The sequence below is a fragment of the Rhizobium redzepovicii genome (assembly GCF_019793435.1).
GTDB classification, from domain to species: domain Bacteria; phylum Pseudomonadota; class Alphaproteobacteria; order Rhizobiales; family Rhizobiaceae; genus Rhizobium; species Rhizobium redzepovicii.
On record NZ_JAILYH010000019.1, the window covers coordinates 1 to 57,671 of the forward strand.

At 59.2% G+C, this 57,671-nt stretch carries 48 protein-coding genes, 1 tRNA gene and 3 pseudogenes; 25 read left to right on the forward strand and 27 right to left on the reverse strand.

Translation table 11 applies throughout. The features are described from left to right. A pseudogene (locus K6N12_RS34295) lies at nucleotides 1–203 on the reverse strand (DUF6030 family protein); the annotation flags it as partial. Nucleotides 204–675: 472 nt separating this feature from the next. Here K6N12_RS34295 and K6N12_RS26400 point away from each other — a divergent pair. The 5 genes and pseudogenes from K6N12_RS26400 (at nucleotide 676) to K6N12_RS26420 (ending at nucleotide 4,312) form a co-directional block, all read left to right on the forward strand. Beyond that, nucleotides 676–1,307: pseudogene (locus K6N12_RS26400) on the forward strand (class I SAM-dependent methyltransferase). 170 nt (nucleotides 1,308–1,477) lie between these two features. Continuing rightward, nucleotides 1,478–1,903 carry a helix-turn-helix domain-containing protein gene (locus tag K6N12_RS26405; RefSeq protein WP_003590742.1) on the forward strand — a complete coding sequence of 142 codons (426 nt, stop codon included), beginning with the start codon at nucleotides 1,478–1,480 and terminating at the stop codon, nucleotides 1,901–1,903. 163 nt (nucleotides 1,904–2,066) lie between these two features. Then, nucleotides 2,067–3,257 carry a YcaO-like family protein gene (locus tag K6N12_RS26410; RefSeq protein ID WP_179867134.1) on the forward strand — a complete coding sequence of 397 codons (1,191 nt, stop codon included), beginning with the start codon at nucleotides 2,067–2,069 and terminating at the stop codon, nucleotides 3,255–3,257. After that, entirely contained in the window at nucleotides 3,254–3,961 is a 708-nt protein-coding gene (locus tag K6N12_RS26415) for a TfuA-like protein (protein WP_222149015.1), read from the forward strand. The genes K6N12_RS26410 and K6N12_RS26415 overlap by 4 nt, the downstream gene beginning before the upstream one ends. Nucleotides 3,962–4,063: 102 nt before the next feature. After that, a complete protein-coding gene (locus K6N12_RS26420; protein ID WP_003590747.1) occupies nucleotides 4,064–4,312 on the forward strand; it encodes a hypothetical protein in 249 nt (82 codons plus the stop codon). Nucleotides 4,313–4,793: 481 nt separating this feature from the next. On the opposite strand, the gene K6N12_RS26425 is transcribed toward K6N12_RS26420, so the two are convergent. Next, nucleotides 4,794–5,000 carry a hypothetical protein gene (locus tag K6N12_RS26425; RefSeq protein WP_012558648.1) on the reverse strand — a complete coding sequence of 69 codons (207 nt, stop codon included), beginning with the start codon at nucleotides 4,998–5,000 and terminating at the stop codon, nucleotides 4,794–4,796. A 1,650-nt stretch (nucleotides 5,001–6,650) separates the two neighbouring features. Here K6N12_RS26425 and K6N12_RS26430 point away from each other — a divergent pair. After that, nucleotides 6,651–7,700 carry a glycosyltransferase family 2 protein gene (locus K6N12_RS26430; protein WP_097626805.1) on the forward strand — a complete coding sequence of 350 codons (1,050 nt, stop codon included), beginning with the start codon at nucleotides 6,651–6,653 and terminating at the stop codon, nucleotides 7,698–7,700. Here K6N12_RS26430 and K6N12_RS26435 read toward each other — a convergent pair. After that, nucleotides 7,689–10,727 (reverse strand): trifunctional glycosyltransferase/class I SAM-dependent methyltransferase/polysaccharide deacetylase, encoded by a 3,039-nt coding sequence (locus K6N12_RS26435; protein ID WP_097626424.1) that lies wholly within the window; start codon nucleotides 10,725–10,727, stop codon nucleotides 7,689–7,691. The genes K6N12_RS26430 and K6N12_RS26435 overlap by 12 nt on opposite strands. A gap of 115 nt (nucleotides 10,728–10,842) precedes the next feature. Between K6N12_RS26435 and K6N12_RS26440 the strand changes: the two genes are divergently transcribed. Genes K6N12_RS26440 through K6N12_RS26455 form a run of 4 tightly spaced genes read left to right on the forward strand, consistent with a single transcriptional unit; the run spans nucleotide 10,843 to nucleotide 15,539 of the window. After that, nucleotides 10,843–11,691: an ABC transporter permease gene (locus tag K6N12_RS26440; RefSeq protein WP_097626426.1), complete on the forward strand. Its 849-nt coding sequence runs from the start codon at nucleotides 10,843–10,845 to the stop codon at nucleotides 11,689–11,691. Further along, nucleotides 11,688–12,989 carry an ABC transporter ATP-binding protein gene (locus K6N12_RS26445; RefSeq protein ID WP_097626428.1) on the forward strand — a complete coding sequence of 434 codons (1,302 nt, stop codon included), beginning with the start codon at nucleotides 11,688–11,690 and terminating at the stop codon, nucleotides 12,987–12,989. The genes K6N12_RS26440 and K6N12_RS26445 overlap by 4 nt, the downstream gene beginning before the upstream one ends. Beyond that, the gene (locus K6N12_RS26450; RefSeq protein WP_097626430.1) at nucleotides 12,989–14,179 is read left to right on the forward strand and encodes a glycosyltransferase family 2 protein; all 1,191 of its coding nucleotides are present in this window, start codon (nucleotides 12,989–12,991) and stop codon (nucleotides 14,177–14,179) included. Before K6N12_RS26445 ends, K6N12_RS26450 begins: the two co-directional genes overlap by 1 nt. Further along, the gene (locus K6N12_RS26455) at nucleotides 14,172–15,539 is read left to right on the forward strand and encodes a glycosyltransferase family 2 protein (RefSeq protein ID WP_097626432.1); all 1,368 of its coding nucleotides are present in this window, start codon (nucleotides 14,172–14,174) and stop codon (nucleotides 15,537–15,539) included. Before K6N12_RS26450 ends, K6N12_RS26455 begins: the two co-directional genes overlap by 8 nt. A 381-nt stretch (nucleotides 15,540–15,920) precedes the next feature. Here the strand turns inward: K6N12_RS26455 and K6N12_RS26460 are convergent, their stop codons facing one another. Both K6N12_RS26460 and ampC read right to left on the reverse strand, forming a co-directional pair. Then, nucleotides 15,921–16,877, reverse strand: coding sequence for an NAD-dependent epimerase/dehydratase family protein (locus K6N12_RS26460; RefSeq protein WP_097626434.1), 957 nt, complete (start codon nucleotides 16,875–16,877; stop codon nucleotides 15,921–15,923). 316 nt (nucleotides 16,878–17,193) lie between these two features. Continuing rightward, a complete protein-coding gene (gene ampC, locus K6N12_RS26465) occupies nucleotides 17,194–18,348 on the reverse strand; it encodes a class C beta-lactamase (RefSeq protein WP_097626437.1) in 1,155 nt (384 codons plus the stop codon). Between the two features lie 131 nt (nucleotides 18,349–18,479). On the opposite strand from ampC, the gene K6N12_RS26470 reads away from it, so the two are divergent. Continuing rightward, a complete protein-coding gene (locus tag K6N12_RS26470; RefSeq protein WP_097626439.1) occupies nucleotides 18,480–19,358 on the forward strand; it encodes a LysR family transcriptional regulator in 879 nt (292 codons plus the stop codon). Between the two features lie 59 nt (nucleotides 19,359–19,417). Here the strand turns inward: K6N12_RS26470 and K6N12_RS26475 are convergent, their stop codons facing one another. Together K6N12_RS26475 and K6N12_RS26480 are read right to left on the reverse strand one after the other, a co-directional pair. Beyond that, nucleotides 19,418–20,407 carry a substrate-binding domain-containing protein gene (locus tag K6N12_RS26475; protein ID WP_097626441.1) on the reverse strand — a complete coding sequence of 330 codons (990 nt, stop codon included), beginning with the start codon at nucleotides 20,405–20,407 and terminating at the stop codon, nucleotides 19,418–19,420. 48 nt (nucleotides 20,408–20,455) lie between these two features. Continuing rightward, the gene (locus tag K6N12_RS26480) at nucleotides 20,456–21,436 is read right to left on the reverse strand and encodes an NAD-dependent epimerase/dehydratase family protein (RefSeq protein ID WP_222149016.1); all 981 of its coding nucleotides are present in this window, start codon (nucleotides 21,434–21,436) and stop codon (nucleotides 20,456–20,458) included. Between the two features lie 103 nt (nucleotides 21,437–21,539). Between K6N12_RS26480 and K6N12_RS26485 the strand changes: the two genes are divergently transcribed. Next, the gene (locus tag K6N12_RS26485; RefSeq protein ID WP_097626445.1) at nucleotides 21,540–22,430 is read left to right on the forward strand and encodes an ATP-binding cassette domain-containing protein; all 891 of its coding nucleotides are present in this window, start codon (nucleotides 21,540–21,542) and stop codon (nucleotides 22,428–22,430) included. Between the two features lie 69 nt (nucleotides 22,431–22,499). After that, the gene (locus K6N12_RS26490) at nucleotides 22,500–23,498 is read left to right on the forward strand and encodes an ABC transporter permease (RefSeq protein WP_097626447.1); all 999 of its coding nucleotides are present in this window, start codon (nucleotides 22,500–22,502) and stop codon (nucleotides 23,496–23,498) included. A 66-nt stretch (nucleotides 23,499–23,564) separates the two neighbouring features. On the opposite strand, the gene K6N12_RS26495 is transcribed toward K6N12_RS26490, so the two are convergent. Continuing rightward, nucleotides 23,565–23,888 (reverse strand): hypothetical protein, encoded by a 324-nt coding sequence (locus K6N12_RS26495; RefSeq protein ID WP_097626449.1) that lies wholly within the window; start codon nucleotides 23,886–23,888, stop codon nucleotides 23,565–23,567. Between the two features lie 229 nt (nucleotides 23,889–24,117). On the opposite strand from K6N12_RS26495, the gene K6N12_RS26500 reads away from it, so the two are divergent. After that, entirely contained in the window at nucleotides 24,118–24,642 is a 525-nt protein-coding gene (locus K6N12_RS26500; protein ID WP_239620131.1) for a YegJ family protein, read from the forward strand. Nucleotides 24,643–24,680: 38 nt separating this feature from the next. Here the strand turns inward: K6N12_RS26500 and K6N12_RS26505 are convergent, their stop codons facing one another. From K6N12_RS26505 to xylF, 11 genes are all read right to left on the reverse strand, one after another. Continuing rightward, nucleotides 24,681–26,060 (reverse strand): peptidoglycan L,D-endopeptidase MepK, encoded by a 1,380-nt coding sequence (locus K6N12_RS26505; RefSeq protein ID WP_097626453.1) that lies wholly within the window; start codon nucleotides 26,058–26,060, stop codon nucleotides 24,681–24,683. Nucleotides 26,061–26,341: 281 nt separating this feature from the next. Further along, nucleotides 26,342–27,013, reverse strand: coding sequence for a hypothetical protein (locus K6N12_RS26510; RefSeq protein WP_222149017.1), 672 nt, complete (start codon nucleotides 27,011–27,013; stop codon nucleotides 26,342–26,344). Between the two features lie 127 nt (nucleotides 27,014–27,140). Then, nucleotides 27,141–27,560, reverse strand: coding sequence for a PIN-like domain-containing protein (locus tag K6N12_RS26515; RefSeq protein WP_097626457.1), 420 nt, complete (start codon nucleotides 27,558–27,560; stop codon nucleotides 27,141–27,143). Continuing rightward, nucleotides 27,557–28,273 (reverse strand): hypothetical protein, encoded by a 717-nt coding sequence (locus K6N12_RS26520; RefSeq protein WP_239620134.1) that lies wholly within the window; start codon nucleotides 28,271–28,273, stop codon nucleotides 27,557–27,559. Before K6N12_RS26520 ends, K6N12_RS26515 begins: the two co-directional genes overlap by 4 nt. A gap of 179 nt (nucleotides 28,274–28,452) precedes the next feature. Beyond that, complete coding sequence (locus tag K6N12_RS26525; protein ID WP_131711393.1) at nucleotides 28,453–30,654, reverse strand: KAP family P-loop NTPase fold protein; 2,202 nt, start codon at nucleotides 30,652–30,654, stop codon at nucleotides 28,453–28,455. Between the two features lie 232 nt (nucleotides 30,655–30,886). Further along, nucleotides 30,887–32,572 (reverse strand): CHAT domain-containing protein, encoded by a 1,686-nt coding sequence (locus tag K6N12_RS34840; RefSeq protein WP_131711392.1) that lies wholly within the window; start codon nucleotides 32,570–32,572, stop codon nucleotides 30,887–30,889. After that, nucleotides 32,572–33,492 (reverse strand): winged helix-turn-helix domain-containing protein, encoded by a 921-nt coding sequence (locus tag K6N12_RS26535; protein ID WP_097626463.1) that lies wholly within the window; start codon nucleotides 33,490–33,492, stop codon nucleotides 32,572–32,574. The genes K6N12_RS34840 and K6N12_RS26535 overlap by 1 nt, the downstream gene beginning before the upstream one ends. Nucleotides 33,493–33,721: 229 nt before the next feature. Then, a tRNA-Arg gene (locus K6N12_RS26540) sits at nucleotides 33,722–33,795 on the reverse strand. Between the two features lie 204 nt (nucleotides 33,796–33,999). Next, nucleotides 34,000–34,782, reverse strand: a complete 783-nt coding sequence (locus tag K6N12_RS26545; protein WP_007630865.1) for an ATP-binding cassette domain-containing protein — start codon at nucleotides 34,780–34,782, stop codon at nucleotides 34,000–34,002. Nucleotides 34,783–34,796: 14 nt separating this feature from the next. Continuing rightward, nucleotides 34,797–36,110 carry a sugar ABC transporter permease gene (locus tag K6N12_RS26550; protein ID WP_097626466.1) on the reverse strand — a complete coding sequence of 438 codons (1,314 nt, stop codon included), beginning with the start codon at nucleotides 36,108–36,110 and terminating at the stop codon, nucleotides 34,797–34,799. A 260-nt stretch (nucleotides 36,111–36,370) separates the two neighbouring features. Beyond that, the gene (gene xylF, locus K6N12_RS26555) at nucleotides 36,371–37,411 is read right to left on the reverse strand and encodes a D-xylose ABC transporter substrate-binding protein (protein WP_097626468.1); all 1,041 of its coding nucleotides are present in this window, start codon (nucleotides 37,409–37,411) and stop codon (nucleotides 36,371–36,373) included. A gap of 291 nt (nucleotides 37,412–37,702) precedes the next feature. On the opposite strand from xylF, the gene K6N12_RS26560 reads away from it, so the two are divergent. Beyond that, nucleotides 37,703–38,926: an ROK family transcriptional regulator gene (locus K6N12_RS26560; RefSeq protein ID WP_097626470.1), complete on the forward strand. Its 1,224-nt coding sequence runs from the start codon at nucleotides 37,703–37,705 to the stop codon at nucleotides 38,924–38,926. A gap of 16 nt (nucleotides 38,927–38,942) precedes the next feature. Here the strand turns inward: K6N12_RS26560 and aac(6') are convergent, their stop codons facing one another. Continuing rightward, a complete protein-coding gene (gene aac(6') / locus K6N12_RS26565) occupies nucleotides 38,943–39,395 on the reverse strand; it encodes an aminoglycoside 6'-N-acetyltransferase (RefSeq protein ID WP_097626473.1) in 453 nt (150 codons plus the stop codon). A 900-nt stretch (nucleotides 39,396–40,295) separates the two neighbouring features. Then, complete coding sequence (gene iolG, locus K6N12_RS26570; protein WP_097626475.1) at nucleotides 40,296–41,288, reverse strand: inositol 2-dehydrogenase; 993 nt, start codon at nucleotides 41,286–41,288, stop codon at nucleotides 40,296–40,298. 141 nt (nucleotides 41,289–41,429) lie between these two features. On the opposite strand from iolG, the gene K6N12_RS35035 reads away from it, so the two are divergent. Then, nucleotides 41,430–41,495 (forward strand): hypothetical protein, encoded by a 66-nt coding sequence (locus K6N12_RS35035; RefSeq protein ID WP_375166088.1) that lies wholly within the window; start codon nucleotides 41,430–41,432, stop codon nucleotides 41,493–41,495. After that, nucleotides 41,486–41,776 (forward strand): hypothetical protein, encoded by a 291-nt coding sequence (locus K6N12_RS26580; RefSeq protein WP_097626477.1) that lies wholly within the window; start codon nucleotides 41,486–41,488, stop codon nucleotides 41,774–41,776. The genes K6N12_RS35035 and K6N12_RS26580 overlap by 10 nt, the downstream gene beginning before the upstream one ends. Before the next feature lie 6 nt (nucleotides 41,777–41,782). Here K6N12_RS26580 and K6N12_RS26585 read toward each other — a convergent pair whose 3' ends face one another. Both K6N12_RS26585 and K6N12_RS26590 read right to left on the reverse strand, forming a co-directional pair. Beyond that, a complete protein-coding gene (locus tag K6N12_RS26585; protein WP_097626479.1) occupies nucleotides 41,783–42,253 on the reverse strand; it encodes a hypothetical protein in 471 nt (156 codons plus the stop codon). Between the two features lie 155 nt (nucleotides 42,254–42,408). After that, on the reverse strand, nucleotides 42,409–43,416 hold the full coding sequence (locus K6N12_RS26590) for a LysR family transcriptional regulator (RefSeq protein ID WP_131711390.1): 1,008 nt from the start codon (nucleotides 43,414–43,416) through the stop codon (nucleotides 42,409–42,411). Nucleotides 43,417–43,687: 271 nt separating this feature from the next. Between K6N12_RS26590 and chvE the strand changes: the two genes are divergently transcribed. The 6 genes from chvE to araD all read left to right on the forward strand — a co-directional run bounded on the left by chvE (nucleotide 43,688) and on the right by araD (nucleotide 51,980). Beyond that, nucleotides 43,688–44,752, forward strand: a complete 1,065-nt coding sequence (chvE, locus tag K6N12_RS26595) for a multiple monosaccharide ABC transporter substrate-binding protein (protein WP_003565744.1) — start codon at nucleotides 43,688–43,690, stop codon at nucleotides 44,750–44,752. 99 nt (nucleotides 44,753–44,851) lie between these two features. Then, entirely contained in the window at nucleotides 44,852–46,390 is a 1,539-nt protein-coding gene (gene mmsA / locus K6N12_RS26600) for a multiple monosaccharide ABC transporter ATP-binding protein (protein WP_064840274.1), read from the forward strand. Then, nucleotides 46,387–47,598 carry a multiple monosaccharide ABC transporter permease gene (gene mmsB / locus K6N12_RS26605; protein ID WP_097626481.1) on the forward strand — a complete coding sequence of 404 codons (1,212 nt, stop codon included), beginning with the start codon at nucleotides 46,387–46,389 and terminating at the stop codon, nucleotides 47,596–47,598. The genes mmsA and mmsB overlap by 4 nt, the downstream gene beginning before the upstream one ends. 115 nt (nucleotides 47,599–47,713) lie before the next feature. Beyond that, the gene (gene araD1 / locus K6N12_RS26610) at nucleotides 47,714–48,709 is read left to right on the forward strand and encodes an AraD1 family protein (RefSeq protein WP_097626482.1); all 996 of its coding nucleotides are present in this window, start codon (nucleotides 47,714–47,716) and stop codon (nucleotides 48,707–48,709) included. Nucleotides 48,710–48,744: 35 nt separating this feature from the next. Then, entirely contained in the window at nucleotides 48,745–50,178 is a 1,434-nt protein-coding gene (locus K6N12_RS26615; RefSeq protein WP_097626484.1) for an aldehyde dehydrogenase family protein, read from the forward strand. 62 nt (nucleotides 50,179–50,240) lie between these two features. After that, nucleotides 50,241–51,980, forward strand: a complete 1,740-nt coding sequence (araD, locus tag K6N12_RS26620) for an L-arabinonate dehydratase (protein ID WP_097626486.1) — start codon at nucleotides 50,241–50,243, stop codon at nucleotides 51,978–51,980. Between the two features lie 82 nt (nucleotides 51,981–52,062). Here the strand turns inward: araD and K6N12_RS34305 are convergent. Together K6N12_RS34305 and K6N12_RS26625 are read right to left on the reverse strand one after the other, a co-directional pair. Then, nucleotides 52,063–52,287, reverse strand: a pseudogene (locus K6N12_RS34305) (HD-GYP domain-containing protein); the annotation flags it as partial. 155 nt (nucleotides 52,288–52,442) lie between these two features. Beyond that, the gene (locus tag K6N12_RS26625) at nucleotides 52,443–53,345 is read right to left on the reverse strand and encodes a DMT family transporter (protein WP_097626488.1); all 903 of its coding nucleotides are present in this window, start codon (nucleotides 53,343–53,345) and stop codon (nucleotides 52,443–52,445) included. A 167-nt stretch (nucleotides 53,346–53,512) separates the two neighbouring features. Between K6N12_RS26625 and K6N12_RS26630 the strand changes: the two genes are divergently transcribed. After that, nucleotides 53,513–54,382: a helix-turn-helix domain-containing protein gene (locus K6N12_RS26630; protein WP_097626490.1), complete on the forward strand. Its 870-nt coding sequence runs from the start codon at nucleotides 53,513–53,515 to the stop codon at nucleotides 54,380–54,382. Between the two features lie 19 nt (nucleotides 54,383–54,401). Here the strand turns inward: K6N12_RS26630 and K6N12_RS26635 are convergent, their stop codons facing one another. Then, complete coding sequence (locus K6N12_RS26635; RefSeq protein WP_097626492.1) at nucleotides 54,402–55,019, reverse strand: TetR/AcrR family transcriptional regulator; 618 nt, start codon at nucleotides 55,017–55,019, stop codon at nucleotides 54,402–54,404. Between the two features lie 96 nt (nucleotides 55,020–55,115). On the opposite strand from K6N12_RS26635, the gene K6N12_RS26640 reads away from it, so the two are divergent. Next, nucleotides 55,116–55,865, forward strand: coding sequence for an SDR family NAD(P)-dependent oxidoreductase (locus tag K6N12_RS26640; RefSeq protein ID WP_097626494.1), 750 nt, complete (start codon nucleotides 55,116–55,118; stop codon nucleotides 55,863–55,865). A 124-nt stretch (nucleotides 55,866–55,989) separates the two neighbouring features. On the opposite strand, the gene K6N12_RS26645 is transcribed toward K6N12_RS26640, so the two are convergent. After that, on the reverse strand, nucleotides 55,990–57,252 hold the full coding sequence (locus K6N12_RS26645) for an MgtC/SapB family protein (protein ID WP_097626496.1): 1,263 nt from the start codon (nucleotides 57,250–57,252) through the stop codon (nucleotides 55,990–55,992). Nucleotides 57,253–57,671: the final 419 nt, after the last annotated feature.

The following is a 57,671-nucleotide window of genomic DNA, read 5'->3' on the forward strand; positions in this document are numbered from 1 at the left end:
GGGGAGGGCGGCCTAATGACAGGGGGAAAGAGATCGAAGCCAAAATAATGGCCCACCGTCTTCAAGTGTTTCATGTCGTTGGAAAGAAGCACCGTTCCCATGACCAGCGACAGGGAGATCGTCAGCAGCAACCAGAAGACCACGGGAATCGTCGGTTTTCCCAATGGCTGTTTCGCATTTGCGGACGACGAATTATCGGGCAAGCTTGTCTTCTCCGGTCCGAGAAGGATTTCGATCGGGCTGTCTAAATCCAGCAGTATACATTTATCCGTTAAATATCTTTGGCTTCGTGTCGGCAATTGGGCGCCTTTATGCCCTCGCCATCAGGATGGGCGCGGCAAATTCGGTGAAGACGCAGCACCATCCAATCGGGAACAGCTCGTGCGGCTCTATGAAAGCAGTCGCCGCTGGTCTGGTGCTTTCGTAACTTCGAGATATTGCTTTTGATCGTTGTCTTGAATTCAATGAATCCATTGAATTATTTAAAGTATTTTCCGAGATTCTGTATTCTCTTGTGTATTTTGTTCGTCGAATTTTTAATATTTCGCGCATAGATTTTGTTTTTAATTATAAAACTCCGGATTATATCTTTTTATATCCTTGCTGTTTGGTGGATCTCATCAAATTTTGGACGTATTCTTCGATAGTGTCTGCCGCGCAATTGCGGAGGGGGACATGTCCGTCGAATTAGACGCAACTACCTATGTTCATGCCAAGCCGACAACCGCGCATTCCTACATCTTGCCCGCCGTGCTTGACGCGCTGGAGAGCCATTTCGACGGTTCTGCGAAAAACGACGTCTTTGATTTGGGATGTGGTACGGGCGGCGCGGCCGCTGCTCTTGCGGAGAGGGGTTATTATGTCGTTGGCGTTGATCCTTCCAGCGATGGTATTGCCAAGGCCAATATCAACTACCCGAACTGCCGCTGAATGTCGGCTCGGCCTATGACGATCTTTCCCGGGAGTACGGCACGTTCAACGCCGTCATCAGCCTGGAGGTTGTCGAGCATGTCTACGATCCGAGGGCATTCGCCTCGACGGTGTACGATCTTGTCAAGCCGGGCGGCGTCGCCGTGATGTCGACGCCCTATCACGGTTATCTGAAGAACCTTGCACTCGCCACGATGGGGAAAATGGATGATCACTTCATGCCGCTGAAGGATCATGGGCATATCAAGTTCTGGTCGAAAGACACCTTGAGCATGCTGCTGCTGGATGCCGGCTTCGATAACGTCCGTTTTCGTTATGTCGGAAGAATTCCCGTCTTGGCTAAGTCGATGATCGCCGTGGCTCAAAAGCCTCTTTAGGGGCGGTTTCTAAGCGGCCGTCATTTCGAACAGCAGTGCGCGAGCGCAGGTTGTTTATACTGTGAGCAGCGCTGAAAAAAATCGTTACGAAATATTTACTTTTAGTTGCATTTTTGCTTAAACTCTCCATTATACGGCTGGCATGCTGATAAAGTGGGAGACTTATTCACATGAAGGCTAAATCCCCGAATTCGATCGACGTCTATGTTGGCAACCGCGTCAGGGTGCGGCGAAAGACGCTCGGGATGACCCAGCATGGTCTGGCCGAACTTCTGGGCATTACCTTCCAGCAGATCCAGAAATACGAAAAAGGAACGAACCGGATAGGCGCCAGCCGCCTTCAGCGCATATCCGAGATTCTTCGCGTGCCTATCGGCTTTTTCTTCGAGAACGGTGGCTCCGGACCGATCGAAGGCGAGACGAGCGAATTGAACAAGTTTTTGTCCTCGAAGGAGGGGCTGGCGCTCAACAAGGCGTTCATCGCTATCGAGGATCCGAATATCAGGCAAAAACTGGTGGCATTGGCCAAAAGTCTGGCCGTCGCCGGCTTGTCGGAGATCGACGGTGATTTGCAGGATCCGGTTGTAAACGGCTGAGGACGGATGGTGCATCGCCTGCAAACATTCGGCGATCTGCGGTTGATCGAGACGAATGGTGACTGCTCAGCCGTCCGGTCATGGGGCTGTTGATGACGGCCCATATCTATGCCGGGGCGCTATGAATTCAGCCCTACATCCGGCCCACTATTCCGACAGGATCATATCGCCGGGAGAGACTCTTTCCCGCGTCGAACCCTTTTTGGCTAGGTTCGGCATTACCAGGGTTGCGCGACATACCGGCTTGGATGACATCGGAATTCCCGTCTGGTGCGCCTATGCCCCGAATTCGCGGTCGATCGTGATTGCTCAAGGAAAGGGCCTGACCGATCTGGACGCCAAGGTATCCACTGTCATGGAGGCCCTCGAACGGGCTGTTGCCGGCGAACCCTTCGTCAAGCGCGTCCACGGTTCCTGTTCCCGCCTGCAGGCGATGGGCTACCAAGTCGACAGGTTGAGCTGCCTGACCGCCGTCCATAAACCCGATCTCGGGCCGGATGACGAAACCGAATGGGTTGCTGGTATCAATATCCTCAGCGGCGACGAAATCCACATTCCCTTCGAAGCGGTGTTGCTCGACCGGACGCGGGACGCGCGATACTGGATGTCGTCGGATGGCCTGGCTTCGGGAAACAGTGTCGAGGAGGCAATTTTTCATGGCGTCCTGGAGCGCATCGAGCGTGACGCTCAGGTGCTGTGGCAGGTGGGTGGGGAAGCCAATCTCTATGCCGGCTGCGTCGATCCCCGCGGCTTTGAGGATGGTGCCCTTAACGGGCTGGTCGACAAGATCGAAGCATCGGGATTGGCGCTCCGGCTGTTCGATATCACCAGCGACATCGCGATCCCCTGTTTCACCGCGATGCTCGGTCCTAGGGAGCTAATTCCAGGCTCCAGGCATGGTCACGCTGACAGGGACATTCGGCTCGTCGAGGTGACCGGCGGCACCGGGGCGCACCCGTCTCCCGTGCGGGCGGCCATTCGGGCGGTGACGGAAGCCGTGCAATCCCGGCTGACCTATATCAGCGGCGCCAGGGACGATATTTCTCCTGCCACTTTCTTAAGATCCCTTCCGTCGCTGATGCGACGGGCCTTCGATGCGGTTGCCGCACCGCCTGCCGGCCTCCGCCATGACGGCGCGGCAGGCTATCGGGCACGGAATCTGCCGGAGCTGCTGCAACAAGTGCTTGACGCTCTGCGCAACCGAGGGATCGCTTCGGTCATCCTAGTCCGCCTCAGCGACGACACGCTTCCCTTCAGCGTCGTCAAGATTGTTATCCCCGAGCTCGAAAATCCGGAGGGGGAGCGCGCCCGGCGATTTGGAACAAGGGCTCTGGCCAAGGCGATCGGGTTTTGAAGATCATTTTCGCAGGTCCCAGTCTTCACGATGCGGCATCGCTCGCCGGCGAGGCGGTCCGCGTCCTGCCGCCCGCCATGCAAGGCGATGTCCTGGCTCAGGTGGAACAGGGCGCCAACGTCATCGGCCTGATCGACGGCGGCTTCGAATATGCCGCACCGGTCTGGCACAAGGAAATTCTCCATGCTCTCTCGCTTGGCGTGGCCGTTCTCGGGGCAGCAAGCATGGGCGCCTTGCGGGCTGCGGAATGTCATCCGTTCGGGATGATTGGGATCGGCCGCATTTTCGAAGACTATCGCACCGGTCGGCTGCTGGACGATGCCGCCGTCGCACTCATGCACGCGCCGAGCGCGCTCGGCAGCAAGCCGCTGACTATACCGCTCGTCAATGTCACCGCCACGCTCGATGCGATGGCAGATAGCGGACTGCTCGCAGCTGGCCTGCGCGAGTGGCTCGAAGATGCGGCAAACGCGATCTTTTTCAAGAAGAGGACGTGGCGGGCGATCGTCGAGCAATGCGCCGGTATAGCCGAGCCGGACCGTCCGCAGCTGCTGGCGACGCTTCTTTCGAATTCTGTCGATCAAAAACGCATCGATGCCCTGGAATTGCTGAAAGCCGTGCAGGACGCTCGTGACATCCGCTCGAACGCCGATCTGCCCTGGAAGCTGCATGCAACCGCGTTCAGTACGCGTTGTGCATTGTAAATCGAAAGCAGCAATTCTCACCAATGGTTGTGTCACGCTTTTTTCACGGGCTCAATCACCTCTGCGCGCGTATCATTACTTCAATTCGTTGGAGAAATGCTCATGGGCGTGACATCAATTGCCAAGGCAAATGCAGACCAAGGGGCGGAAGATGGTCTGAACGAACTCATCGCGCTGGCACGGATGATAGCCTACGCGCGACAGGTCGCTGACGATGTCAAGCTGCAATTCGCGACGAATTGCCTCGATCTGGCGCTCGAGGCGGTGAAGCAGGAGGTGGGGGAAGGCTTCACCAGGGAACTGGCCGAATTGAGCTCGCCGGTTCCGCAAGTGAGTGTGAGCTGTCACTAGCCAAACGACTGGAGCGGTTCTGCGCTTCCATAACAGTTGAACCGCTCTAATGCCTGTCGCCCGGAAGTGTCCAGCGTTCCGGGTGATATGCATTAGACAAAGGACATATCGCGCGTCGCTCGGCGCGATGCGTCACGCCTTCAAACTTGCGCATAACCGCGAAAATCAACATCGATTTTCGCGGTTATGTTTGTACGATTATGGAGGCGGCGCGCGGGGAACCATTCGATCCCTTCGCGGGAGATAAAGAGCTCAAGCTCACGCCTGGGCAAATCCATCTCAACTGCTGTTTGGAGAGGTTCGGGTTGTTGGGGCTACGGATGGTCGAAGCGTTGCTCAGGATCTGTCTGAAACGATCCGCTGTTCGGCTACAAGCGAAGAGTTACGGTATCCTCGACGTTGCTTCCGGGAAGGGAAGCGGCGCGACTTCGCGTTCACATGGCTTCTGCGCGATCGGCCGATCGACGGCCGATCCCTGATCTCAGTGGGTCAAATTGCGCTTCTGGGCCAGGAGTAAAATGTAATCGTCGGCAATGTCTGCGATGGCCATTGCGACTTCCGCCGGATCGCACCCTTCGACCTTCGTATTTGCAATGAACTGATAAACCGCCTTCTCGATCTGCTTCCGGCAAATCATCACGCGTTCATCGTAACCAAATTCCGGAATATGCGATGCTATATCACTCATCAGGTCGGCTCCCTCACTACTTACAGTGACCATGACACAAATTATAAGTTGAGCAAGCAAATGCTTTATGAAGGGTTAATTCCCTGTCGAGGTGCGACCATTTCGACACAGGTGTGGCGCACCATAAGACGCCTTCGGCGTGTTCAACGGGACGGGCTCGAAGAAGGCCGGTCGCTTCGTGTCGGAAGATCGCGAACGAGGCTGACGCCGCGGCTTGGCGTCGGTATCTCGGCCGGACATGCCGGAACCTATGCGCTGCGGTTGAGACGGACAGACCCACTGCTGCCGGCGGAATTGCGCTGTGTTTGCGGTCTAACCATCTGATCTGGCGACATGTTGCGCCATCATATATCTCCACTGCCGTCACGGGACCGTCATTGGTGGCACCGGCAACGCTCCGGCGTGCGGTCATCTCCGTGACTGCCGAGCCATCAAGTATGATCCTCATCCGGTGTAGCCGCGAAGTTTGCGGGGCGGCTGAAACCCGAGGTGGGAAGCGGCTTCAGCTGACTTTTTGCCCCCTGATAAACACTGGAACCCGAGGACGGCAGTAATTAGAGACAGAATAACCTGCGGCCGCTAATCGGAGTGATCAAGAAAATTTTTATCAAAAGGTTAAATAATAAGTTTCAGATGGAGGTTGTATTTAAATATCAATTAAAAGATGGCTTAAATTTTATGCGTATATAATCGCGCTATGTATTGTACTGCGGTTCTTGCGGTTTATTAGTGGCTAACATGTGTCGATATCGACTGTGTGACATCGGTTGTTGGTAAAATTACATCGATGCATAGGTAGGCGTCGGGATCGCCTTTGAAATATAGCTGCCGATATCGCCCGCGCTGGCGGCGGGCCTCCAGTCTACAGTTAGAAGAATGTGAGTTTATCTCATCAGGCAGATCTCTGCCGGGCGATACCATTATTCAAAGCAATATTTTCTATGCCGATACAAAGGCAACAGCAATCGCATTTGCGGCAAGCGTCCGGGAAGCAAAGCAGAGAACCCGCCGGGGTGGGTGGCGGGTCCTCCGGTAGAAATGCTTGCACAGTGCGTAGGTATGATTGCAGCTAAATTCGATCTTGTCTAAGATTTTTATTGGGGTAATTATACAATTACTTTAATTGTGTTCTCCGAGCATAGTATCCTTCAAGGGTCGCCAAATGGAAAGCTCACCCCGACGAGCATTCTCAACCATCCATCATTTCTAAGAGCAGCCGGCGACTTTGCCTTTGTGCACGCGGTAAGCCAGCAGCACCGGATCCGCAACCGACCTCCTGTATCAACTTGATGATGTCGAGAGGTCTGTGGATCGCATTTCGGGCGGCCTCAGCCGGCGAGAACGCCGATCGCGCGACTGAGTATACCGTTTGATCCACCGCAGATGCGAGGCCTGAGCGATGCGGAACGGAGTACCGTTGCCCCGGCCGGCGTCTCGGCGAGGCGGGATGGATACAGATCAGCTTCCTCACAGGTAGATGGTAACCGTCTTTTTGGCGGCCGCGTCGCTTTTGTAGCGGCAATCTATCGACTACCAACAGGTGCTGGCTAGAAATATCGTTGTCGTATAACCATTAGTCCATTTATGGAAACTCAAACGTCCATCCTGGTGTAACCTCTTTGCGATCGCGTGGACTTCGGAGTTGAGAGCTTGAAGAAATCGGCAGGAAGTGAAGTAACTGTTGCTGTTGTAATCCCGGCCTACAACGCGGAAGGAACTCTGGCTGAAACAATCAGCAGCGTTCGCAATCAAACGCATCGCGCGCTCGATATCGTCGTGGTGGACGACGGTTCGAAGGACGATACCCTGGCTATTGCGCATGAAATCGCTAAAATCGATCCGCGCGTGCGAGTATTGAAGCAAAGAAATTCAGGGGTCGCTGCTGCTAGAAATGCGGGTTGGCGCTCTACCTCCGCCGACCTGGTGGCATTCCTAGATGCTGATGACCTCTGGTCACCCGATAAAATTGAGCGACAGTTGGCGGCATTGGAGTCAGGAGGCCCACAAGTCGGACTGGTCTACACTTGGTACGCTATGATAGATCACAACAATTACGTTATTTACCGGAGCAATGAAGTTTCCGTCGAGGGAGATGCGCTCGACGGCGTACTTGCTCAAAACTTCATTGGAAATGGAAGCTCGCCACTCGTACGGCGGACTGTCCTCGACGCGACAGGAGGATTTGACTCCTCGCTCCAACAGCGCAAGGCGCAGGGATGTGAAGATTATCTCTTCTACTGCCTGGCCGCTGAACTCTCGCATTTTGCAGTGGTTCCAGATTATCTTGTCGGTTATCGCCAAACCCCCGACAACATGTCAGCAAATTTGACGCGAATGCTTCGGTCCTGGATTTTGGTCGCGGATGAAATGCTAAAGAGGCACCCGGAAAAGGTTCTTGCGATCCGGGCAGGCTTAAGCCGCTGTGGCCGGTGGCTCGCCCAGAGGGCGGTTGAACAAGGCCAATACCGCGCGCTCATCGGACTTGTGGCTACCATGTCGCGATATGACAAGCCCATTGCTGCCGAGATGCTTGTGGTCGACGCGAGAGCAAAGGCAATGGCGAACCTCAAAAAAAAGGCTCGATCATGGCTGAAGCAGGAACCTAATTTCTCTCCAAATCCCAATCATCGCTTTGCTCTGGGAACAAAGTACGATGCGGGTTGGACGGTGGACTACCCCATTCTTGTCTCAGCCAACTAACAGATTTGCGAACTCTGACTGGGTGATCCCGCGAAAAACCTCCTGTCTTTTCAATGCGAGTTTATCGGCATCCGCCCGCACCGTGCCACCGACGCAGCTTAACCCAATCCGGTAACCGCATTGTTCGGCTATGTCCCGGATAGCGGGGTCGAAGTCGCCGTACGGATATGCGACCGCCAGCACTTCTCGACCCAGGCGTTTTTCAAGCATAGCTTTGGAGCCAGCAAGCTCTCGCAACAGGCTCTCCGGTGCCAGGGCAGAGAGGCGCACGTGCCGGACACCGTGGGCACCCAGCGTCACGTCGCTGTTTGCGACTGCCGCAAGTTCCTCCCACGTTAGCAGTGGAGCCGGCGATCCATAGGCCGAATCCCATATTGCAGAGCCGCCGACCCTCCCGGTTGGGACAAAGAGTGAGGATGGGAAGCCGTATCGATGTAGCAGTGGGAGGGCATGCGTCATGAAATCGCGCGTAGCGTCGTCGAAGGTCAGGACTAATGTCTTTTCTGGCGGTTTGGCACCTTCGTCGAAACAAGCAAGCAGCCGGTCCAAAGTCATCCCGCGCCATCCGGCATCGCGCAGGAATGCCAGTTGAGTTTCGAAAGCCTCCGGAGACTGGCGGTATCGTGCCAGCTGTTCAGCACCGTCGTCCGAAACCTGATGATACATCAGGATCGGGACATCGTTCCAGTCGGCGGCGGCTTCCACAACTTGTCCCGCTCTCCAGCGTACCTGGCTGGCGACCTGAAGAGGCAAAGGCTGCGCTGTGTTTACTTCCACGCGTGTCGGCTCAAGGAAACCCCCGTGTTCCACCTTCTCGAACCTTTGGATTCTATAGAGCGGACTTTTGGCTTCGACCGAGAGAGTTAAATCCGGATGCTGGTCAAACATCTCGCCTATGCCGACCGCACCGAATTCATGCGGCCACCCGAATCCTGTCTCATGCGGCATATCAATCAGAAGGTTGGCGTGGGCAGTAACGAACCAACCACCGGTGCGAAGACTGCCCGCAATCTTATCGACTATCTGCCGGAGTTTTTCTCTGTTCTCGAAATAGTACAGAACTTCACTGCAGACGATGAGATCGTAAGGCCCTTCCAGCTCGTCATTCAAAAGATCCAACTGCCGATAGGCTACCGCGGAATCATGGTCCTGAAGCGAGGCCGCTCGAGCGACTGCCGACGCCGAAATGTCGGTCGCCAGCAGGTTGTCGACGCGGGAGGCCAACATCCGTGTAAAGGTTCCTTCCGCGCAGGCCAGCTCGAGGCCGTTTGAAAAGCGTCGATCGTCCAACACCGAGAGTGTTTGAAGATATTTCACAGTCTCATAGTTGTTTTGGTAATCCCAAGGGTCGACCTGGGAAAACAGCTCCTCCCAGTACGCCTCCGTATCGTATCTCGGCACCTCATCGCCGACTGGGCCGGTTTTTTTCGACGGCGTCTCCCTGGAGATCTGCGTTGAGGCTGCAACCGCCCGCTGGATTTCCTCTTCAACGATTCGATCGAATTCGGCGCGCCCGGCATGCGCCATGCCTGATATCGCGTCGACAGGTGTTGGCGTCGGCTCCTTCCTGTTCCACCAACCCGTTACGGCCTTAGCTCCGGTCCAATATGATATTTTCGCCATGAGCTTCAGCGTCTTTTGAGCTGCTCCGCTGTTGCTTCGCGCTGCCATGCTGGCGGAGGGGGCGCGCCGGTCCTCCTCATCAGCAAGATTGACGAAGCCATCTTCTGACAACGGGTGCGTCAGATCGTCGACCTCCGGGCCGAACACCGTCCGAAGTCGGCTTCGTATAGCATCCGCTTCGATTGCTCCGAAGACAACAAACTCCAGTTGCCCGAGCAGCGTCGAACCTCGCCAGATGCAACAGCGCAACCGCTCAATGCCGGGCAAGATAAGGTCGACGATAGGTCGATCCAAATCAATTGGCTGTATTCTTGTTGTTCCGATCGTGGCGGGCAGGTTGGCTGGCAGCTGGTCAGCGATCTTTCGCTCCAGTGCACGGATTAACAGGGAGCCAAAAGCTTCTTGGGGAGCATGCCGATTGAGCCAAGCCTCTAGGTCCGGAAGCTTGCCCTGGATCTTCGACCAAAGTCCGGGCCAAATCGGCTCGTCGGGGAAGGCGCCGACCACAATCCCGTCTATCATTATTGCGCAGAGCGTGTAAACGTCGGCGTCAGGCGGGATAGGCTCTGCCACCCGCTCAAGCAGTTCGCCAGGATTGTCGCCCTGACCTATTGAGGCGCCGACAAGCCAGATCGCAAGATACCAGCACGCCATTCCCAGCCCAGCTTTTGTGATTCCCTGGGCGAGCGCCGGCACCGGATAGGCTATGCGCGGATCGGAATGGTGGCCGCGCCGGATCACTTTAAGACCAAAATCGAGATGCTTAAGCCTGTTTGACGACAGCGAACCGGCCTCTACGCCAACGTCAGCCATCAGGCCTTCGACCGGCGCAAATTCGGCGCCAGCTCGAGCGAGGCGCTGCCACAGGTCCCAGTCCTCGCACATCGTCATCTCTGGATCGAAGCCGCCGATTTCTGCAAGCCGGGACCGGCGAAGCAAGGCGGCGTGGATCGCGAAAGGGCAATAGCGCGCTGCTTCGGCAAACGGATTGTCCATTTTTACTGCGGGGTGAGACTGCCACCAGGGAGCGCCATTTTTCAGACGGCGCCAACCGCAATGCAGAATGTCGGCCTGCGGCAAAGTTCGTGTGTGGTTCAGCATGGTTTCGAGATGGAAGGGTGCCAGCGCGTCGTCGGAGTCGAGAAAGACGACCCAGTCGCCTTTCGCTTGTGCCAGTCCCGCATTGCGAGCAGCTGAAACGCCGCTCTGCTCCTGCCGCAGCACATGGAAGCGCGTATCCCCAGCCGCGAAACGGTCCGCGATCTCAGCGGTCTGATCGGTTGAGCCATCGTCAATGATGAAGCATTCCCAGTTGGCATGACTTTGCGCTATCAGGCTTTCCAAAGTCGAAGAAATCGTTGTTTCCGCTTCATGCGCCGGTGTAATGATGGAAACCATCGGCATAATTGTTGCTTCCTACGATAACGATCACGCTAGTGTACCCTGTCAGTTCGCGAGTATGATGATCTTTACTACTTTGAGGCAAGGTGTATTTAACCGGTGGCAAGAGTGAGCCTAAATGCCTGAACATCTCAAGGATGATGCGCTTGATCGCGCGAAGCGACGGGACCAATACTGGCGTCGTGATCAGTGGAAGCCCTTGATCCACATCTGTCTGCAATGGAACGATTTGCTGTTGGAACTTCTGACACGCGATCTGAAGATGAGATATCAACGGTCCGCAATTGGCCTCGGCTGGTCCTTGATGCGGCCATTGAGCCAGTTGCTGGTTTTTTCGCTGCTCTTTCGCAAGGTCCTGCCGCTAGATATTCCCCATTACACCACTTTCGTCTTTTCCGGCGTGTTGGCCTGGGGTTGGCTCAGCACTGCGGTGCCCGCAGCGACGACCTCCATAACCGGCAGCAGCGAACTGGTGCGCCGGCCGGGCTTTCCGATCGGGATACTTCCTGTTGTCGCAGTCATCACACAGGCAGTGCACCTTCTACTCGCTCTGCCACTCCTCTTCATCATCTCGTTTATGGAGACCGGGGCCCCGACTTTGAGCGTCGTCGCACTTCCACTCGTCTTCCTTGCGCAAGCGCTGTTTATGATGGGCCTGTCCTATCTTGTTGCGGTTGCGCATGTCCACTTCCGGGATACTCAACATTTGGTAGGCGTAATTTTGATGCTGGGTTTTTACCTGACACCCGTGTTCTACAGCCCACTTAAGGCCAGTGAACCGATGGCGTTAATTCACACCTGGAACCCGATGGCCTGGATTCTCGAGGGTTACCGCGCCATTTTCGTCGAACACGCTTGGCCTCCCGTTGATATCTATTGGAAGACTGCGCTGGTTTCTTTGCCGATGCTCATTGCCGGCATTTGTCTGGTCGAGCGTGGCAGCGCACGCCTTGTGGATGAACTATGAGACAAGGCGCCATCACCGTCCACGACGTCGGCAAGCGCTACCGTCCGCAAGGGGGTGCACGTTCCACCACCTTGAAGGGTTACCTTTTGTCCGGACGGTCCGTGGTACAGTCGAAAAGTTTTTGGGGCCTGCGCCACATCAGCTTTGCGGTCGCGCCTGGGCAAGCTGTCGGCGTGGTCGGACTAAACGGTGCCGGGAAGTCGACTTTGCTGCGTCTGATCGGCGGCGTTGGTCGTCCCGACGAAGGGCAGATCAAGGTGAGGGGTCGAATTGGTGCCTTGCTCGACATCGGGGCGGGCCTGACCGACGATTTGACGGGGCGCGAGAACATCTTCCTGCTGGGTGTTATCGCGGGAATGCGGCGGACCGAGGTTGCTGAGCGGTTTGACGAGATCGTAGCCTTCGCCGAACTGGAGGCGGCCGTTGAGAACCCGGTTCGCAGTTATAGCACCGGGATGCGCATGCGCCTGGCATTCGCCGTGGCAGTCCATGTGCGCCCGGATATCTTGCTTATCGATGAGGCCCTCGCCGTCGGCGACCAAGCCTTCCAGCAGAAGTGCATTGCAAGAGTGAAGGAGATACTGAACGGCGGCGCCACTATCTTCTTCGTGTCTCACGACGTCTCGCAGGTAAGGGAAATCTGTGATCACGTGCTGTTCCTGAGAGGCGGACGCGTCGTGGGCTACGGACCAATCGACGAAATGCTCCCGCTTTATACCTCGGCTGTCGAGGCGAAGGTCGCGAGCGTCCAGCACGAACCGTTCGCCGTGACGAAACTGCCCGTCGAACTTGTGCCGCAGGTCAGCCGGTTCGGCAATGGCGAACTCCAGATCACAGCCGTCGTGTTGCTGAACGAGCAAAGCACGCCGACAAGTACCATCGTTGTGGGCGACCGGCTGTCGATTTCACTGACCTATGTTGGCGCTACCAGAGATCGCAACGCGGTTATCGTCATCGGCATCTACGCGGCGGACGATACGTGCTGCTTCGAGACCGACAGCAAGTTGGCCGAATTCGCCCCTGTCGTAGACACGGACACGGTGCGCATCGAAACAACGCTCAATCGTGTCGACCTGGCGCCGGGCGACTATCGCGTTACGGTGGGCCTTTTTTCGGCGGACTGGCAGCAAGTTTACGATTATCACGCCGAAGTCTATCCTCTCGCCGTGACCGGCCCCGGCCCAAGAAAGGGTATGCTGAATCCTCCGACACAGTGGCAGCAGGTGCAGTCGCGCCCCACCGCGACCTCGCCGGACCACGGCTTATTGGGTCAGCACAGCTTGGATCGGAACTCCTGATGCGCCTTGCGGTTCGAGACATCGACATTCTTGACCTTCCGCCAGATTTTGAACCGACCGATGACTATCAGGGTGCACTTGTGCTGATCCGGGTGGCCGGTCGTCCGTGCGGCCAGGCTGTGATCGCTTTCGACAGCGATGGCGGCAAGATGCCAATTAAGGACCGGATTCTGTCTGCGGCCAGTTCGTCGGTCTTCGAAGCTTGGCTGAGGCATCGGCTGGCCCTCCCTGATCCGTCGCCGACTCCAAGTCAGCTGCCGAAAGCGTCCGTGGTGATCTGCACGCGCGATCGTACCGAGGATCTGGAGCGGTGCCTCACCGGGCTTTTGGCTATGCCCGATAAGGCCGATATTCTGGTCGTCGACAATGCCCCATCGAACGAGGCCACGCGAGATTTAGTCGGGCGCTTCGACACTGTGAGATATCTGCGCGAACCGCGTCCTGGTCTTGACGTCGCGCGCAATACTGCCCTACGCAACACAGAAGCAGACGTCGTCGCCTTCATCGACGACGACGCGGTTCCGGACCCGCTATGGCTTAGAACCTTGCTTCGCAATTTCGAGGACCCCCTCGTGCTGGCCGTAACCGGTCTTACCATGGCGGCAGAGCTGGAAACGGACTCGCAGATCGCCTTTCAGCATTTTGGCGGTTTTTGCCGTGGTTTCAGGCGTCAGGTTTATGATGCCTATAACCTGGACCCATTCACCGGATGGCATGCGGGTGCCGGTGTCAACATGGCATTGCGCCGAACGATCGTTGACGCGGTGGGGTGGTTCGACGAGGCTCTCGACGCTGGAACGCTCAGTCTGGCTGGTGGCGACACAGATATGTTCCGGCGTGTGCTCGAAGCCGGATATCGGATCATCTACGATCCCGAGGCTCTGAACTGGCACCGCCATCGTCGCTCAAGCAAGGAACTGCAGCAGCAGATGTATGGCTACGAGGTTGCATCGTTCGCCATCTTGACGAAGGCCCTCCTGTTCGAGGGAAACCCGCGTGCGATCCCTCGTATGTTTCGTTCGTACAGCAGGCTTCTTCGGCGATTGTTTCAACCTCGACGGACACACCAATTCAGCCTGCCTTACAACGACGCCTTAACGCAGGTCAGAGGTGCTGTGAGCGGCCCGGTTCGATATCTGAGGGCGCGGGCGAGGGCGCGAGCAGGGGAGGCAGGGCATAAGCGTGGTTGACATCAGCGTTATCATACCAACGCATAATCGTGCTGCTATGCTGAGATCGATTTTAAGCAGGCTCGACGCTCAGCGAGATGGGACCCCAGCGTTCGAAGTCCTGGTTGTGGCGGACGGGTGTGAGGACGACACGTCGACAATGCTCTCGTCGCTTCGCACCCGCGTTCCGCTTCGGACCCTGTCGTTGCCGGGCGTCGGTCCGGCACTCGCCCGCAATGCGGGGGCGCAGGTCGCGAGCGGCCGTTTATTGATCTTCCTTGATGACGACATCGAGCCCGGGGAAAACTTCGTTCGGGCGCATGCCGTTGAACATCAGCGCCACCCTGGGGGCGTCGTGATGGGGCCGTACCCGCCACTTCCGCACATTGCAAAGGATCGCTTCCGCCTCAGCGCGCGCGCGTGGTGGACGAGGCACTTCGAACGCGTGTCCCGCCCTGGACATCAGTTCGCCTTTACCGATGTGCTGACAGGAAACCTTTCGCTGAATGCAGAACTATTTCACGCAATGGGCGGGCTCGATCCTCAATTCGCCCGTGCACGAGAGGACTTCGAATTTGGTCTGCGCCTGATCAAAAAAGGAGTTCCAATTCGTTTTGCTCCCGAGGCATTGGGTTATCATCTCGAACATCAAACGACGACACTCACCGGAAAGATGGTGCGCAGGTATCAAGAGGGACGCTCCGATGCCTTGATGGCTCGTAAGCACCCCGACATACAGCGGCTGCTCGCGATCCATCGGTTTACCGGAAGAAAAGGGTGGAAGAGGCGTCTGCAAAGGACCATCGCTACCCGCGCCGGTTCTGTCCTCGACCCCCTCGTCAAGGCTGGCCCCCGCGTCCTCCAAATGTTGGAAAAGGCGGGCCTCCGCAGGCTCTATGAAAAGGTAGAGCGACAGTGCAATGGATATCATTACCTTCGCGGCGCCGCTGAAGTGTTGGGTGAGGATTGGCGGCTTCCGCCGGATCCGACAGGTTTCACTGATGAAATCGACGTGCTCGAGATCAATCTGGACCAAGGCATTGAGGCAGCCGAAGCTGTGCTGGCGGAACGCCGACCCCTCGCTGCTCGCATCGTGATTGGGACGGTACACGTTTGTGACATGGGTCATCGGATCGGCGCCGAACCGTGGGACGCACGGCATTTCCGTCCGTGGCTGAACCGCCAGGCAATACATAAATATCTTCCTGTGGCGCTTGCCGAATGGCGGGGTCAGCCGTTCAACGTTACCCCGCATTTGTCCGACTTTACGTTGAATACTCTCAATAACCCGAGTTTCCACGTGCATATGATCGAACAGCACCTCCAGTGGATGCAGGCGAAACTGCGTTCAGCACTCTATGACAATACGAGTAAATCGTAGCGACCGACGCTGCTACAGCCGACCGCCAGGTTCAGACGCCCTACCGGGCCTGCCGATGCGCCCGCCGCGGGGCAGGGATACGTCACGTCCGGTCCCAAGGTTTATGGCCGCCGAGTCAAGTCCATCAACAAACCGCTCAAGCGCCCGCACATGCGCATCAGCGAGATCACTGAATGCGTGAGCCATCGGAGTGTCATGGTCGGTGCCGAATATTGTGAACGGCTTTGCCGGATCGGCCGGTGCAGTTGGAACGAGAGGGTGGGTTTTTGGCGAATGTGCCTCGCCAATCTCGCCGGATGGGGCCGCGCCAGGAGCGTTAAAGTAGCGTAGCTCGACCTATTGAGATCATAGGTCGAGCCAAAATCCACCAGCATATGCTCGTTATTCTGCAGCGTGCGCTTTCATTTGGTCCCTGAACCAGTCAAGCGTCATGGCCACGCCCTGCTCGTAGCTGATCTTGCACGACCACTCGGGCATGACGTAATTGGCGTTGGTCAGGTCCGGCCGCCTGTTGGTCGGGTCCTGCGGCGGTGACGGCTCGAAGACAATCGGCACGCCGCCGACCAGTTTGGACACATATTGCGCGACTTCGAGCACCGAAATCTCGCGATCATTGCCGACGTTCAGAGGTCCCTTGTAGTCGGTTTCATTGATCCAGAAATAGCGGGCGAAACCGTCGACGACGTCATCGACATAACCCCAGCTGCGCGACTGCTTGCCGTCGCCGAATACCGTGATCGGCCGGCCCGCCAGCGCCTGGGTGATGAAGTTGGAGACGGCGCGGCCGTCATCGGACCGTGTGCGCGGACCATAAATGTTGAAAGGACGGACGACCTTGAGGTCGAGCCCCTCGGTGCGCTGCATTTCGAAAAGCAGCGATTCCGTGCAGCGCTTGCTCTCGTCGTAGGACGAGCGCGGTCCGGTGCAGTCCACCTGGCCCTTATAGGATTCCGGCTGCGGCGACACCAGCGGGTCACCATAAACTTCGGAGGTCGAGGTGAAGCCGAAACGTCCACCTTTCTTCAAAAGCTCCAGCAGCCGGAATGCCCCGAGAAGATTGGCGGAAATCGTCCGCTTCGGCTCCTTCATATACCATGGCGGCGATGCCGGGGAGGCAAGATGGTAGATTTCATCGAATTTTTCTGAGCTGCGCAACGTCTCGACGTCCGACTTCACGAAGTGGAAGCGGGGATCCCTGATGTGGGCGATATTGTCGAAAAGTCCGGTCCAGAGATTGTCAACAACAACCAGTTTTTCGACATCTGTTCTAAGTAAAAGCCGGTCGCACAAATGCGAGCCAATAAATCCAGCCCCGCCAGAAATCAATACGCTTTTCATTGCATCGCGCCTTGTGACGTTAAGAAGGTGAGTGTTTATTAGCATCACCTTTAAGGCGTGGCAATTGATTAGAAATGTTCTAGAAAATACTCGCTTATTAATCTTAATTATTTACACGTGTTACTTAAAGTAGTGTCGCCGGATTCGACATCGGAAACTTGCGGAAGGGTGGGCCCCGTCGATGGCAACCCATTTTATATCACGAGGGCCCTGGCTGGCGCATCAGGCTAAGGTCTGGCTCCATCGTCGGTAGCCGGGTGCACGATTTCAACTGTTGCAGTTGCGTCTGAGGCGGGGCGCTCGGCCTGTTTTCCGATCAGTCTGCCGAGAGCGCTGTTAATATTTGATAGGCTGCGGCGATGCGATCCTCGTTGGGATAGTTCTTGTTGGCCAGGATGACGATGCCGAGCCGCTCCCTGGGGATGAAGGCGACATAAGCACCGAAGCCGTTCGTCGAGCCGGTCTTGTTGATCCACACATCGTCGCGCGGTTGCATCGGCGGTCGCAGTTCCGAAACCGGCATGGTCTTCAGCATCGCGGGCGAATTGCCCTCCAGCAAGTCGTTCACCGCGACGGGATAGGCATATTGCTCCCAGATGAGATCCTGGGTCATCGCCCCTGCTGTGAAATATCCGATATGGGTGTTGGTGATCGCCTGCTGCAGTTTTTCGTCGAGCTTGACTAGGCCCATATTGGCGCCGACGAAGCGGATCATGTCGCCCGCAGTGGATTTGACGCCATAGGCCTCGGATGAGAGAACGGCCGGTGTCATCCGAGCGGGCTCGCCGCTGCGCTTATAGCCTTGAGCATAATCGGCCTGCCACGCTTTCGGCACATCGATATAAGTGCGTTTCAAGCCGAGCCCGGCAAACAGCTTGTCCTGCATCAAAGCCGCAAAATCCCCATGCATGGCTTTCGCGACGATATAGCCGAGCATGCCGATGCTGGGGTTGGCATAACTTCTCTGCGTTCCAGCCGCATAGGAGGGCTGCCAGGCTTTGAAATAGCCGAGCAGCTGTTTTTCGGTTTTGATCTCATCGGGAAGCTGTAGCGGAAATCCGCCCGCCGTGTGGGTGGCGAGATGCATCAAGGCGATATCGCCGAACGGCTTGCCCTTCATTCCAGGCAGAAATTTGCCGGCCTTGTCCGACAGCGAGAGTTGTCCGCTCGCTTGCGCGTAGGATGCTAGCGTCACCGTGAAGGTCTTGCTGATCGATCCGAGTTCGAAGAGCGTGGTCGACGCCACCGGCCTGCCGGTGTCCTTGGATTCGACGCCATAGTTGAAGATGTGGTCCTGACCGTCGGCGGTGATGGCGACGGCAACGCCGGGGATGGCGTATTTGTCCATGATCGGCTTGATCGCCGCATCCGTGATCGCCTTCAATTTGGTCTCGTCGGCGGCAAAAACACTTGTGGCGGCGCCGGCCGAGAGCAAAAAGGCCGATAAAATTCTCATCCCGATGCTTTTCATAACCGTCATCCTCCAATCGACATGGCAGCAAAAACAAGCGCAAAAGCGCATGGGGACGACGTTTAACGGCGCTATTTTGCAATCACAAATGATGATATCTCGCAGCAGCCACAAGAAAATCTAGGGCTCACATGGTTCGGCAATTCCTCCCCTTGAACGGCCTGCGCGCCTTTGAAGCCTCCGCACGGCATCTGAGCTTCACCCGTGCGGCGATCGAGCTCTGCGTCACTCAGGCGGCGGTCAGCCAGCAGGTCAAAGGCTTGGAGACGCGATTGGGGGTGGCGCTGTTCCAGCGTCTTCCCCGCGGCTTGAAAATCACCGCCGAGGGCGAAGCGCTGCTGCCGACAGTGACGGCTTCGTTCGACCAGATGGCGACGACGCTGGACAGGATCGAAGCCGGGCAGGTGCGCGAATTGCTGTTCCTCGGCGTAGTCGGGACATTTGCTGTCGGTTGGCTGTTGCCGCGGCTTGCGGATTTCCGGCGCCGGCATCCCTTTATCGATCTCCGCATGTCCACCAACAACAACCGGGTCGATCCGGCCGCCGAAGGGCTGGATTTCGCCATCCGCTTCGGCAGCGGTTCATGGCATGGAACGGAGGCGCAGCGCCTGTTCGAAGCGCCGCTCTCGCCGCTCTGCATCCCCAAGCTGGCGGAACATCTGCAATCGCCTGAAGATCTTGCCGGGGCGGTGCTGCTGCGCAGTTACCGGACGGATGAGTGGAGCAGCTGGTTTCAGGCGGCAGGCGTTCCCCCGGCGGCGCAGGTCAATGCCGGCATCGTCTTCGATTCCTCTGTCGGCATGATGGAGGCGGCCCTTCAGGGGCTCGGCGTCGCGCTCGCGCCGCCATCGATGTTCACAAGGCATCTTTCCTCAGGCGCGATCGTCCAGCCTTTCGCTACCGCCATATCGCTCGGCAGCTACTGGCTGACGCGCCTGCAGTCGCGGCCGGTCACGACGGCGATGCGGGCATTTTCGGACTGGATCGGTGCGCAGGTGAGCGCTGTATGATCATCGGAGCGCCCACGTGCGTGGGCGCTCCGAGCCGCATCATTGATGGAATGCCGAGGTCACTTCTGAATGCAGGTGTCGACGGTATCCTTGGTGCATTCGTCCAGCCCGGTGAACACCGGATCGTCGACCTTCTTGCCGGCGACCAGGTCCATCATCACGGTTGGCGCCTTGTAGCCCATTTCGAACGGCCGCTGGCCGACCAGCGCGGTGACCAGGCCTTCCTTGGCGATCGCCACTTCGTCGCCGATCGTGTCGGCGGCGCCGATGACGAACTCGTTCTTGGCGATCTTGTCGGCCATCGGCTTGAACAGGTCGCGGTAGGGCTGCGGGGCGCCGAACAGCGGCCAGCCGCCCATGATGCCGAAGGCATCAAGGTCGGTGTTGGCGGCAAGGATGTCGGTCATCGCCTGCACGCCTTTGGCGCCGTCGTCATTGGTAAAGACCGGGCAGCCGGCAACCTCCGTCCAGCCGCCTTCACCTTTCAGTGCCGCCAGCCCCTTCTGGCCGCTCAGCGTATCGCGCATGCCCTGGGCGCGGCGCAGAATGTTGTCGGCGCCGGGATTGCCTTCGATGGTGCAGATCTTGCCGCCCTTCGGCTTGGCCTTCTTGATGTATTCGCCGATCTTGGCGCCCATCAGATAGTTGTCGGTGCCGAGATAGGTCTTGCGCAGCGCCGCGTCGTCGGCAGCAAGATCGGCATCGAGCGTCATCACTGGAACGCTCGGATTGGCGGTCTTCAGCGTCTGGGCGATCAGCTTGGCGTTCGACGGCGAGATGGCGATTGCCGCGGTATCGGCCTTCCCCAGCATATCCTGGACGATCTGCGCCTCACCGGCCTCATCGGAGGTCGATGCCGGGCCGGTGTAGAAGCATTCATATTCGGCCGATGCGTTTTCCTTGTTCCACTTCTGGCAACCCTGGTTGATCGCCTCGAAGAACGGGTTGTCGAGGCCTTTGACGACGATGACCAGCTGCTTCTTGGCGGCCAAGGCCTGTCCGGCCGTCAGCGCCATAACTGCAGCTGTAAGCAATAATGCCTTCCTCATAGCTTCCTCCCATTGAAAAAGACGAGCGCTTCTGCACCCGCCGCGTCATCAACCTGGATACCAGACGACCCGAGGCTCCTCCTTCGAACGCTGGTGGTCCCAAGCCGAATTGATCAGCTTTTCCAGATCGTAGACCGGCTTCCAGTCCAAGAGATATCTGGCCTTGCTGTTGTCCATCCAGTTCGAGTGAAACTGGCTTGCAATATCGACCGAGCCGAGCCCGCGCTTGCGGGCAAGGTGTGCGGCGACCTCGCCATAATCGACGGGCCGATCCATCGAGATGTTGAAAAGCTCGCCCTTGGCGCGCGGATTGTCGATTGCCGCAAGGATTGCCGCGACGAGATCGTCGACATGCACGAAATTGCGCTTCAGCGGCCGCCCGTCGGCATCGCGCAACAGCGGCACCGTGCCATCATGCGCGTAACGCTCGGCATCATCAGCCGGCACCAGCGTCTTCCAGTCCGGCCCGCCGAAGACATCGTCGCCGAAGGACAGGGTGTATTTGAAATCGTCCTTCTCCATGATCCAGGGCGCCCTGAGGCAGCAGGTGTTGATGCCATACTGGATGGCGAACTGCTCGAGCATCACTTCTTCCAGCACCTTGGAGAGCGCGTAGCAGCCGGGATAGGCGCGATGCGGCGTCTTTTCGGTCACCGGCCCGTCATGGCGATAAAAGAAATGTCCGATCCCGGCATCGCCGCCGATCAGGATGAACTGCTTGGCCGTGGGGCTGGCGCGGAATGCCTCGAGCAGCCAGAACAGGCCCTTGACGGTGATATCCATCACGTCGGCCGGGATTTCCTTGCAGGTGGCGAGATGCACGACATGGGTGACGCCGTCCATTGCCGCTGCCACGACATTGCTGTCGGCGATCGAGCCCTTCACCACACTGATGCGGTCGGTCTCCTCGAACACACGATTATGACAAAGCGCGCGAATGCGTGCTTTGGAAAATCGCGGCTCGTCAAGCAGCCCAGTAATGAAGCGCCGCCCGACCTTGCCCGTAGCCCCGGTGACAAGGATCAGCATACCTCTCTCCCCAGTAACAGCTAATATGCCCGCGTTTCCGGCGTCAATCTGTATTTGTCGTACAAAATAGATTTTTGTGATGAGGGGCTGATTTAGCGGACATTTGATTGACGATTCCTGGCGCTTTTGCATTAATGCTCATAATCGCTTTTCCGGGAGGAGATCGGCCGAGCGAGATCGCAGGCGACTGACTGGCAACCGGGTAACCGGCGGCGAAAGCAGGCCTGCAGGTTCCGGGGAGGGTAGTCGGCTGGTCGCGGTTCTCGAACTCACCAATATCTCAAAACATTTCGGCGCCATCCAGGCGGTCAACGACGTGTCGTTTACGCTCGAAGCCGGCCAGGTCGTCGGCCTGATGGGCGATAACGGCGCCGGCAAAAGCACGCTGGTCAAGATGATCGCCGGCAACTTCCGGCCGAGCGAAGGCACGATGCGGCTGGAGGGCAAGGAGATCGTCATGCACCGCCCGGTCGAGGCGCGCCAGCACGGCATCGAGATCGTCCACCAGGATCTGGCGCTCTGCAACAATCTGACGGCGGCGGCGAACGTCTTCCTCGGGCGGGAACTGCGCCGCGGCATCGGCCCGTTTCGCATCCTCGATTACAAGACGATGTACCGGCGCGCCGGCGAGATTTTCAAGGAACTGAAATCGGAAACCCGCCCGCGCGATCTCGTCAAACAGATGTCGGGCGGCCAGCGGCAGGCGGTGGCGATCGGGCGCACCATGCTGTCGGAGGCAAAGATCGTGCTGATGGACGAGCCGACGGCGGCCATTTCGGTCCGCCAGGTGGCCGAAGTCCTCAACCTGATCCGCGAGCTGCGCGACCGCGGCATCGCGGTCGTGCTGATCAGTCATCGCATGCCCGATGTTTTCACCGTCGCCGACCGGGTGATCGTCATGCGCCGCGGCCGGAAGGTCGCCGACAAGGCGATCGCGGCGAGTTCGCCCGAGGAAGTCACGGGACTGATAACAGGGGCCATCGAACAGGTCTGAGCGGCAGTGCTTAGTCCTGCGGAAGAAACACCGCTGACGGAAATGCCCTATCTGGAGTGAGAGGTCGAAATGGCAGTGACACTGGACCAGACGATTGCACAGAAGCAGCGCAGCCGGCTTGCGGAGTTTGTCGGCGGTCAGACATTCTGGGTGCTGATCGCCGTGCTTCTCGCCTGCCTCTTCCTGTCCTTCGCCACCGATTCCTTCGCGACGTCGAAGAACCTCTACAACATCACCCGCAACGTCACCTTCGTCGCCATCATCGCGCTCGGAATGACGCTCGTCATCATCACCGGCGGCATCGACCTGTCGGTAGGATCGGTGCTCTGCCTCTGCAGCATGGTGCTGGCGGTCACCATGAACGCCGGCTATTCCATCGAGGTCGGTATCACCGCCGCGATCGTCACGGCGCTGGTGATCGGCGGTTTCAACGGGGTGCTGATCGCCTATCTCAATTTCCCGCCCTTCGTGGTGACGCTCGGCATGCTGTCGATTGCGCGCAGCCTCGCGATGGTCGCCTCCAACAACACTGTCGTCTTCCAGTTCGGCCCCGACCACGACAAGCTGCTTGCGCTCGGCGGCGGCGCCTGGTTTTTCGGCATCGCCAATCCTGTTCTCTACATGGTCATCCTGGCGCTCATCACCGGCTTCGTGCTGCGCTGGACGCGCTTCGGCCGCTATGTCTTCGCAATCGGCGGCAATGAACATGCCGCCACGCTGACCGGCGTTCCCGTGCGCACCATCAAGGTTGCCGTCTACATGATCTCGGCGCTCTCGGCCGGCATTGCCGGCATCGTCCAGACCGGCTGGCTCGGCGCCGTCACCACCAATATCGGCGCCGGCATGGAACTCCAGGTCATCGCCGCCGCCGTCATCGGCGGCGCCAACCTCGCCGGCGGCGTCGGTACCGCCTTCGGCGCCCTGGTCGGCGCAGCGCTGATCGAAGTGATCCGCAACAGCCTCGGCCTGCTCGGCATCAACGCCTTCTGGCAGGGCACGTTCATCGGCGGGGCGATCGTGCTGGCGGTGCTGTTCGACCGGATCCGCAATTTGCGGCAGAGCGAGTAGGGGTGGGCTGGGCGGCCTGCAGCATATTCGGTCGCAGCGTTCGTTGAGCAAACTCCGGCCATGCCCTCAGGGGCGGCCATCCTCATAGCAATCCAACTCGGGGCATCCCCTGATGTTGGCGAAGCCGATCTCCCGCCGGTCGCCCGATTGATCCAGACCTCTGAGCACGATGACATTGTCATCCTGCTGTATGATCTCGCTGCGATAGATGCCGGCCCGAAGCGCCCGGTTTTTTGCCTGGCTTATATTGCATTGCCCGGGCGGCGGAGTGACGTGCCAGTATCTCGTGCCCTGGCCATCCGACTGCCATCCGCCAGAGGCGGCGAATCCCGGCACGCTGGACAGAAGTATGGCACACGATAATATCAAGCTGCCTGGGACCAGTTTCATGTAATCTCCGTCAGTCGTCGACGTTTCGGGGCTCGTCGCCGCTCTGCTTGCCCGGTTGCAACCGATAGCGGGTTTCCCCTAGCGTCACGAAAGTAAATCACGCGCGCTAACACAGTGCTAACGCGGTGGCACAGCAACAGCGGCGCTGGTGCATCAACCCGGCCTTGAAGATCAACCAGAGATAGATATGTTGCGCGGTATAGTCACAACAATTTAAGGCCATCGAATCTTGCGCAACGTCATTTCAGTCATCTCAATGCTTGGCTTATCCGTTCTGATCATTCCCACCGAACTCGCTCTGGCCACCGACAACGTTCAGTTGATCGCGCCCGGCGATCCGGCCATGGCCAGAGCCCATGAGAAGTCCAATAGCGAGTTGGGTGGCTTCCTCGAGAAACTGCGCAATCCACCGGCCGGAACCGAAAATTATAGCATCAAGCTCGGTTTCACGGACAAGGCCAATGGTGTGGCGCTGACCACTGACCAGATGGCACCGAATGTGGAATTCATGTGGGTCTATCAGATCAAGGTATCAGGTGACCATTTCACCGCTCTTCTCAGCGATACGCCGGAATACACCAACAACATCAAGCCTGATGATCGCGTCGAGTTCGCGAAGTCGGATATCTTCGACTGGATGTATACCGAGAATGGGAAAGTGAAGGGAAACTACACCGCTTGCCCGCTGCTGTTATCCGGCCCGAAAGAACAGTTGGAGCAATATCGCGAAATCTACGGCATCGTCTGCGACTGACGGCACGGTCGCTCCCATGCTCCCCATGATGATCGCGGTCAGCCCTCCGGTGCCGATGTAAACCGGCCGGCATCGAACGGGCCGCTGACGGCAACCGGGCCGCTGGCAGCGACCGGGATGACATCCTCGCCCGACGTCGCCACATTCACCTCATGATGAACCGCGCGCGGGGAGACACGAGGCGCGCTCAATCCCATCGCCGCGCCGGGAGAATGCAGCGCCCATTGCATCAGCGCCGCTTGGGATGTCGATCCGAGGAAATTTGCTTCTTCCCAGGAAGCGGTCATCGGCAGCGAGGCGATCATATCAGCGCTGTGCCTGGAGGCCTCCGGGGCAACAATGCGGGGATGGAAACGGGCGTGAACAGGCACTGCCGACGCCGGTCTCTCCGGAAGTGCGGCAATCGGGCCGATCGACGCAGTCTCCAGTTTGTCCACATCGGCGCCGTGCTCAAAGGCGGCCGGCCGCATCGCCGGTATCGGAATCGGCAAGGAGGAAAGATCCGGAACGGACCGTTTGCCATCCGGCTCGGCTGCGCCGGTCTGCAGCGCGAGCGCATTCAAGGCTCGGCTTTCCGGCGTTGGCAGAAGCGCCGTCACGAGCTTTCCGTCTGGGGAGTCGCCGCTCGACCTGGTCGACACCGCCACCTCTTCGTCTTCTCCCGCGGTGCCGGCAATCTGGATCGAGGCGGGGCCGCCGCGTTTTCTGTGGTTCGCAACCGCCTGATTATATCCCGGCAGCGGCCGGCCATCCGCCGGCAGATGCATCGTCTGCCCATTCGGGAATATGCGTGCGAGTTCCTGCCGCGACATGCGGGGCCAGGCCCTGACATTGCCGACGTCGAGATGCACGAAGGGCGATCCCGAGGTCGGATAATATCCGACACCGCCGACCTGCATCTGCATGGCAAGCGCCCGCAGCGTCGAAAGCTTCACGCCGGGAACATAAAAATCCATCGCCTTGCCCAGCATGTGCTGGCTCTTCTTGGCGACGCCGGTACTGCGCGAGCGGTTGCGGAGCATGTTGTTGGTCGCAGGCGAGCGATAGGCGGAGACGATATGGATGTAATCCTTGCCGCCGCTGCGCTTGTACACCTCCCAGACCAGGTCGAGCAGCCGGGGATCCATCCGGGTCGGCTCGTTCCTTCGCCAGTCGCGCAGAAACCGGTTGATCTGCGCAAGGCCCTTGGCATCGAACTTTCCGTCGCGCTTATAGGTAATCGTCGCCTTCTCGCCCGTATGGGTAAAGAACAGCTTCAGGGCGCGATCTTCAGCCGAGGCGAATGATGCGGAACCGACAAGTGCCGGCAGCGCAAACAGAGCCGGCAGAATGGTCTGCGCTGCGAAGCGCTCCGCACGCGACAGGAGCGTGGCGATACCGCCTGACAAACCTTGCAGTGAATACTTCAACACGAACAAACCCGTCTCACACCGAACACTCGATGGCGGGCGGGGACTCCGCAGCCATCAGGCTTAGTAAAGCCAGCTTATGGTCAATAAATTGCTAACGAGTGGGTGCGGAGGCGCGGCGAGTTGACGATGCGGGCTATCCGAGGCGCAATCGCGGCCTGCGCCCTTGGGGCGAGGAGGGGGCGCGCGCATTGTGGAGGGCAGTGCACTATTGGCGCTTGGGACCGACTTCGTTCTCCGCTGGACGCGGTTCGGCCGCCATATCTCGTCATCGGCGGCAGCCGGAGGTGCTATTTCTTCGACGTTAGATTGGCTCTCGCGTATTGCCCACGCAGTGGCTCCCGCACCGCCGATACGTTGAGATCCTTTCTTATGATTGCGCATAGTTCGATGGCCCGCACGTTTTCTGGATTAAGCAATGTGTGTATCTCGGCTCTGGTTACTCCCAGGTCTTCGGTAACCACCTCAAACATATCTCCGATCTCCATTCTCGGAATCGGCGCGCGAGACTTTCCGTCCTCATAAGCGACACGCTGAGCCTCCTGATACTGCCGATAGGCCTCATTGACGCTGGCAATCGACAGAGATTCGGATGAGATGTCATTGTGAACGAACTCAATGCATCCTCGCGGATAGTGATCGCCCAGAGCATCAATGACATCGCCTGCCTTCTTGAGTACCTCGATCGCAGGACCGTCGCTCGCAGCCAAGAATGCCGCCTGGCTGTATTTTCGCATCATGTCGTACGCGGCTTTTGACGCGACCTCCTCATGTCCTGCTTGGACCGTGGCGGATACCTCCTTCGCTTCATCGATATGATCTGCGAAAATCGCGTGCATCAAGGGGTTGGTGCGTGCAAGCTCATGCATTAACTCCTCGATTGATCCCGGCGCTGCATCTTGTGCAGTCGCTCCTGATGCGAGAAGCCCAATCCCCGCGCACAGCGATAAAAATTTTTTCATGCAAACCCGCCCCACTTCGCACGTTCCTTAGAAGACCTACCAGTCCGTTGCGACGCCGCCAACGTCAATGTGCGCCTGAGCTTTTTGCGCAGCTGCTGGGCTGTCGATCAGGAAACCGCGGCAGCAGCTACATGGGAAGCGCGCGCAACCTCGTGCCTTTGTTGATCGGCACCTCATGCATTGAGGGTGGCGCAAGCAAACGAGTGATCTGCAACATTTCAGGCCATCGCCAGACGAGTATCGAAGCGACCTGGTTGAGCGGCGTTTTCTGATAGGCGGGCGCCAATATGAAACCGTGCAGCCCGGCTGACCTCAACGCCGCCCGTTCGGCCGGGTTCTTGAGGACGCGCCCGTCGCCTGAAACGAACATCCATTCGTCGTTGGAACGGCGCAAGAAATCAATCCACTCCACATCTTTCGAATGGCGGCCATTCGGGAGGCCCGACACATCGCGGATGTGGATTGCGCTGTGGCCGTCGTGATGAATGAACCCGTGCAGGGTGCTGGCAAAAATCGGAGACGTGCAGTTGTCGAAGAAGACGTTCACGCCGCTAGCCGCTGCTCCATCATGGCTTCGAATTCCACCGCATGCCGAACGGAAGCTTCGCTCACGTCGTATGCCTTCGCTGCACCACGGATGCCACCCTCTTGCTCCGCAGCCGCTGCGAGAACAGCAGTCGGCACACTTGAGGCGGCGTCGATCGGCTGCCCGAATGAGCGCGCCGGGTCCACGATGACATTGAGCCGCCGTCCGCCCGGCCACCAGGTGAGCGGGTTTCCATCGGCACCGAAATCGACCGTTTTCAGGATCGGATCAAGAATGCCATTGAATACGAACTGGCGTCGAAAGAGGTTCAGCAAATGTTCCCGCTGTTCGCCGTCCTCATCCTTCTCGACGATCTGAAGGAAGATTTCACGGCCATCCGTGCGAAAGCGGTTTGTCGATAGCGGCCAAGCCTGTCCGATCACTTCTTTGGCCGTCTCGATCGCCGCCCGCACCTTGATTGCCGAGACGCCGGCTTCGATGAAAGCGCCGGCAACGCGAGCCTCCATAAGATCGCGAAACCCGAGGAAAATACGCTCGTCTCCGAGCGAGATTTCCGGTGTCCATAAGGGCGGATAGAACTTGTTTCCAATTCGGTGGCCGCGCAGCCATCGCGATAGCTTGCCGGGCGAGATACGCAAGAGCCTGCCCGCTTCCGCAGGGGTATAAAGGCCGACGCCGATTAAGTTATCCGTTTCCATGGCGCTATAGTCCATTCAGTTGATTCCGTGTCAACGCCTCCAGGGAACATGTTCGTTTATTTGGTTGTTGCGTTTCATCGTTGCCGGGTTTCGTCGCCGAAGCAAACGGCCTAACGGGAAGGGCAAACAATAGGGATAGAAGCCCAGTTTCTCGGTATATCCCTAACCCAGCTTCATTTCCCATCCGCACAAGATCAATCCCGGCTCCTGGCCTCCGCCTCCCGAAGGCGATCGAGCGCCTCCGAGGCCTTGGCATTTTTGGCGGCGAGGCCGGTCAACCGGTCCAATAGTGCGTCCGTGTCCAGGATGTCGGCGTAATGTTCGCGCTGGAAGATCCAGACGACCTTCGACCCGTCGCTGTCCGTTCGATAGGAGCGGGAGGGAAGCGAGTTCGCGAGATCGGCAACATGCTCTCCGTGCTCTATAACGGCGTCCGTCCATGCCCTTACCGTGGCGTTGTCCGTCATCCTCTTCCACGCCCAGATAAGCCTTCCTGGCTTCGGCATCGTCCAGATTAGATCACTGTCGCAGGCTGCGGCGACCTGGGCGCGAATGGCCAGAGCCGCCGCTTCGATGTTCTCTGCGGAAAACAGCCGTTCCGTTTCATGCGCCGGCTCGTTTCCGAACAGGCCGTGCCGTCGCCCGTCGGCTTCGACGACGGTCGTCCGAGTCTGAAGGCCGCTTTCGTACTCCACCAGTATTCCCAGAATCTCGGTGCGCACTTCCGCATCGAGTTTTTCGAGCCCAAGCGTGATGATATTGGAAAGGCGCTCGTCGTTGTGGGTGACCACCATGTCCCACACCTCGTCCTCGCGGCGAATAAGATGGTCCGCGTTGTCTAATAGAGCTCGAACGAACGCCGGTGTCAGCAGCGGCCGTGCGTATACCACTTCAATGAACTGGCCTAGCATGGTCGCAATGCGAGAAGGCGGGCCCGACGTGTCGGATTCCAACCGTCGGATAGCCGCGTCGAGCGTTTTGGACGGGTTCGGCGCTGTCAAAAGGCCGTCGATTTCGGACCGGGTCATCATCCGCGGATCACGACCGAAAACAAAGTAGTTGCGGTGATATTCCTTGGTGCTGATCCTGCGCTGCTCCTTTTGAAGCAGATACACGGTGCTGTCCCCGCTGAAGGTCTTCCACGCCTTGGACAATCTTGGAAAGAGGATCGTCATCGCTACTTTCGCCGCCTCCGGGTTTTCCGCCATCGCGGGCTCCAGCCGCTTGCCGAGGTCGTCGTCGTCCTCGTCGTTATAGTCCGCGTAGGTGATCGTCTCGATCTCGTTGCGGATGAGGTCGTAGACCTTGGGGTCGAAGAGCTGCAGGGTCGTGATCCCAATGAGATCTGTCAGGTCAACATCGCCTTGCACGTTCGGCCAGATAACTTGAATCGAGTTGACCAGCCGGGTGACGTCCCGAGGAGTCTCTAGATAAGGATCGATCACGCCCGTCATCATCCGACGCCAACGGTTCTCGTCCGCAGGACTTGCATCGCCGATGATGGCGTTGAGCCGTTCGTAGAGCAGCTGGTGTAGCTCCGACCGCCAGGGTGGGGGAAGCTTCAACGACACCTGGACAATTTTCTCAAGAAAATCGGGTTCGATCTTCTCAGCCGTCTGATGCAGCGCCTTATGAACAATGGCGTCATCGAACGACAGAACATAGAGCACGTTCGGCAGATCGCCGAGCGATTTCACAAGCGAAAACACTGCGCGCATCTCGCTCGGCATCAATCGGTCGAGGTCGTCGATGACCACGATCACTCGTTGTTCGGATGTCCTGAGCGCCCCGGCCAGCTTCTTCTTCGCCAGTTCAAGGGAAGCGTCCTTACTAAACGCCTTCTGACCTATTTCTCCGAGCGCCCGGCCGATCGCTCCAGCCGCCGCCGCGATACCCCAGAGAGACGCTCCTGCGGCGAGAGCACTGCCTGTCGCGACGGTTCCGCCGAACGACGGCAAGTAGCCCGCTATCCGGTTCATCTGTCGGCTCCACCAGCTCTCGGATTCGAGTTGGAGCTGGGAAGAAAGCTCGCTGAAAAACGCGCGCACGAGATTTTCCTGGCCGCTGAAGCTCCAAGGGTTGAATTTGACGATATGGGTCTGGCGTCGCTTCGCCAGCTTGATCCAGCGTGCCTGGAGATCGGCGTCGGAAAGCCCCTCCATCTCCTCCCGTCCTTCGCCGATGGCGGCCAGAACCCGCAGCATTACCGTTCGCATCGCGAGCGCGATGGCGCTGCTCTTGCCTGCTCCCCAAGGCCCTTCGACGGAAACGACCAGTCCATCCCGAGGGCTCATCTGCAGGAGTGACGTCGCGAGAGCGTCGGCGAACGAAGAGAGTCCGAACGCATCATCTTCGGGCCGGGATATCGGTCTGTCGCCAAAGAGCCGGCCGATCATCGTTCCGGCTGCCCAGCCGAGATGGACTTGCGAATATAGAACCCCAACCTGCACCCTCCGGACGGGAACTTCTCCCGTGTAAAAGGCTTACAGTTGTGCGTGGCTCAATACAACGCCGCCGTTTATGCGCAAGGCGTGTCATTGTATGGCTGCGCTAACAACGGCACCGCGTTTTAATATTGCAACTGTATGTTTGATATGTTGACCTGGAGCAGGAAAGCTGGCCTCCTTCCTATCCAAACATTACATACTTTTCTGCCTCACCGTTGGCACAGTTGATATGTACATCGTTTTTCGCAAGGCGGAAGGCTCTATTGTAGGATTCTCCATGTGCAAGAGCTCGATAAAACGCTCGAGTGAATGCGATGGCGGCATCGTCGGCAATTGAGTCGTTGCAACCTATTACCGCCTTCAAGTGGGGAGCCGCAAGGCGAGCGACGGCCTCAGAATAGCAAGCGTTCAACAGAAGGCATTCTATGCTTGTGTTTAGCTCAACCAAGCCTGCGATGGCCTCTGCTGAAACCTCGGCGGACTTGCCGGTGCTGTCTTCGAACAGGAGGAGTCCGTGGTCGCCGTGGCCACTGAAATGGAGGATTTGCGGCTTCACGTTCATGACCTCCATCTGTAGCTGGTTTGTCCTGACCGCCCAACGGTGCTCGACTTCCACGTTCCTTTTCGGCTCTTGGACAAGCCGTAGCTGTTCCCGCAAATCGCGAGCCTCCTCGTCAAGGCGTAGACCTTGCTGGTCTGTTGGTGCAGCAGCGAGCATAAGAGCTTTCATTGACTTCTTTTCCTTCTTGATGGAGACACCCCTGAACATCGTCTCCAAATCGTCACCGATCTGAAACAGATCGAGCGTCCCGTTGCCCGAACTGTTGCCTCTCAACATTCCGTAAAGATTGGTCTGTTCTGCGCCGAGTAGCAGCCGATCTTTTAAGTCGGGCTCCGCCTCCGCGATGGTCAAGGCCTTGTCCGAATATGGGGGGCAATCGTCGGAGAACCGGGCTAGGTGTTCGGCGAGCAGGCCTTTTACTTCGCGGTCGCCCTCGACGTCGAACCAGCCAATAGTCACCTCTTCCAGCCCGTCGTAGTACCTATTCAGCAGGCCCTTGGCGAGTCCCCGGCGAGCTTCCGGACTCGAGACGAAGGATCCGCGATAAATTACGTCGTGACATTCTTTACGATCTTCGATCTGTTCAGCGGCCAATTGAAGAAGCTTGGCTTGTACATTCGAGGGTTGGCGCTCAAGGTCGGAAAAGGGGATTCCGAGATCGCCGATACTCAATCGCCGGTTCTCGATCACGCACCACACGCTATACTGTCGGACAATGTCGTCGGAGTGCTGGCCGAGTTCCTTTACGATTTGCCCGTTTGCGTGGCGCGGATCGAACAGATTTTCCACGTCGCGATTGAGGCCGACCGTGATCAGGGCGAGCTTCAATACCTGAGGGTCGGCCGTGTTGATATTGATCTTCATCCTCGAAAGATCAAGCTTTTGTGGATCCGTGTTCTGCATAGCCGCGAGTACGCGGAGCATTGGATCGACCGTCTTCAACGCCTCTATATCTTCAAGTCTGCCGTTGTACATCTTCGAAAGTGCCGCGACTGCTGAGGCCACAATCTCGGGATTGCCTTCGTTGGCCTGCATCGCGAGTTCGACATAGCGGGTGCATCCCGCGCGAGTTCCAAACTGGGCGAGGGCGTTTAGGCACCATCGAACAACCTTTTCGTCTGCATGCGCAAGCACCATCCCATTGATAAGCTGCTCGAAGGCGTTTCGGCTATCGGCCTTGAGATGGAAGCCTTGTCGGTACAGACGAGAGATATCCTGTAGTGCCGTCTTCTTCCTCCGGGCATCTCCATTTTCAATCTCATACTTCAGGAATGCCGTGTGTCCGGCCGAGATCACTGGTGACACTAGGGATGGGCACCAACTTCTTTGATGGCGTCGAGCACGGCCAGCGTCCAAGGCTCGAAATCATCCATATTGTTAGGCTTGGCGCCAAGGTTCATCCAGCAGGGATCGTTGATGGAAAGACGGCGCGTGGTGGGTTCAAACCAGTCGGGGCAGTTCCAGTCCATCACCAGGATGAGAACGCTGTTGTCTGCGCCGCGCTCGGCTTTCATCGCCAGCAGCGGCTCGGGTCTCGCGATGCCTTCTCCGTGAACAGCGACTGCAGAAATGTCTAGGTCTGTCAGAATGGCTTCCAAGGCGTTTTCACTGGCGCCATAGTCCCCATCTGAGAACAACGTGTAGTCGAAAAAGCTGACGACCCCAGGGAAACCGATCGTGCGCTTGTTGGCGAAGGTGTTGTGGTCGTCACGATAGCGACCAAGTCGGTACGACAGAACATCGCGGCCCCGGCGGACGATAGAAAAAGTCCACACTAGAAGCTTTCCGCGTTGATCCTCCGGATAGGCATAGTGAAGGGCTTTTGCTGCCTCGGCCTTTCTCAAGAAATGCTTCCAGTCCGCGAAGAGTCGAGGTTCGCATGCCTCGACGAAATTCTCGTCTACAACCAACGCCGGTTCGGGTTGAAGATCTCTGGTGCGGCGGCGGGCAGCAAAGCGCTCCTTGTATTTATCAGGTATATCGGGATCTGCGATCAGTTCCGTCAGGAAAAAGACACCCGGCTCAGTTCGAAAAAACGCCGACGTGGAGCGATGGATGAGTATGTCTGTGCTCAGTCGGGCTTGAAGAGTCTTTTCCTGCGTCTTGCCGTACAAATGTTTAGGAACCAGACGCGCCTTGTACGCAGCCTCCAAGATGCCCTTCGCTGTCATAGGGCGACGGGAGACATTTAGAACTCTGTGAGCGATCTCGAGATAGCTGTCCATTCTCGCCGGAAAACCTCTGGTAGCATTTTCTTATACAATGGATGCAAGCACAACAAGATCCAGCGTCAAAGAGCACCCTCAATTATTCAACGCCCGCAGGCTGCTGAACCGAAGTTCTTCGCTCGCCAGACCTAACCGCGCTGCCCGATTTTCTCTCAATATAATCGTTGGAACGCACATTGTAAGGCCGTCCACTGGTGGACGACCTATTCGATTGGTTGAGGGGAAACGCACCCGACAGGATTCGAACCTGTGACCTTTGGAATCGGAATCCAACACTCTATCCAGCTGAGCTACGGGTGCATGCCTGAGGCGGTTTGAATCGCCTGTCCGATGGGTGGTTCTTAGCCTAGCTTGCGGCCGGCTTCAATCGCGAATTTCTCAGAAATACCGATGCTTGCGGTTTACGGGGTGTTTTTGTTCGTCAGCCTTGGGGTCGAACGAAAAACTCCGCCGGCCTTGCGGGCGGCGGAGCGGGTTGTCTGGGGCAGGGCGCTTTAGCGGCGCTCAGATCTGCATGGCGCCGGGGCCGGGGATGGCCTTGGGCGGCACCTTGCCGAGGATGATCATTCCAAGCACTTCGTCCTTGGTCACATCCTCGGTGCGGGCGTGGCCCACGAGCTGGCCGTTCTTCATCACCGAGACGCGGTCGGCGAGGTCAAAGACGTCGTGGATGTCGTGGCTGATGAGGAAGATGCCGATGCCTTCCTTCTTCAGCTGCTTGATCAGCTCGCCCACCTGCGCCGTCTCCTGGGGGCCGAGGGCGGCCGTCGGCTCGTCCATGATCAGGATGCGGGCGTTGAAGAGGATGGCGCGGGCGATTGCTACCGATTGCCGCTGGCCGCCGGAAAGCGCCTTCACCGGCTCCTTGAAGCGCTTGAAGTTGGGGTTGAGCCGCCCCATCACCTCGCGCGCCGAAGCCTCCATCGCCACGTCGTCGAGCGTGCCCCAGCGGGTTTTCAGCTCGCGGCCGAGATAGAGGTTGGCGGCGGCGTCGACATTGTCGGCAACGGCAAGCGTCTGGTAGATCGTCTCGATGCCGTATTTCTTGGCATCGCGCGGGTTGCGGATGTCGGCCGGCTCGCCGTTGATCAGGATGTCGCCGCTGTCGCGCTTATAGGCGCCGGAGAGGATCTTGATCAGCGTCGATTTGCCGGCGCCGTTGTGGCCGAGAAGAGCGACCACCTCGCCGGGATAGAGATCGACCGAGGCATTGTCCACGGCGTGGATGCCGCCGAAGGAGATCGAGATGTTTTTCAGTTCCACAAGGGGAGTGCGTTGATCAGCCATGTCTAGGGCTCCTCTCACTTGGCACGGGCGCGATAGACGGTGTCGAGCCAGACCGCCACGACGAGGACAGTGCCGACGACGACGCTCTGCAGCGGGGTGTCGACATGGGCGAGAACCATGCCCGATTGCAGCGATTGCATGACGAGCGCGCCGAGCATGGCGCCGGCAATCGTGCCGGTGCCGCCCGCCAACGACGTCCCGCCGATGACGGCGGCGGCGATGGTGTAGAGCTCGTCGAGCGTGCCCTGCGAGTTCGTCGCGGCGTTGAGGCGGGCGGTGGAAATCGCCGCCGCAATGGCCGCAAGAACGCCCATCAGCGCGAAGATGCGCACCGTCACCCAGCGGGTCTTGATGCCGGCGAGTTCGGCTGCCTCGGGGTTGCCGCCGATTGCGAAGACGTAGCGGCCGAAGCGCAGGCGGGTGGCGATGAAGGTCATGATGATGCCGACGACGATGGCGATCAGCACCGGCACGGCGATGCCGTAGGGAATGTCCAGGCCGGTTTCGGGCCAGGGGATGTTGTTGGTCTCGGCATATTTCTTGGCGATGTTGATCGGCCAGTAATAGCTGTTGGCGATCGAGACGGCGCCGAGGATCAGCACGCAGCTGAGGACGGCGAGGAAATATTCCGCCCAGATCGGCCGGCGCGGAAAGCCGAAGCGGCGGCGCTGCCGGCGCGAGCCGATAATGCTGGCGATGACGAAGAGGCAGGCGGCGATGCCGACGATCCAGCTCCAGGTGGCGCCGATCGAGCCCTCAGCGCCGCCGCCCATGATGCGGAAGGTCTGGTCCATGGGGGCGACCGTCTGGCCGCTGGTGACGAGCCAGGTCGCGCCGCGCCAGACCAGCAGGCCGCCGAGGGTGACGATGAAGGAGGGTACGTTCAGGAAGGCAATGATCATGCCCTGGAAGGCGCCGATCAGGAAGCCCGCCGCAATGCCGACCAGCAGCGTGATCGCCCAGGTGAAGGGGCTGTCGAAGCCGATATACTCAGGCAGGATTTTCGCCTGGGTCACGCCCATGATCATGCCGCAGAGGCCGAGCACGGATCCGACGGAAAGGTCGATGTTGCGGGTGACGATGATCAGCACCATGCCCGTCGTCATGATCGCGATATCGGTCGTCTGAACCGAGAGGTTCCAGAGATTGCGCGGGGTCAGAAACAGGCCGCCGGTGATGATGTGGAAACCGATCCAGATGATGATGAGCGCGCCGATCATGCCGAGCAGGCGTGTGTCGATCTCGGTCGCGCGGAAGAAGCGGGTCACCGGATTGGCTTCCGCCGTTCGCGGCCCGCTTGATGCTGTTGATTTTACCATTTCGGCCATGGGTTTGCCGTTCCCCCATTATGTTTGGACGGCTGCGCCGGCGTGCCCGAAACTGTGGGCGGCGTCATTCGTCTGTTCTTCAACTGACCATCACGATGCTTCCGGAAACCGTGGCGTGGCGTCGCGACACCCTTCCGGCAGGGAATGCAGGTCCGCGATGGTGCGGCGAGGCGGAGAAACTCATCCTTGGAGGTCTCATCCGCATCCGGCGCCGCAACGGTCTTTCCGCTGCGGCGCCGGCAATTACGTTCGAAGCTTGCTTACTTGCAGGCGGCGACCGTGCCGGCCTTGACGCCCTGGCAGGCTTCAGCCTTGGAGATCCAGCCGGCGTCGATGACGACGTTCAGGTTTTCCTTGGTGATTGCCAGCGGCTTCAGGAAAACCGACTGCATTTCCACGCCCTTCGGGCCGCCCTTGAAAGCCTGGGCACCGTCGACCTTGCTCATGTCCTTGCCGCCGGCAAGGTCGAGAGCGATTTCGGCAGCGCGCTTGCCGAGTTCGCGGCTGTCCTTCCAGACGGAAACCGTCTGGGTGCCGAGCGCGATGCGATTCAGCGCCGCCTTGTCGCCGTCCTGGCCGGAAACTGGAACGGAGCCGGCGAGGCCCTGGGCGTCGAGCGCTGCGATCGCGCCGCCGGCCGTGCCGTCATTGGAGGCGACGACGGCGTCAACCTTGTTGTTGTTGGCGGTCAGGAACTGCTCCATGTTGCGCTGGGCGTTCTCCGGCAGCCAGCCGTCGGTATAGGCCTCGCCGACATTCTTGATCTTGCCGGCGTCGATCGCAGCCTTCAGCACTTCCTGCTGGCCCGAGAACAGGAAGTCGGCATTCGGGTCGGAGGACGAGCCCTTGATGAAGACGTAATTGCCTTCCGGCTTGGCCTTGAAGACGCCCTCGGCCTGCAGCCGGCCGACTTCCTTGTTGTCGAAGGTGATGTAGAAGGCAGCCGGGTTTTCGATCAGGCGGTCGTAGCCGACGACCGGGATGCCTTCGGCGGCGGCCTTTTCGATTGCCGGGCCGATGGCGTCGGAATCCTGGGCGAGAATGATCAGCGCGTTGGCGCCCTGCGAGATCAGCGATTCGACGTCGGTCAGCTGCTTGGCGGCCGAAGACTGCGCGTCAGCGGAAATATACTTGGCGCCCTTGGCTTCGAGAGCTTTCTTGATCGCGGCTTCATCGGTCTTCCAGCGCTCTTCCTGGAAATTCGACCAGGAAACGCCGACGACGAGATCGGCAGCCATGGCAGCCGTATGCACGGAAACGAGAATGGCCGCGCCTGCCATCAATTTCAAAATAGACTTCATACTATCCTCCCGAGTGAGTTGCGACCGGCCCAGCCCATGCTTCCTCCGGCCACCGCGAAAAGCTGTCGAGGAAAATTCGGATTATTTTCTCGACAGTCGAGAAATTTGATGTCAGAGATTTTTTCGGCTGTCAACACTCGGCAGTCAGCTTATTTTCCCTTGCGGAACGGCGGTTGGCGATGCAGTGGAAGCGAGGGCGGAGAGAAGCATGATGCCGAAAAGTGTGAGCGGTTTTCGGGCGGCATCATGCTCTAACTATTGAATTTTGGCATAGGGGAGAGGGCGGCATTCATGCTGACCAAGTCGAGCACGGAGCTGGTCCGGCAGAGAAACAGCGTGCTCGTGCTGTCCGTGCTGCGCCGTCACGGCGCGCTCGCCCATACCGAAATATCCGATTTCACCGGCCTTTCCTCGGCCACCATCTCGGCGATCACCGCCGATCTGGAACGCGCCCATATCATCGAAAAATCGGAGCAGCAGGCCGCCAGCGGCCGCGGCCGGCCGCGCGTGCTGCTGCGCCAGCGCCGCGATTGCGGCTATCTCATTGTCGTCATCATCTCGTCCGATGCCGTGCAATATTCGCTCGTGGATTATGCCGGCAAGCTGATCGACCGCTTCAGCGAGGAGCGCTCGCATGATCCCTCAGGGGCTGCCCGCTTCGTTGAAGGAGTGCGCGCCGGGCTCGCCCGCATTCTCGAGCGCTCCCGGATTTCCCAGGAGAAAGTGCTGCTGATCTCGATCAGCAGCAAGGGCCTGGTCAACTCAACCGAGCCGGTGCTTCTATGGTCGCCGATCTTCGGCAGCGATCAGATCGATTTCGAATCGGTTCTGCGGCCGGACTGGCAGGCCAAGGTCATCCTCGACAACGAGACGCTGCTGGTCGCAGCCGCGCTCGGCGCCCGCGAGGAGGTCGTCAAGGGCGCCGATTTCCGCTCGCTCGCCGCCCTGTCGCTCGGCCACAGCATCGGCCTCGGCATTGTCAGGCGCGGCGGCCAGACCAGCCAGGAGATCTCGGCCCCGAATTTCGGTCACATGCTGCACATGGCGGGTGGCGGTCTCTGCCGCTGCGGCACCCGCGGCTGCATCGAAGCCTATGCCGGCTTCTACGCCATCCTGCGCAGCGCCTTCGAAGTGCCGCTCGATACCATCCCGGCCAAATTCGTCCCCGTCACGGAACTCGACAAAATCGCCGCCAAAGCCCGCCAGGGCCACCGCACCTCCACCATCGCCTTCCGCCAGGCGGGCCTGGCGCTTGGCAACGGCCTTTCCCGCATGCTCAGCCTCACCGAACGCATGCCCATCGCCATCACTGGCCCGGGCACCCGTTATTACGACCTGCTCCGCCAAGGCATCGAAGAAGGCCTCGGCCAGTCCCATATCGTCCGCATGGAAGGCATGCCGGAAATCCGCGTGGTGCCAGACGAACCGATCCTCGTCTTCGAAGGCCATCTTAACCGGGCACTCTCGGTGATCGACCAGGATATCGTGATCTCGGGAGGGCAGGGCGGGGATTGAAGCCCCCAGCCCCGGCCTACAGCAGCTTTCGGAAGAACACGACGCGTTGTGTCTCCTCAAATCCCAAAGCGGCATGGAGCGCATGGCTGGCCGAATTCTCAAGCGGCGCGTCAGAGCCAAACTCAACACACCCAAGCGACTTCCCCCAATCGGCAACGGCATTGCAAAGCAGTCCTGCGATACCCTTTCGCCTGTCAACGGGCCGGACATAAATCCCTTCGAGGAACAGAACGGGCGAGCTGCTGCATCCATTCACATAATCATGCCGCAACGTGGCCTCGGCAAACCCGACAGCTTCATTCGCAGCATTTCGAGCGATGAACGCCACTGCTTCTGCATTTTCTGAAAGAAACGCCCGGCTCAACTCACCTCGATGATCTTCAAGCGAGTGATGCGGCCATAGCGCGACGCGAAGCTGCGCCCATGGCTCGACATCTTTTATCGTCCCGACCTCAATCGTCGTTCCCATATCGCGATTCCCTCCTGTCGAAAAAATCCCAATTAAAGTGGTAAGTGCGCAGCTTCACGAAGATATTTCCAGGAAGATAAAGCGCCCAAACACCCATGCCACAAGCTGGTTCGGCACCGTTATAGCGCCACCCACCGTCAGTTAAGCCGGATCCACCACTGACAATGAGCAGGTCGCATCTCCTCATGCATCCTCATTCCTGTGCCCGTCACAGGAATCCAGTGCGCCAAGTCTTTGGGCGCGGGAGACACTTTCTCGTCGAATGAGAGTCATTCACCGCGCCGACGCGCGGTGGCTGGATTCCTGTGACGAGCACAGGAATGACGGCGGGAGAGGTCGCGTCCGCGGTGCTATGTGGCTGCCCAAGACCCCGCCCAATCCCTCCTCACAAGGGGGAGGGGCTTAACCCGTCGCGCCCGACGGCGCCCGAATTCGAAGTCTTGCTTGCTGTCGCGGCACTACAAATTGTTTCGGTGAAGGTCATCGCAAGCGGTGCGGCATCTTAGTCCCTCCCCCTTGTGAGGAGGGGTCCTTCAAACGCTCTGAACCTTTGGCCGGCTCGATCGGCTGCGGCCATGGATTCCAGGCTCAAGGCCTGGAATGACAGAGGCTGGAGATACGCTGCCGCCAAACAGGCCCTCGACATTTCGGATGGCGCGGGTTCCTTTCCCATGCCTGTTATAGCGCCCGCCCGGTGACGCCTCATCCGCTTCGCTGAGTGCGCGCTTGGCGCAAACGCACCTACGACTGCCGGCGGATGTGGCGTGGGTGCTCGGCTGCGCATGACGGAGGATGAGGAACTTCCGGAGCAAAACAGTGGGGAATAGGGCTATGCACAAACGCAAAACGGCCGGGCAAAACACCCGGCCATCTCAAATCTATCCGTTCAAAAGCCAGCTGTCAGCCGATCTTGACGAGTTTGCCTTCCTTGACCGACTGCACCGCCGCATCGGCAAGCACCAGAGCCGCCAGGCCATCGGCGCCGGAAGGCGAAATCTTCGTGCCCTTTTCAATCGCGGCGATGAAGGCGGCGATTTCGTTGGCGTAGGCTTCGGTGTAGCGGGTCATGAAGAAATCATGCAGTGGCGGGCGGGTGTAGCCATCGCCGTTTGCCACTTCGATCGAGACCGGGCGCTGGTTTTCGGCCGCGGCCATGCCCTTGGCGCCGTGCACTTCGATGCGCTGGTCGTAGCCATAGGTGGCGCGGCGGGAGTTGGAGATGACGGCCTGCTTGCCGGATTTGGTCTGCAGGATCACCGAGACGCTGTCATAATCGCCGGCTTCGCCGATCGCCTTGTCGACGAGGACGGCGGCGGTTGCCAGCACCGAGACCGGCTCTTCGCCGAGCAGGAAGCGGGCCATGTCGAAATCGTGGATCGTCATGTCGCGGAAGATGCCGCCCGAGCGCTTGATGTAATCAACCGGCGGGGCGCCGGGATCGCGCGAGGTGATCGTCACCATTTCGACATCGCCGATCTTGCCGTCGTCGATCACCTTGCGCACCGCCATGAAATGCGGGTCGAAGCGACGGTTGAAGCCGACCATCAGCTTGGCGCCGGTCTCTTCCACCACCTTGATGCAGGCCTTGACGCGGGCGACGTCGAGATCAACAGGCTTTTCGCAGAAGATCGCCTTACCGGCGCGGGCGAAGCGCTCGATCAGGTCGGCATGGGTATCGGTCGGCGTGCAGATGACGACGGCGTCGATATCCTTGGACGCCTCGATCGCCTCGATGGTGCGCACTTCGCAGCCATAGGCGGAGGCGATGGCGTCGGCCGCCTGCGGAAAGGCGTCGGCCACCGCGACCAGCGTCGCATTGGCGTCGCCGCTGACGGCTTTCGCATGAACCTTGCCGATGCGGCCGGCGCCGAGAAGACCAAATCTCACTGTCATAGCAACCTCCCTTGAATTCGGAACAAATAAACCGAATTGCCAAAAATCTGGAATTTTCATTCCATCTTCTCTGCGTCGCGTCAAGCCCGCCGCTCTTTCACATTTGCAAGATTCAAACTAAAGACAAGCGCGACAAATGCCATGGCCGGTGTGACACATGCCATGGGCACGGTGACATATGCGACCGCGGGGCACAGATGCAACTGATTGATCCGAACCATCCGGCATACCGGCGCCTTTGGGTGCGTGTCGCCATCGTTGCCGTCTGCTTCGGCTGGGCGGCGTTCGAGATTGTCGGCGGCGATCCCTTCTGGGCGGTGCTTTCGGCCGCGGCGGGCGCCTATTCCTTCTATATGCTGTTCTGGACCTTCAATCCGCAGCCTGAAGTCACCCAGGCGATGGCCGAGCCTGACATCAATGACGAGGGAGAGGAAGAGCTTGCGGAGATATCCGCGGAAAAGCCCACCAGGGACGGGCAGGCAGACTGAAACCAGTCAGCGGCCCAATCGCCGCAGCGCCTCGTCGATCAGCAGATTGGCCAGCATCATCCGTTTCGTCGCATTCTCGCGGAAGGGGAGCGCGACACCGTCGGGATGATTGGCGCGGGCGAAGGCGCGGCGCTTCTCGCTGAGCGTCAGCGGCGTGTCGGCGGCCGAGATCGCCAGTTCGGCGGCAACCTCTTGCGGCGCCGTGCGGGTGAGATGGTCGGGCATTGCGGGCTCTGGTTCCGGCAAAGCCGCCGGTTTCTCGGTAAACCTGGCGGCGGCGTCGAGATCCAGATTGTCGAAATAGGCTTCGCCGATCCGCTGCGAGGCGACCGAGACGCCCTCCATGACATCGAAAGCCAAGCCGGTGCCGAGGCCTGCCACACGGTGGGAGGAGGGCGCTTTGGCCTCTTCAGCCGTCTCGTCCTCGGCCTTCAGCCGTTCGAGCACTGATTGAAATACCGACTGTCCGAACAGCATCCCGAATCCTCAAGAGTGTTCCGGTTCTTCGAAACACCCGACGTGCTCTAATTTTTTACGCAATTCCCGGACGCAAAAACCGCTGGCGCCTTTTGCTGGAATTGCTCCGGCGCGCATTTAAGATGGGCAAGATGGCGCCGGGCTTGCGGGCCGCGTCAGCCTGACTGCTTCAGGCTTTCCTCCAGAATGATGTCGTAGAGTAGCCTGGCGCTCGGCGGCAGCGCCCGTTCCCTGGCGGTGATCAGGCTGTAAGGCTTGACGTTGATGTCGAAATCGATCGGCAGCGTGCGCACGTCGGAAGCCCTGGCGCTTTGGCTGGAGAGGAACTGGGCGACGTCGGTGGCGACAGGAGCGATCGCATCGGTTTCGCAGACGATGGCGCAGGTTAAAAGCAGCGACGAGGTGTTGACGATATTTTCCGGCAGCGCCACGCCGCGCGACAGGAAAATATCCTCGATCGTCCGGCGCAGCAGCGTGCCCGGCGGCTGGAACACCCAGTCGTAATCCCTGATGTCGGAAAGGCTGCTGGTCTTTTTCTTTTTCAGCAGCGGATGGCGGCTGCGCACGATCAGGCAGGCGCGCTCGATGCCGATCTCAGTCACCTCGAACAGGCGCGGGTTGAGATCGTCGGGAATGCGGCTGATGATGAAGTCGTGGTGGGCGGCGAGCAGTTCGCGGGCGAGCACGTTGCTGGTCTCCACCTGGATGTTGATCTCGATGCCGGGATAGGCCTTGCGCACCCTGTTGATCGCCGGCACGACGAGGCTCATGGCCGGCGCCGTCACCGCGCCGATGAAGACCGAGCCGCCCTTGCCGCTCTTCAGTTCGCCGATCTCGCGGCTCGCCTCGCGCAGCTCCAGGAGGATCTTCCGCGCCCGTCTGGCAAGTGCTGCGCCGAAGGTCGTCAGCACCACGCCGCGAGCGACGCGTTCATAGAGCTGGGTCTTGGTAATTGATTCCATTTCGGACAGCATGCGCGATGCCGCGGGCTGTGAAATGTTCAGGACTTCCGCAGCTGCGGAAATCTGTCCGCTATCTTCGATTGCGACGATCATCCGCAGGTGATTCAGCTTAAGTCCTGCACGTAAAAGGCTGTCATTGCCGAAACTATCGCTGTGGATATCGACATGGTCCATCGAAATGGGCTCTGAAACAATCGTCATGGTTGCAGCCTCCTCGCTGCGCTCCATCAAAAGTAATACTTTTTAACGATATACCAAAATTGTTATGCACTTTACCAGTTATTCTATTTGACAGTTATAGGAATCCATACCAGTTTGCCGCCGTGTGCTGGTTGGCACTCAACACGTGTGAGATCGTGGAGGAGACCTACTTCGTTTCTCACCATCTGAAGTAACTATCCAATACGGAACCTGCCACAGTTTCGGGGCGGGCGATTTTTCGTCCGCTGCTCTATTAACAAGGGAGAGAGAAATGAAGTCCATTATCTCATTGATGGCTGCGGCTGCCTTCGGCGTCGCTTCGTTCGTTGCACCGGCAATGGCCGCCGACAAGGGCACCGTCGGCATTGCCATGCCGACCAAGGCTTCGGCCCGCTGGATCGACGACGGCAACAACATCGTCAAGCAGCTCGAAGCTGCCGGTTATGCCACGGACCTGCAGTATGGCGACGACGATATTCCGAACCAGCTTTCGCAGATCGAAAACATGGTCACCAAGGGCGCCAAGGTTCTGGTTATCGCTTCGATCGACGGTACGACGCTTTCCGACGTTCTTCAGAAGGCTCATGACGCCGGCATCAAGGTCATCGCTTATGACCGTCTGATCCGCGATTCGGGCAATGTCGATTACTACGCGACCTTCGACAACTTCCAGGTCGGCGTTCTGCAGGCAAACTCCATCGTTGACGGCCTCGGCCTCAAGGATGGCAAGGGCCCGTTCAACATCGAACTCTTCGGCGGTTCGCCGGACGACAACAACGCCTTCTTCTTCTATGATGGCGCCATGTCCGTCCTGCAGCCCTACATCGACTCCGGCAAGCTCGTCGTGAAGTCCGGCCAGACCGGCATGGACAAGGTCGGCACCCTGCGTTGGGATCCGGCAACGGCCCAGGCCCGCATGGACAACCTGCTCTCGGCTAACTACACCGACGCCAAGGTCGACGCCGTTCTGTCGCCTTACGACGGTCTGTCGATCGGTATCATCTCCTCGCTGAAGGGCGTTGGTTACGGTACGGCTGCTCAGCCGCTGCCGATCGTCACCGGCCAGGACGCTGAAATCCCGTCGGTCAAGTCGATCATCGCTGGCGAACAGCACTCGACGATCTTCAAGGACACCCGCGAACTCGCCAAGGTCACCGTTGCCATGGTCGATGCCGTCATGTCCGGCAAGGAGCCTGAGGTCAACGACACCAAGACCTACGACAACGGCGTCAAGGTCGTTCCGTCCTACCTGCTGAAGCCGGTTGCCGTCGACAAGACCAACTACAAGCAGATCCTCGTCGACAGCGGTTACTACTCTGAAGACAAGCTGAAGTAAGACGTTAAGCAGGAGGCCGGAACCCGCGCTTGCGGGTTCCGGTCTTCGATTTTATGATCGCCAAGCCGCTTGGCGGCTCACGGCGCTGGAACTTTGACTATGGACAATACCATCCTCGAAATGCGGAGCATCACCAAGACGTTCCCGGGCGTCAAGGCGCTGGAGAACGTGAACCTCAAGGTTCGCAAGGGTGAAATTCACGCATTGGTCGGCGAAAACGGGGCCGGCAAATCGACCCTGATGAAAGTCCTATCGGGCGTCTACCCCACCGGAAGTTATGACGGCGACATCGTCTATGAAGGCGAGACGCGCAACTTCAAGGTCCTGAAGGATTCCGAAGAAATCGGCATCGTCATCATTCACCAGGAACTGGCGCTGGTGCCGTTGCTGTCGATCGGCGAGAACATCTTCCTCGGCAACGAGAATGCCAAGAGCGGCGTCATCAGCTGGGACGAGACGTTCAATCGCACCAAGCAGCTGCTCAAGAAGGTCGGCCTGTCGGAATCTCCGAACACGCTGGTGACCGACATCGGCGTCGGCAAGCAGCAGCTCGTCGAAATCGCCAAGGCGCTGTCGAAGAGCGTCAAGCTGCTCATCCTCGACGAGCCCACCGCCTCGCTCAACGAAAGCGATTCCGACGCGCTGCTGACGCTGCTGATGGAATTCCGCAAGCAGGGCATCACCTCGATCATCATTTCCCACAAGCTGAACGAAATCCGTAAGGTCGCCGACCAGATCACCGTGCTGCGCGACGGCATGACGGTCAAGACGCTCGACTGTCACGCGGACGAGATCAGTGAAGACATCATCATCCGCAACATGGTCGGCCGCGATCTCGAAGACCGCTACCCGCCGCGTTCGGTGCCGATCGGCGAAACCATTCTCGAAGTGAAGAACTGGAACGCCTATCACCAGCATCACCGCGACCGTCAGGTCCTGCACAATATCAACGTCACCGTCCGCAAGGGCGAGGTCGTCGGTATCGCCGGTCTGATGGGGGCGGGGCGCACCGAATTCGCCATGAGCCTGTTCGGCAAATCCTACGGGCACAAAGTATCCGGCGAAGTGCTGATGCACGGCAAGCCGGTCGATGTCAGCACCGTGCGCCGGGCGATCGATTCCGGTCTCGCTTATGTCACCGAAGACCGCAAGCAGCTCGGCCTGGTGCTCAACGACACGATCCTGCACAATACGACGCTGGTCAATCTGAAGGCGGTGTCGAATGCATCGGTCATCGACAGCGTCAAGGAATCCCGAGTCGCTACCGACTATCGCTCGAAGCTGCGCATCCGCTCTTCCAGCATCTTCCAGGAAACGGTCAATCTTTCCGGCGGCAACCAGCAGAAGGTGGTGCTGTCGAAGTGGCTGTTCTCCAATCCCGATGTTTTGATCCTCGACGAGCCGACGCGCGGTATCGATGTGGGTGCAAAATACGAAATCTATACTATCATCAATCAGCTCGCGGCTGACGGCAAAGCCGTTCTGATGATCTCGTCGGAAATGCCGGAACTTCTGGGCACCTGCGACCGCATCTACGTCATGAATGAAGGGCGTATCGTTGCGGAACTGCCGAAGGGAGAAGCGAGCCAGGAAACCATCATGCGCGCCATCATGCGCTCAGGAGAGAAGAAACAATGACGCCGATCAACCAACCCATCGCTGAGCAAGGGCGCGTCGTCTCGATCGGAGACTACGTTCGCGGCAACATCCGGGAATACGGCATGTTCATCGCGCTGATCGCGATCATGGTGTTCTTTCAGATTTCGACCGGCGGCGTTCTCTTCAGGCCGCTCAACCTGACCAACATCATCCTGCAGAACTCGTTCATCGTCATCATGGCGCTCGGCATGCTGCTGGTCATCGTCGCCGGCCATATCGATCTTTCGGTCGGTTCCGTCGTCGGTTTCATCGGCGCCATCGCCGGGGTGATGACCGTGCAATGGCACACCAACTATGTCCTGGCGGGTGTCGTATGCCTTGCCATGGGTGCGCTCGTCGGCGGCGTCCAGGGTTATTTCGTCGCCTATCACAAGATCCCGTCCTTCATCGTCACGCTCGCCGGCATGCTGGTCTTCCGCGGGCTGACGCTGTTCGTGATGACCGCATCGGGGACCGGCACCAGCATCGGTCCTTTCCCGCCGGAGTTCCAGCTGATCAGCATCGGCTTCCTGCCGAACCTGTTCGATATGGGCGGCATCAACTCGACCTCGATCATTCTGACCGTGATCGGCGCCGTCGCGCTCTTCTATCTCGCATGGCGCAAGCGGCTGTCGAACGAGAAGCATGGCAATGATGTCGAGCCCTTGGGCTTCTTCCTCGCCCAGAACGCCCTCGTCACCATCGCCATTCTGGCGCTCGGCTACCAGCTGTCGATCTATCGCGGCTTCCCGAACGTGCTGGTCGTCATGCTGGCCCTGGTCGCGGCCTACGCCTTTATTACCCGTCGCACCACGATCGGCCGCCGCATCTACGCCATGGGCGGCAATGAGAAGGCGACCAAGCTTTCCGGTATCAACACCGAGCGGCTGACCTTCCTGACCTTCGCCAATATGGGCCTGCTGGCTGGTCTCGCCGGCCTGATCGTGGCGCTGCGCCTCAATTCGGCGACGGCCAAGGGCGGCTTCGGCCTCGAACTCGACGTCATTGCCGCCTGCTTCATCGGCGGCGCGTCGGCCCAGGGCGGCGTCGGCAAGGTGACCGGTGCGGTCATCGGCGCCTTGATCATGGGCATCATGAACAACGGCATGTCGATCCACGGCCTCGGCACCGACTCGCAGCAGATGGTCAAGGGCGCGGTGCTTCTCGCCGCCGTGTTCTTCGACGTCTACAACAAGAACAAGGGCTGAGCGCTCAAGCGCAGCCCCGCATTCGCAGTCATATGAGTGATCAATTCCGGCTCCTGATGGAGCCGGACAGGCGGAGCTTTTCCTGGTCTTCGCCGGAACGAGAAGGATCGAAGTCGTGCTTATTTCCCAGATCAAGGGTGCCAACGGAGAGATCGTCGTCGCCGTGCGCAAGCAGGGCGGCGCTGCAAGATCGGTGAAGAATGCCGGCAGCGTCTATGCGCTGGCGATGGAAGCCGCCGACGGCGGCAAGTCGCTTGCTTCAGTCATCGAGGCGCATGGTTACGGTGATGCCGTCGATCTTGAGAAGGTCTATGCGGAAGGCCGCTTCCTGCCGCCGATCACCCATCCGGACGCTGCCCACCTGCATCTGACCGGCACTGGTCTCACGCATCTCGGCTCCGCCGCCACCCGTGATTCCATGCACAAGAAGACCAGCGAGGCGGCCGAGGAAACGCTGACCGACTCGATGAAGATGTTCAAGATGGGTCTCGAGAACGGCAAGCCGAAGGCTGGCGAAAAGGGTGTGCAGCCCGAATGGTTCTACAAGGGCAACGGCTACGGCGCTGCCGCCCCGGGCGCGCCGCTCGTCTCGCCCTCTTTCGCGCTCGATGGTGGCGAAGAGCCTGAAATGGCTGGCATTTACGTGATCGCCAGCGATGGCTCGCCGTTCCGCATCGGCTTCGCTTTGTCGAACGAGTTTTCGGACCACGTCACCGAGCGGATCAACTATCTCTATCTGGCCCACTCGAAACTGCGCCCCGCCGCCTATGGTCCGGAAATCCGCATCGGCGCCGCCCCGGACGACATCCGCGGCACCTCGCGCATCAAGCGCGGCGACAAGGTGATCTTCGAAAAGCCCTTCCTGTCCGGCGAAGCGAACATGTCGCACACCTTCGCCAATCTCGAATATCACCATTTCAAATACGGCATCTTCCGTGTTCCGGGCGATGTCCATGTCCATATGTTCGGCACGGCGACGCTCTCCTTCGCCGACGGCATCAAGGCGGAAGAGGGTGATGTCTTCGAAATCGAAGTCGCCGAATTCGGCCTGCCGCTGCGCAATCCGCTGAAGGTGGCCGCCGAAGAAGAGATTGCCGTCAGGCAGCTCTAATTTCTCATAAACGGTAAAGGAGGCTCATTCAGCCCATGACCATTTATCAAAACCTGATCGCCGGCGAATGGGTCGGCACCAACGCGACGAAGAACATCAATCCGTCCGATACCAACGAAGTCGTCGGCCTCTATGCCGACGGCAGCGCCGAAGACACCAAGAACGCCATCGCCGCCGCCAGGGCCGCTTTCCCGGCCTGGTCGCGCTCCGGCATCTGGGAACGCCACGTCATCCTGAAGAAGGCCGGCGACGAGATCATGGCGCGCAAGGACGAGCTCGGCGCGCTGCTTGCCCGCGAAGAAGGCAAGACCCTGCCTGAGGCCACCGGCGAGGTCATCCGCGCTTCGCAGATCTTCGAATTTTTCGCAGGCGAGGCCCTGCGGCTGGCCGGCGAAGTCATCCCGTCGGTACGCCCGAACATCGGCGTCGAAATCACCCGCGAGGGCCTCGGCGTCATCGGTATCATCACGCCGTGGAACTTCCCGATCGCCATCCCGGCCTGGAAGATCGCGCCGGCGCTTTGCTACGGCAACACCGTCGTCTTCAAGCCGGCCGAACTGGTGCCCGCCTGTTCCTGGGCGATCGTCGACATCCTCAACCGCGCCGGCCTGCCGAAGGGCGTGTTGAACCTCGTCATGGGCAAGGGCTCGGTCGTCGGACAGGCGATGCTCGAAAGCCCCGACGTTCACGGCATCACCTTTACCGGCTCCACCGGCACCGGCCGGCGCGTCGCCGCCGCCTCGATCGAGCATAACCGCAAGTTCCAGCTGGAGATGGGCGGCAAAAACCCGATGGTCGTGCTCGACGACGCCGATCTGTCGGTCGCCGTCGAGGCCGCCGCCAATTCCGGCTTCTTCTCCACCGGCCAACGCTGCACCGCATCGTCGCGCCTGATCGTCACCGAAGGCATTCACGACAAGTTCGTCGCGGCGCTGACCGACAAGCTGAAGACGCTCGTCGTCGACAATGCGCTGAAAGCCGGCACGCATATCGGCCCCGTCGTCGACGAGCGGCAGCTGAAGACCGATACCGACTATATCGAGATCGGCAAGTCGGAAGGCGCCAAGCTCGCCTTCGGCGGCGAGGTGATTTCCCGCGACACGCCCGGCTTCTACCTGCAGCCGACGCTGTTTACCGAAGCGACCAACCAGATGCGTATTTCGCGCGAAGAGATCTTCGGACCTGTGGTCTCGGTGATCCGGGCGAAGGATTATGACGAGGCGCTCGCCATCGCCAACGACACGCCGTTCGGGCTTTCGGCCGGCATCGCGACGACCAGCCTGAAACATGCGACGCACTTCAAGCGCAATTCGGAAGCCGGCATGGTCATGGTCAACCTGCCGACCGCCGGCGTCGATTTCCACGTCCCCTTCGGCGGCCGCAAGGGCTCGTCCTACGGCCCGCGCGAGCAGGGCAAGTACGCCGCCGAATTCTACACAACCGTCAAGACCGCCTACACGCTGGCTTGAGACGAAGTGCGATAACCCTGATCGTACGAGGCGATCAGGGGGTATCCTGAAGGACAGAGACTATGAAGAAAAAAGCAGAATGGCCGCGCAGGCTGAGGTCGCAGGAATGGTACGGCGGCACGAGCCGCGACGTGATCTATCACCGCGGCTGGCTTAAGAACCAGGGATATCCCCACGACCTGTTCGATGGAAGGCCGGTAATCGGCATCCTCAACACCTGGTCGGATATGACCCCGTGCAACGGTCATCTGAGAGAGCTCGCCGAGAAGGTGAAGGCGGGCGTCTGGGAGGCCGGCGGCTTCCCGCTCGAGGTGCCGGTATTTTCCGCATCCGAAAACACCTTCCGCCCCACCGCGATGATGTACCGCAACCTTGCCGCACTGGCGGTGGAAGAGGCGATCCGCGGCCAGCCGATGGATGGCTGTGTCTTGCTGGTCGGCTGCGACAAGACCACGCCGTCGCTTCTGATGGGGGCCGCCTCCTGCGACCTGCCGTCGATTGTCGTCACCGGCGGGCCGATGCTGAACGGCTATTTCCGCGGCGAACGCGTCGGCTCCGGTACGCATCTGTGGAAGTTCTCCGAAATGGTGAAGGCCGGCGAGATGACGCAGGCCGAGTTCCTCGAGGCGGAAGCCTCGATGAGCCGTTCGTCGGGCACCTGCAACACGATGGGCACCGCCTCGACTATGGCCTCGATGGCCGAAGCGCTCGGCATGGCGCTCTCAGGCAATGCCGCGATCCCTGGCGTCGATTCCCGCCGTAAGGTGATGGCGCAACTGACCGGCCGCCGCATCGTGCAGATGGTCAAGGACGATCTGAAGCCCTCCGAGATCATGACGAAACAGGCTTTCGAAAACGCCATCCGCACCAATGCGGCGATCGGCGGATCGACGAATGCCGTCATCCACCTGCTTGCGATTGCCGGCCGCGTCGGCATCGATCTGTCGCTCGACGACTGGGACCGCTGCGGCCGCGACGTTCCCACAATCGTCAACCTGATGCCGTCGGGCAAGTACCTGATGGAAGAGTTCTTCTATGCCGGCGGTCTACCGGTGGTGCTGAAGCGCCTCGGCGAAGCGGGCCTGCTGCACAAGGATGCGCTGACGGTCTCCGGCGAAACTGTCTGGGACGAGGTCAAGGACGTCGTCAACTGGAACGAGGATGTCATCCTGCCCGCTGAAAAGGCGCTGACCTCTTCGGGCGGCATCGTTGTGCTGCGCGGCAATCTGGCGCCGAAGGGCGCGGTGCTGAAGCCATCGGCGGCCTCGCCGCATCTCCTGGTGCACAAGGGCAGGGCAGTCGTGTTCGAGGACATCGACGATTACAAGGCCAAGATCAACGACGACAATCTCGACATCGACGAAAACTGCATCATGGTCATGAAGAACTGTGGGCCGAAGGGTTATCCAGGGATGGCCGAAGTCGGCAACATGGGACTGCCGCCGAAGGTGCTGAAGAAGGGCATCCTCGACATGGTGCGCATTTCCGACGCCCGCATGTCCGGAACCGCCTACGGCACCGTCGTGCTGCACACCTCGCCGGAAGCGGCGGTCGGCGGGCCGCTTGCGGTCGTGAAGAATGGCGACATGATCGAGCTCGATGTGCCGAACCGTCGTCTGCATCTCGACATTTCCGACGAGGAACTGGCGCGCCGGCTGGCCGAATGGCAGCCGAACCACGACCTGCCGACATCAGGTTATGCCTTCCTGCATCAGCAGCATGTCGAAGGGGCCGATACCGGCGCCGACCTCGACTTCCTCAAGGGATGTCGCGGAAACGCGGTTGGCAAGGACAGCCACTAACCGGGTGCATCCGAAATTGATCGTTGATGAGGCGGGGCAAAACCCCGCCTTTTCTGTCCGCCGTTCGCGCGGAATGGCGCGCTCAGGCGCTCGAGACTGCCGTGCGCCGGAAAGTGGCAATGCAGGCGGATCGAAGTGCGATCCGCTGCAGGCAATTATTTTTGCGTAAGCCTGCTCGACCGGCCAGGCCTGTTACATGGCCGATCGGAGCAGAGCGCTTCGAAGACGTCGGCAACCGCGACGATCGTGCGTCGATGTGGATTGCGTCGCTGGACAGGCCTTTGGGATAGCCGGTTTCCGTCCAGCGGGTCGAAGGGCTTGGCCAAAAAATCCGTGGCGCCGGCCTCCAGCGCTTCCAACCGAACCGACCATTTTGCCTGCGACGTGAACCGCACCCGACGCGCGACGAAACGGCCAGCCGAGACGCTTCGGGGAGGGGGTCAAAGGAAATTCGCTCTGACATCAGAGACGAAAGCGCCGGGTAAAAACGGCCAGTCGAGGCACTGGTGAAAAAACCAGCACGTTTCCAACCAGTACGGCGCAGAGCCCGAGAGCCGCCAATGGACCGAGCTGATAACCTTCGAAAAACATCGAAATCGTCAGGGCAACGATGGGAAAGAGGACGGTCATATAAGCGGCTTTGGCTGCTCCCAGCCGATTAACGACGGTGAGATAGGTGGTAAACCCGATTACGGAGCCGAAAATTGCGAGATAAAGGAGAGAGCCGACATAGGACGCTGAAGGATCGAAGGTAAATTCAACACCCCGAATGGCGGCGAATGCCGAGACGATGCCCGCACCGTAGAGCATTCCATATGCGTTTACCGAAGTCACCGACAATCCGTGCTTCCTGTTGCGTACGGACACCAGGTTGCCGACCGAAAAGAACCATGTCCCGAGGAGGGCGAGCATCACGCCGATCACCACGTTGCGGTCGAATGCGGCGGCGGCAGCTTCATTCCAGAAAAGGCAGACAATGCCGGCAACGCCGAAGGCCGCGCCCAGGAGAATGCGCGCCGACGGCCTCTGGCCAAATGCGACCATGCCATTGGCAAGATTGAAGATTGTCGCAGCTGAAAAGATCACCGAAACAATGCCGCTCGGCACCAAGGTTTCGGCGATATAGAAACAAAGAAAATTACAGGAAAAGAGACAGATCGACTGCAGGACCACATAGGGATGATGACGCAAGGGAATGGGCTGAAGCCTCTTCGCAACCGTCAGGCCTACAAATAATATCACGCCGGCGAGGGCGAAGCGGTAGGCGATCGACGCTTCAATCGGAACGACGCCAAGCTGGTTCTTGATGGCGATCCAGGTGGTGCCCCAGATCAGCACGGTTAAAGCATAGCAGAGGCCGGTCATGGTCTTTCACTCCGTCAACGACAATGGGAGGATCGATATCGAGCCGAACAGCCAGGTCTATGCCGCAGACCGTGGAGGCATTGTATATTCTTGGGTTTTTTGCCTTTGGCCCTATTGATCGGCTGCGCCGTCCCATTCAAACTCGTGAGACGAGGCCCCGATGGATCATGGAACAGCAACACCGTCTGACAGTTAAAGAAGCGCTCTCAAGATCCGGCGCATGCCTGCAGCGCTCCGGCTCGGTCGACCGGGGACTGTCGCTTGCGGAGTGGACCAACCGCGCAGGAGAAGCGTTCTACGAGCGCCCCGATCATCACACGCTGAGCATCTATCTTGACGGCGGCGAAAGGGTCATTCGCGAGGATAAGCGGCTATCGGGCGGAGCACCGGGCAAGCTTTGCCTCTTGCCGGCCGAACACAAAAGCCAATGGCATATTGGCGGGCCACTGAGGATGTTTCATCTTTACGTCGATCCCGAGCTCCTCGCTTATGAAGCGCTGACGTCGTTCGACATCGACCCGAGGCATATCGATCTGATGGATCTGACGTTTTGTGATGATCCGGCGATGGCGATGATTGTCCGGGGAGGGGTTTTGCCTTTGAACTGGCAGGAAAAGAGCGACCGTGTCGCTCTCGATGCGGTTTGTAGGCTTCTCATTCATCGGATCTTGAAATCGCACAATCGGCAGGCGCGGCAGGAGGCCGTGCGCGGAGGGCTTTCACCCTCGGTGCGTCGCCGTACTGCTGATTACATCGACGCCAACCTCGAGCAGGCGCTGACGCTTGATCGGCTGGCACGGGAAGCCGGCTTGAGCACCTTTCATTTTGCCAAGATGTTTCGCGTCAGCTTCGGCATGCCTCCGCATCGCTACGTGGCGGCGCGGCGGATCGAGCAAGCAGAAAGGCTCCTTCGCAACCGCGAAAACAGCCTTGCAACCGTTGCCTCCGCCTGCGGCTTCGGGTCACAAAGCCATTTTTCCAAAGCTTTTAAAGCGACCACCGGCGTGCCGCCAGGGGAGTGGCGAAGCCTGCCGTGAGACAGGGCGCCCGCTCCCGCTAGCGAGAGTTCTTGTCTGCCATCCACGGAGAAATGAGAGCCCTCGAATGGCGGGGGATTGTCAGCAGGCGCTCCTTGGCAAGACCATCGCGCGCGCCTTGAGCGAGGCCTTGAAGGATGGCAGCGTAAAGGTCCGACAGTTCCTGAACGGGTGTATCATCCCGAAGTCTGCCGCCGCGCACATCTTCGGTCAGGCGCTCGGCAATCTGCTTCGACCGTCCCTGCCGCAGCTCTTTCAGGGTCTGCTCTATTTCGATCCCGTTCGGCGCATTGCTCGCCACGGAGTTCACGACAAAGCAGCCATGCGGCCTATTCGCGCGGGTGAACAGTTCCACCGCCGCCTCCAACATGGCTTCGATGCCGCCGGCGGCGTCGGGCGCGCTTTTCAGTGCTGCCGGCAGGTCGTCCGCATAAGCTGTGTGATAATGCTGCACGGCCTCGGCGAACAGCGCTTCCTTCGATCCGAATGCTGCGTAGATGCTCGGCGAGTTGATCCCCATTGCCTCGACAAGATCGTTCATCGATGTCGCCGCAAAGCCGTTCTGCCAGAACGCCATCAGCGCCCGGTCCAGTGCCTGCGCGCGGTCGAAATTCCTTGGTCGCCCTCGTTCAGCCATGGGTGCCTCATTCTGTGTCGAGCGACATATAAATCTCTAGACAGGGTCGGTGCAATAGCATATTTCTGTGCTGATTGACACATAAATAGGTGAGCCATGGCCAGCTTAGAGTTTTCCGGCAAGACAGCCCTTATCACCGGCGCCGGCAGCGGCATCGGGCGCAGCATCGCGATTGCCTTCGCCAATTCCGGGGCCAGGGTGGTGTTGGCCGGGCGACGGCAGGAGGAACTGGAAGAGACCGCGCGCCTCATCCGCGAGGGGAGTGGTGAAGCGTTCGCCGTTTCAGCCGATGTGACCTATGAGCGGTCGGTCGGCGCCTTGGTCGACCAGGTAGGACCGTTGCATGTTGCTGTGAACGCCGCCGGTATCGTGCTCAGCGGCGCGGTCGACGAAATGGCGGCTGAAGCCTTCGCCCATGTCTTTGATGTCAACGTGACCGGGCTTTGGCTGTCGATGAAGCACGAAATCCGGGTCATGAAGGCGACGGGCGGCGGCGCGATCATCAACATCGGCTCGAATATCGGCGCGCGGATCGTGCGCCCCACCATGGGCGCCTATGCCGCCTCAAAGGCTGCCGTCAGCAGCTTGACGCGCACGGCGGCGCTGGAAGCCATTCCGCATGGCGTCCGCATCAACTGTCTTTGCCCGGGGCCGGTGGATACACCCCTTTCCATCCGTCCCGGTGAGGATCGAGCGGCGCGTGACGCTCGCGTCGCCGCCACCAATCCTTCCAAACGGGTGGCAACGACCGACGAGGTTGCCGCTGCAGCGCTTTGGCTCGCATCCACAGCCGCCTCCTATATCGTCGGTCAGGATATCGTCATCGACGGCGGCGCCTCAGTGTGATCATCAACACCGGCGACAATTCACCGCCGAAAAAAATGCCGCTCCACTGCCGATATCGTCGACGCTTTCGTCCATGATTTGCAAAAGCGCCGGGGCTGAGGGATATCGCGCCCGCGACGGCTGTTCACGCCAGAAATAAGCCGGCGGCGCCTGCAAGTGTCGCTATGCCGGTCGTGATCGCCAGTCGAACCACATAACCAGTGCTTCCTGTCGTTGCCGCAAGACCGGTTTTCGCCAGAAGATTGGCAAAGGCGGCGACCGCTATCGCATGTGCGGCCGCGTCCGCAGGTACGGTCTGCGACGACAGCTTGGCGATGGAGAGGGTAATGGCATCGAGATCGCCGAGCCCCGTGATGAAAGCGACCGCGACGAGCGACTGGGTTCCAAAGACTGCCAAAGTTGCCCGCGTCACGATGGTCACGACGGCAAGCAGAAGCGCGAAGCGGATGACGACCATCACTTCCAGCGGATTTCGCGGCGAAAAATCGGAACCGCCATCGGAGCGCCGCGACAATCCGGCGAGGCAACCGCCCACGGCAAGGATCGCGGCAGCCGGGCCGAGCGATGCCGCAAGCTCCTTCAGTATATCAGGCGCGATGACGCCGCAGATCAACAGCACCCGGCTGAGGGATACGGCTCCCGCCAGCATCGCTCCGGCCGAAAGCAGCGGCGAGAGGGCGGGCGTCTGCGTCGACTGGCGGGCGAAGGAAAGCGTCAGCGCCGTCGACGAGACGATGCCGCCGCAGGCCCCGGTCAGCAATATCCCGGCCTTGGCGTCGCTGAGCCTGATCATGACGTAACCGGCGAATGAAACCGCACCGATCAGGATGGTCATCATCCAAAGCTCGAAAGGGTTGATCGTCTGCCAGGGATCGACCGCCTCGTCGGGTAGAATCGGAAGAATGACGACCGTCATCGTCAGCAGAATCAGCGCGGCCCGTAATTCGAGCCAGGTCAGTTTCCGGAGAAATCCATGCAGCGGCTCCCGCGCCGCCAGAAGCGCGGTGATCGCGACGGCACTCGCCGCAGTCGCCGTCATATCCGCAACGACGGCACCGAAGCCCAGCGCAAAGACCGTTATCGTGGCGATGGTGCCGGTCGCGCTGTAATCTTTCTCCCGTGCTGCCTGCATGCCGCTGAAGACGAGCACTGTGATACAGAAGAACACGAAGATGGCCGTCGGCAGGATCGGTCCTGTGATCGGCTGCAGAAAACCGCAAAAGCCGCCGAGGAAGCTCGACAGGCCATAGGTGCGGATGCCCGCCACTCTCTTGCCCGGCGCAGCCTCGCGTTCGCGCCATCCGCGCTCGATCCCGACGAGGATGCCGATCGCAAGCGCCAGGCTGAGACGTTGGAATGCGTCCGTCATCACCAATGAAGTCATCATCCGAAGATCCAGACATTGTCAGCCAGGCCGTCTTCGCGGGAGCTTCTGCCCAATATGCCACGACGACGGTGTATTCCGCTCTGCTTGTTTCTGAAATCCAACCACGGCCATGCGGCCCGGTCATTGCGACGGATCAACGTTGGCTGCGTTCGCCTGATGCGAGCCGGGATGCTTCTCGTTGAGCCATGTCCATGCGTGATACCCGACAGGTGTTGGCGGCGGATATCGGGCCTCGATAGGCTGTCCGAATTCCGCATCGTCTGGCGGCGTGACGTGCTGGTGAAACGGCGCGGCCGAGACCAATCCATCTGCAGGAGATCGCCGCCGCGCGATGGATAGGCCCAGCCATGGCCCTTCGAGGGGGAAAGGCCGGATGTCGCCAGCAGTTGAGCACATAGATATCAGCCCTGGAAGACCGT

Excerpts from the sequence above, each read along its gene's own strand:
- K6N12_RS26405 (WP_003590742.1), top strand. The coding sequence starts at position 1,478 with ATGAAGGCTAAATCCCCGAATTCGATCGACGTCTATGTTGGCAACCGC.
- K6N12_RS26420 (WP_003590747.1), top strand. The coding sequence starts at position 4,064 with ATGGGCGTGACATCAATTGCCAAGGCAAATGCAGACCAAGGGGCGGAA.
- K6N12_RS26425 (WP_012558648.1), bottom strand. The coding sequence starts at position 5,000 with ATGAGTGATATAGCATCGCATATTCCGGAATTTGGTTACGATGAACGC.
- K6N12_RS26435 (WP_097626424.1), bottom strand. The coding sequence starts at position 10,727 with ATGCCGATGGTTTCCATCATTACACCGGCGCATGAAGCGGAAACAACG.
- K6N12_RS26440 (WP_097626426.1), top strand. The coding sequence starts at position 10,843 with ATGCCTGAACATCTCAAGGATGATGCGCTTGATCGCGCGAAGCGACGG.
- K6N12_RS26445 (WP_097626428.1), top strand. The coding sequence starts at position 11,688 with ATGAGACAAGGCGCCATCACCGTCCACGACGTCGGCAAGCGCTACCGT.
- K6N12_RS26450 (WP_097626430.1), top strand. The coding sequence starts at position 12,989 with ATGCGCCTTGCGGTTCGAGACATCGACATTCTTGACCTTCCGCCAGAT.
- K6N12_RS26460 (WP_097626434.1), bottom strand. The coding sequence starts at position 16,877 with ATGAAAAGCGTATTGATTTCTGGCGGGGCTGGATTTATTGGCTCGCAT.
- ampC (WP_097626437.1), bottom strand. The coding sequence starts at position 18,348 with ATGAAAAGCATCGGGATGAGAATTTTATCGGCCTTTTTGCTCTCGGCC.
- K6N12_RS26470 (WP_097626439.1), top strand. The coding sequence starts at position 18,480 with ATGGTTCGGCAATTCCTCCCCTTGAACGGCCTGCGCGCCTTTGAAGCC.
- K6N12_RS26475 (WP_097626441.1), bottom strand. The coding sequence starts at position 20,407 with ATGAGGAAGGCATTATTGCTTACAGCTGCAGTTATGGCGCTGACGGCC.
- K6N12_RS26480 (WP_222149016.1), bottom strand. The coding sequence starts at position 21,436 with ATGCTGATCCTTGTCACCGGGGCTACGGGCAAGGTCGGGCGGCGCTTC.
- K6N12_RS26490 (WP_097626447.1), top strand. The coding sequence starts at position 22,500 with ATGGCAGTGACACTGGACCAGACGATTGCACAGAAGCAGCGCAGCCGG.
- K6N12_RS26495 (WP_097626449.1), bottom strand. The coding sequence starts at position 23,888 with ATGAAACTGGTCCCAGGCAGCTTGATATTATCGTGTGCCATACTTCTG.
- K6N12_RS26510 (WP_222149017.1), bottom strand. The coding sequence starts at position 27,013 with ATGAAAAAATTTTTATCGCTGTGCGCGGGGATTGGGCTTCTCGCATCA.
- K6N12_RS26520 (WP_239620134.1), bottom strand. The coding sequence starts at position 28,273 with ATGGACTATAGCGCCATGGAAACGGATAACTTAATCGGCGTCGGCCTT.
- K6N12_RS26525 (WP_131711393.1), bottom strand. The coding sequence starts at position 30,654 with ATGATCGGCCGGCTCTTTGGCGACAGACCGATATCCCGGCCCGAAGAT.
- K6N12_RS26535 (WP_097626463.1), bottom strand. The coding sequence starts at position 33,492 with ATGGACAGCTATCTCGAGATCGCTCACAGAGTTCTAAATGTCTCCCGT.
- K6N12_RS26545 (WP_007630865.1), bottom strand. The coding sequence starts at position 34,782 with ATGGCTGATCAACGCACTCCCCTTGTGGAACTGAAAAACATCTCGATC.
- K6N12_RS26550 (WP_097626466.1), bottom strand. The coding sequence starts at position 36,110 with ATGGCCGAAATGGTAAAATCAACAGCATCAAGCGGGCCGCGAACGGCG.
- xylF (WP_097626468.1), bottom strand. The coding sequence starts at position 37,411 with ATGAAGTCTATTTTGAAATTGATGGCAGGCGCGGCCATTCTCGTTTCC.
- K6N12_RS26560 (WP_097626470.1), top strand. The coding sequence starts at position 37,703 with ATGCTGACCAAGTCGAGCACGGAGCTGGTCCGGCAGAGAAACAGCGTG.
- iolG (WP_097626475.1), bottom strand. The coding sequence starts at position 41,288 with ATGACAGTGAGATTTGGTCTTCTCGGCGCCGGCCGCATCGGCAAGGTT.
- K6N12_RS26580 (WP_097626477.1), top strand. The coding sequence starts at position 41,486 with ATGCAACTGATTGATCCGAACCATCCGGCATACCGGCGCCTTTGGGTG.
- K6N12_RS26585 (WP_097626479.1), bottom strand. The coding sequence starts at position 42,253 with ATGCTGTTCGGACAGTCGGTATTTCAATCAGTGCTCGAACGGCTGAAG.
- K6N12_RS26590 (WP_131711390.1), bottom strand. The coding sequence starts at position 43,416 with ATGACGATTGTTTCAGAGCCCATTTCGATGGACCATGTCGATATCCAC.
- chvE (WP_003565744.1), top strand. The coding sequence starts at position 43,688 with ATGAAGTCCATTATCTCATTGATGGCTGCGGCTGCCTTCGGCGTCGCT.
- mmsA (WP_064840274.1), top strand. The coding sequence starts at position 44,852 with ATGGACAATACCATCCTCGAAATGCGGAGCATCACCAAGACGTTCCCG.
- mmsB (WP_097626481.1), top strand. The coding sequence starts at position 46,387 with ATGACGCCGATCAACCAACCCATCGCTGAGCAAGGGCGCGTCGTCTCG.
- K6N12_RS26615 (WP_097626484.1), top strand. The coding sequence starts at position 48,745 with ATGACCATTTATCAAAACCTGATCGCCGGCGAATGGGTCGGCACCAAC.
- araD (WP_097626486.1), top strand. The coding sequence starts at position 50,241 with ATGAAGAAAAAAGCAGAATGGCCGCGCAGGCTGAGGTCGCAGGAATGG.
- K6N12_RS26625 (WP_097626488.1), bottom strand. The coding sequence starts at position 53,345 with ATGACCGGCCTCTGCTATGCTTTAACCGTGCTGATCTGGGGCACCACC.
- K6N12_RS26630 (WP_097626490.1), top strand. The coding sequence starts at position 53,513 with ATGGAACAGCAACACCGTCTGACAGTTAAAGAAGCGCTCTCAAGATCC.
- K6N12_RS26635 (WP_097626492.1), bottom strand. The coding sequence starts at position 55,019 with ATGGCTGAACGAGGGCGACCAAGGAATTTCGACCGCGCGCAGGCACTG.
- K6N12_RS26640 (WP_097626494.1), top strand. The coding sequence starts at position 55,116 with ATGGCCAGCTTAGAGTTTTCCGGCAAGACAGCCCTTATCACCGGCGCC.
- K6N12_RS26645 (WP_097626496.1), bottom strand. The coding sequence starts at position 57,252 with ATGATGACTTCATTGGTGATGACGGACGCATTCCAACGTCTCAGCCTG.